This is a genomic window from Roseateles sp. P1_C6, assembly GCF_056406315.1.
This window is the reverse complement of record NZ_JBFUAK010000008.1, coordinates 110775-167427: the sequence shown is the minus strand read 5'-3', so window position 1 is coordinate 167427 and position 56653 is coordinate 110775. Positions and strand designations below refer to the sequence as shown.

At 70.6% G+C, this 56653-nt stretch carries 49 protein-coding genes (2 of these 49 only partly in view); 20 read left to right on the top strand and 29 right to left on the bottom strand.

What is annotated here, in order from left to right; all coding sequences use genetic code 11:
* The 3 genes from AC1D29_RS18755 to AC1D29_RS18745 form a co-directional block, all read right to left on the bottom strand.
* Window positions 1–223, bottom strand: the 5' end (the start) of a protein-coding gene (locus AC1D29_RS18755; protein WP_477900166.1) for a GGDEF domain-containing protein. It extends 1103 nt beyond the left edge of the window; only the first 223 of its 1326 coding nucleotides appear in the window; the start codon lies at window positions 221–223; the stop codon falls past the left edge of the window.
* A gap of 115 nt (window positions 224–338) precedes the next feature.
* Window positions 339–1319 (bottom strand): DUF2804 domain-containing protein, encoded by a 981-nt coding sequence (locus tag AC1D29_RS18750; RefSeq protein ID WP_477900164.1) that lies wholly within the window; start codon window positions 1317–1319, stop codon window positions 339–341.
* Window positions 1316–2305, bottom strand: a complete 990-nt coding sequence (locus AC1D29_RS18745; protein WP_477900162.1) for an AraC family transcriptional regulator — start codon at window positions 2303–2305, stop codon at window positions 1316–1318. Before AC1D29_RS18745 ends, AC1D29_RS18750 begins: the two co-directional genes overlap by 4 nt.
* Before the next feature lie 128 nt (window positions 2306–2433).
* On the opposite strand from AC1D29_RS18745, the gene AC1D29_RS18740 reads away from it, so the two are divergent.
* Window positions 2434–3315 carry a sterol desaturase family protein gene (locus tag AC1D29_RS18740; protein WP_477900160.1) on the top strand — a complete coding sequence of 294 codons (882 nt, stop codon included), beginning with the start codon at window positions 2434–2436 and terminating at the stop codon, window positions 3313–3315.
* Here the strand turns inward: AC1D29_RS18740 and AC1D29_RS18735 are convergent.
* Window positions 3306–5303, bottom strand: coding sequence for a S9 family peptidase (locus AC1D29_RS18735; RefSeq protein ID WP_477900158.1), 1998 nt, complete (start codon window positions 5301–5303; stop codon window positions 3306–3308). The two genes, AC1D29_RS18740 and AC1D29_RS18735, sit on opposite strands and share 10 nt — an antisense overlap.
* Window positions 5304–5344: 41 nt before the next feature.
* Window positions 5345–7357, bottom strand: coding sequence for a S9 family peptidase (locus AC1D29_RS18730; protein ID WP_477900156.1), 2013 nt, complete (start codon window positions 7355–7357; stop codon window positions 5345–5347).
* A 138-nt stretch (window positions 7358–7495) separates the two neighbouring features.
* Here AC1D29_RS18730 and nadB point away from each other — a divergent pair, with 138 nt between their 5' ends.
* Window positions 7496–9100, top strand: a complete 1605-nt coding sequence (gene nadB, locus AC1D29_RS18725) for an L-aspartate oxidase (protein ID WP_477900154.1) — start codon at window positions 7496–7498, stop codon at window positions 9098–9100.
* An 18-nt stretch (window positions 9101–9118) separates the two neighbouring features.
* Here nadB and AC1D29_RS18720 read toward each other — a convergent pair whose 3' ends face one another.
* Window positions 9119–9409 (bottom strand): late competence development ComFB family protein, encoded by a 291-nt coding sequence (locus AC1D29_RS18720; RefSeq protein ID WP_477900152.1) that lies wholly within the window; start codon window positions 9407–9409, stop codon window positions 9119–9121.
* A gap of 39 nt (window positions 9410–9448) precedes the next feature.
* A complete protein-coding gene (gene nadA / locus AC1D29_RS18715) occupies window positions 9449–10549 on the bottom strand; it encodes a quinolinate synthase NadA (protein ID WP_477900150.1) in 1101 nt (366 codons plus the stop codon).
* 57 nt (window positions 10550–10606) lie between these two features.
* On the opposite strand from nadA, the gene AC1D29_RS18710 reads away from it, so the two are divergent.
* The gene (locus AC1D29_RS18710) at window positions 10607–11419 is read left to right on the top strand and encodes a substrate-binding periplasmic protein (RefSeq protein WP_477900148.1); all 813 of its coding nucleotides are present in this window, start codon (window positions 10607–10609) and stop codon (window positions 11417–11419) included.
* Window positions 11420–11436: 17 nt separating this feature from the next.
* Here AC1D29_RS18710 and AC1D29_RS18705 read toward each other — a convergent pair whose 3' ends face one another.
* The 5 genes from AC1D29_RS18705 to AC1D29_RS18685 all read right to left on the bottom strand — a co-directional run bounded on the left by AC1D29_RS18705 (window position 11437) and on the right by AC1D29_RS18685 (window position 14952).
* Window positions 11437–12405, bottom strand: a complete 969-nt coding sequence (locus tag AC1D29_RS18705; RefSeq protein ID WP_477900146.1) for a hypothetical protein — start codon at window positions 12403–12405, stop codon at window positions 11437–11439.
* Window positions 12406–12521: 116 nt separating this feature from the next.
* Complete coding sequence (locus AC1D29_RS18700; RefSeq protein ID WP_477900144.1) at window positions 12522–13214, bottom strand: hypothetical protein; 693 nt, start codon at window positions 13212–13214, stop codon at window positions 12522–12524.
* A 105-nt stretch (window positions 13215–13319) separates the two neighbouring features.
* Window positions 13320–13856, bottom strand: coding sequence for an RNA polymerase sigma factor (locus AC1D29_RS18695; protein WP_477900142.1), 537 nt, complete (start codon window positions 13854–13856; stop codon window positions 13320–13322).
* Between the two features lie 2 nt (window positions 13857–13858).
* Window positions 13859–14056: a YgaP-like transmembrane domain gene (locus AC1D29_RS18690; protein WP_477900140.1), complete on the bottom strand. Its 198-nt coding sequence runs from the start codon at window positions 14054–14056 to the stop codon at window positions 13859–13861.
* A gap of 86 nt (window positions 14057–14142) precedes the next feature.
* On the bottom strand, window positions 14143–14952 hold the full coding sequence (locus AC1D29_RS18685; protein WP_477900138.1) for an AraC family transcriptional regulator: 810 nt from the start codon (window positions 14950–14952) through the stop codon (window positions 14143–14145).
* A 69-nt stretch (window positions 14953–15021) separates the two neighbouring features.
* Here AC1D29_RS18685 and AC1D29_RS18680 point away from each other — a divergent pair, with 69 nt between their 5' ends.
* The 12 genes from AC1D29_RS18680 to AC1D29_RS18625 all read left to right on the top strand — a co-directional run bounded on the left by AC1D29_RS18680 (window position 15022) and on the right by AC1D29_RS18625 (window position 27980).
* On the top strand, window positions 15022–16278 hold the full coding sequence (locus AC1D29_RS18680) for an MFS transporter (RefSeq protein ID WP_477900136.1): 1257 nt from the start codon (window positions 15022–15024) through the stop codon (window positions 16276–16278).
* A gap of 163 nt (window positions 16279–16441) precedes the next feature.
* Window positions 16442–17542, top strand: a complete 1101-nt coding sequence (locus tag AC1D29_RS18675; protein ID WP_477900134.1) for an AI-2E family transporter — start codon at window positions 16442–16444, stop codon at window positions 17540–17542.
* Window positions 17543–17607: 65 nt separating this feature from the next.
* Entirely contained in the window at window positions 17608–18021 is a 414-nt protein-coding gene (locus AC1D29_RS18670) for a cupin domain-containing protein (RefSeq protein WP_477900132.1), read from the top strand.
* A 6-nt stretch (window positions 18022–18027) separates the two neighbouring features.
* Window positions 18028–18774 (top strand): YybH family protein, encoded by a 747-nt coding sequence (locus AC1D29_RS18665; RefSeq protein ID WP_477900130.1) that lies wholly within the window; start codon window positions 18028–18030, stop codon window positions 18772–18774.
* Between the two features lie 7 nt (window positions 18775–18781).
* Entirely contained in the window at window positions 18782–19543 is a 762-nt protein-coding gene (locus tag AC1D29_RS18660; RefSeq protein WP_477900128.1) for a hypothetical protein, read from the top strand.
* A 232-nt stretch (window positions 19544–19775) separates the two neighbouring features.
* Window positions 19776–20255, top strand: a complete 480-nt coding sequence (gene arr / locus AC1D29_RS18655; RefSeq protein ID WP_477900126.1) for an NAD(+)--rifampin ADP-ribosyltransferase — start codon at window positions 19776–19778, stop codon at window positions 20253–20255.
* A 40-nt stretch (window positions 20256–20295) separates the two neighbouring features.
* Window positions 20296–22008, top strand: a complete 1713-nt coding sequence (locus AC1D29_RS18650; RefSeq protein WP_477900124.1) for a thiamine pyrophosphate-binding protein — start codon at window positions 20296–20298, stop codon at window positions 22006–22008.
* On the top strand, window positions 22001–22225 hold the full coding sequence (locus tag AC1D29_RS18645) for an RNA-binding S4 domain-containing protein (RefSeq protein WP_477900122.1): 225 nt from the start codon (window positions 22001–22003) through the stop codon (window positions 22223–22225). Before AC1D29_RS18650 ends, AC1D29_RS18645 begins: the two co-directional genes overlap by 8 nt.
* A gap of 49 nt (window positions 22226–22274) precedes the next feature.
* Window positions 22275–23573, top strand: a complete 1299-nt coding sequence (locus AC1D29_RS18640) for a metal-dependent hydrolase family protein (protein ID WP_477900120.1) — start codon at window positions 22275–22277, stop codon at window positions 23571–23573.
* 373 nt (window positions 23574–23946) lie between these two features.
* Entirely contained in the window at window positions 23947–26337 is a 2391-nt protein-coding gene (locus tag AC1D29_RS18635; protein WP_477900118.1) for a pectate lyase family protein, read from the top strand.
* A 13-nt stretch (window positions 26338–26350) separates the two neighbouring features.
* On the top strand, window positions 26351–27115 hold the full coding sequence (locus AC1D29_RS18630; RefSeq protein ID WP_477900116.1) for a hypothetical protein: 765 nt from the start codon (window positions 26351–26353) through the stop codon (window positions 27113–27115).
* A 28-nt stretch (window positions 27116–27143) separates the two neighbouring features.
* The gene (locus AC1D29_RS18625) at window positions 27144–27980 is read left to right on the top strand and encodes a PEP-CTERM sorting domain-containing protein (protein WP_477900114.1); all 837 of its coding nucleotides are present in this window, start codon (window positions 27144–27146) and stop codon (window positions 27978–27980) included.
* Window positions 27981–27984: 4 nt separating this feature from the next.
* Here AC1D29_RS18625 and AC1D29_RS18620 read toward each other — a convergent pair whose 3' ends face one another.
* Genes AC1D29_RS18620 through AC1D29_RS18610 form a run of 3 tightly spaced genes read right to left on the bottom strand, consistent with a single transcriptional unit; the run spans window position 27985 to window position 30026 of the window.
* Window positions 27985–28713, bottom strand: a complete 729-nt coding sequence (locus AC1D29_RS18620; protein WP_477900112.1) for a substrate-binding periplasmic protein — start codon at window positions 28711–28713, stop codon at window positions 27985–27987.
* Window positions 28710–29420: a phosphoserine phosphatase SerB gene (gene serB, locus AC1D29_RS18615; RefSeq protein WP_477900110.1), complete on the bottom strand. Its 711-nt coding sequence runs from the start codon at window positions 29418–29420 to the stop codon at window positions 28710–28712. The genes AC1D29_RS18620 and serB overlap by 4 nt, the downstream gene beginning before the upstream one ends.
* A gap of 48 nt (window positions 29421–29468) precedes the next feature.
* Window positions 29469–30026 (bottom strand): PEP-CTERM sorting domain-containing protein, encoded by a 558-nt coding sequence (locus AC1D29_RS18610; RefSeq protein ID WP_477900108.1) that lies wholly within the window; start codon window positions 30024–30026, stop codon window positions 29469–29471.
* A gap of 154 nt (window positions 30027–30180) precedes the next feature.
* Here AC1D29_RS18610 and AC1D29_RS18605 point away from each other — a divergent pair, with 154 nt between their 5' ends.
* Together AC1D29_RS18605 and AC1D29_RS18600 are read left to right on the top strand one after the other, a co-directional pair.
* Complete coding sequence (locus tag AC1D29_RS18605) at window positions 30181–30942, top strand: PEP-CTERM sorting domain-containing protein (protein ID WP_477900106.1); 762 nt, start codon at window positions 30181–30183, stop codon at window positions 30940–30942.
* Between the two features lie 31 nt (window positions 30943–30973).
* Window positions 30974–33913: an AAA family ATPase gene (locus tag AC1D29_RS18600; protein WP_477900104.1), complete on the top strand. Its 2940-nt coding sequence runs from the start codon at window positions 30974–30976 to the stop codon at window positions 33911–33913.
* Here the strand turns inward: AC1D29_RS18600 and mfd are convergent.
* Window positions 33910–37365 carry a transcription-repair coupling factor gene (gene mfd, locus AC1D29_RS18595; protein ID WP_477900102.1) on the bottom strand — a complete coding sequence of 1152 codons (3456 nt, stop codon included), beginning with the start codon at window positions 37363–37365 and terminating at the stop codon, window positions 33910–33912. The genes AC1D29_RS18600 and mfd overlap by 4 nt on opposite strands.
* Before the next feature lie 121 nt (window positions 37366–37486).
* On the opposite strand from mfd, the gene AC1D29_RS18590 reads away from it, so the two are divergent.
* A complete protein-coding gene (locus AC1D29_RS18590; RefSeq protein WP_477900100.1) occupies window positions 37487–39259 on the top strand; it encodes a DUF885 domain-containing protein in 1773 nt (590 codons plus the stop codon).
* Between the two features lie 23 nt (window positions 39260–39282).
* Here AC1D29_RS18590 and AC1D29_RS18585 read toward each other — a convergent pair whose 3' ends face one another.
* The 7 genes from AC1D29_RS18585 to AC1D29_RS18555 form a co-directional block, all read right to left on the bottom strand.
* On the bottom strand, window positions 39283–41529 hold the full coding sequence (locus tag AC1D29_RS18585; protein WP_477900098.1) for a heavy metal translocating P-type ATPase: 2247 nt from the start codon (window positions 41527–41529) through the stop codon (window positions 39283–39285).
* Complete coding sequence (locus AC1D29_RS18580; protein WP_477900096.1) at window positions 41526–44690, bottom strand: efflux RND transporter permease subunit; 3165 nt, start codon at window positions 44688–44690, stop codon at window positions 41526–41528. Before AC1D29_RS18580 ends, AC1D29_RS18585 begins: the two co-directional genes overlap by 4 nt.
* Window positions 44691–44692: 2 nt before the next feature.
* A complete protein-coding gene (locus AC1D29_RS18575; RefSeq protein WP_477900094.1) occupies window positions 44693–45886 on the bottom strand; it encodes an efflux RND transporter periplasmic adaptor subunit in 1194 nt (397 codons plus the stop codon).
* Between the two features lie 2 nt (window positions 45887–45888).
* Window positions 45889–47103: a TolC family protein gene (locus AC1D29_RS18570; protein WP_477900092.1), complete on the bottom strand. Its 1215-nt coding sequence runs from the start codon at window positions 47101–47103 to the stop codon at window positions 45889–45891.
* 103 nt (window positions 47104–47206) lie between these two features.
* Window positions 47207–47545, bottom strand: a complete 339-nt coding sequence (locus AC1D29_RS18565; RefSeq protein WP_477900090.1) for a hypothetical protein — start codon at window positions 47543–47545, stop codon at window positions 47207–47209.
* Window positions 47546–47579: 34 nt separating this feature from the next.
* Window positions 47580–48179, bottom strand: coding sequence for a chalcone isomerase family protein (locus tag AC1D29_RS18560; protein ID WP_477900088.1), 600 nt, complete (start codon window positions 48177–48179; stop codon window positions 47580–47582).
* A 113-nt stretch (window positions 48180–48292) separates the two neighbouring features.
* Entirely contained in the window at window positions 48293–49330 is a 1038-nt protein-coding gene (locus tag AC1D29_RS18555) for an RNA methyltransferase (RefSeq protein ID WP_477900086.1), read from the bottom strand.
* A 104-nt stretch (window positions 49331–49434) separates the two neighbouring features.
* Here AC1D29_RS18555 and AC1D29_RS18550 point away from each other — a divergent pair, with 104 nt between their 5' ends.
* Window positions 49435–50184, top strand: coding sequence for a class II aldolase/adducin family protein (locus AC1D29_RS18550; RefSeq protein WP_477900084.1), 750 nt, complete (start codon window positions 49435–49437; stop codon window positions 50182–50184).
* 11 nt (window positions 50185–50195) lie between these two features.
* Window positions 50196–50879 carry a 2-C-methyl-D-erythritol 4-phosphate cytidylyltransferase gene (ispD, locus tag AC1D29_RS18545; RefSeq protein WP_477900082.1) on the top strand — a complete coding sequence of 228 codons (684 nt, stop codon included), beginning with the start codon at window positions 50196–50198 and terminating at the stop codon, window positions 50877–50879.
* Here the strand turns inward: ispD and AC1D29_RS18540 are convergent.
* From AC1D29_RS18540 to AC1D29_RS18515, 6 genes are all read right to left on the bottom strand, one after another.
* Entirely contained in the window at window positions 50869–53892 is a 3024-nt protein-coding gene (locus AC1D29_RS18540; protein ID WP_477900080.1) for a carboxypeptidase-like regulatory domain-containing protein, read from the bottom strand. The genes ispD and AC1D29_RS18540 overlap by 11 nt on opposite strands.
* A 56-nt stretch (window positions 53893–53948) precedes the next feature.
* Complete coding sequence (locus AC1D29_RS18535; RefSeq protein ID WP_477900078.1) at window positions 53949–54782, bottom strand: fimbrial biogenesis chaperone; 834 nt, start codon at window positions 54780–54782, stop codon at window positions 53949–53951.
* A gap of 62 nt (window positions 54783–54844) precedes the next feature.
* Window positions 54845–55294, bottom strand: a complete 450-nt coding sequence (locus AC1D29_RS18530; RefSeq protein WP_477900076.1) for a DUF4402 domain-containing protein — start codon at window positions 55292–55294, stop codon at window positions 54845–54847.
* Between the two features lies 1 nt (window position 55295).
* Window positions 55296–55715 carry a hypothetical protein gene (locus AC1D29_RS18525; RefSeq protein WP_477900074.1) on the bottom strand — a complete coding sequence of 140 codons (420 nt, stop codon included), beginning with the start codon at window positions 55713–55715 and terminating at the stop codon, window positions 55296–55298.
* A gap of 8 nt (window positions 55716–55723) precedes the next feature.
* Entirely contained in the window at window positions 55724–56296 is a 573-nt protein-coding gene (locus AC1D29_RS18520) for a DUF4402 domain-containing protein (protein WP_477900072.1), read from the bottom strand.
* 112 nt (window positions 56297–56408) lie between these two features.
* Window positions 56409–56653, bottom strand: the 3' portion of a protein-coding gene (locus AC1D29_RS18515) for a patatin-like phospholipase family protein (RefSeq protein ID WP_477900070.1). Its footprint extends 1942 nt past the window's final position; the window shows 245 of its 2187 coding nt (coding positions 1943–2187); its start codon lies off the right edge, out of view; the stop codon is at window positions 56409–56411.

The window sequence follows — 56653 nt, the reverse complement described above, 5'->3', positions numbered from 1 at the left end:
AGGCGGTGTAGCGGCAGCGCCAGTGCAGCTTGTCCGCGTTGATCCATTGCACGGCGGGCTCGGCCTGGGTACCGCTGGGCGTCATCAGGTAGAGGTTGCTGACGGCGCCTGGCGCGGTCAGGTCCAGCGTGCGCGCCGGCAGCCCTTCGTAGCCGACCAGCACGGCCAGCGTCAACGCGATGCCGGCGGCAAGCAGGCTGGGGTTGCTGAGTCCATGTCGCACAGGGGTCCGGATCTTCGGTCGCGTTGGCTGGGCACTTTAGGGCCTGGCCGTGCCGGTGTCTCTGCCGTCGGCGGCCAAACGTGGCAAATGACCGCCGCCCCCTGGTCGTGCCGGCCTACCAGCGCGAGTGATGGTCTTCGGTCACACCCAGCAGCTCGCGGACCGGCCGTGGCGCGGCGTCAGCGCGGGCGCGCACGGTGCCGGCAAAGCTGCCCACCGGCTGCACATAGCGGCTGGCCGCAAAGCCCAGGTCCCGGTGGGACGCGCGCGCGCCCTCGGGCGTGAAGACCAGGTCCAGCAAGCCGTCGTCGGTGCGCACCCGCCAGGGGTCCAGCGGCCGCCTGGCATCGAACTCGAACTGCGCCGCGCCCAGCGCGATGGGCTCGCCGTCGAGCCACAGCACGTTCTCCTGCTGGCCGAAATAGCCTTGCTGCAGGTTGAAGCCCACGTCCGGCCGGTGCGCGCTGGCCCAGCGCCAGGCGGTGTTGTGCGCCAGCAGGCCGTTGGACGCGTCGACCGCGGCCCAGGCGTCATCCAGGGCGAAGCGCTGGCCCTCGGCCTCGGCCCAGCCCTGCACGGGCAGCGCGCTGGTCTTCTGCGTCGCGTGGGCGATGCCGCCTGCGATGGGGCCGATGGCCAGCAGCGGCGGCGCCATGGCCGCCAGGTCCAGCGTCGCCTCGATGCGCAGCGCGCGCGTGGCGACACTCAGGCGCAAGCCGTCGTCGGCATGGGTCAGGTTCAGCCGCGCGTGCCAGCCGCGGAACCAGCTGCGGGCGCCCGCCAGCGGTTCGTCCGACACGCCCGCCTGCAGGCCCGGCAGGCCATCCTGGCTCCAGTCCGCCAGCAGGTGGCGGCGCCGGCGGTCGAAGAGGTAGGCGAAGGCGGTGCAGGTCCAGCCGACGTCGACGATGGCCACGCCGATGAAGAGCTGCGCATTGCCCAGGCCGACGTAATGCCAGCGCTTGTGGTGCAGGTGCCGCCACAGCCAGGAGCGGCGTTGGTGCAGCGTGCGCCAGTCGATGCGGGCGAGGGTGCCGGCGTAGCGGCCGTGGGCGGGTTGGCCGTCGATGACGACGGCGGCAGGTGGCGTGTTCATGTGCGGCGGGGTTGCCTTCTCCATTGCAGCGGCGCCTGGCCGGTCCACTGCCGGAAGGCGCGCGTGAAGGCGCTTTGTTCTGAATAGCCGAGCAGCAAGGCCACCTCGGCCAGCTCGACATTGGGGTCGCGCAGATAGGCCTCGGCCAGCTGCTGGCGGGTCTGGCCGAGCAGGACCTGGAAGCTCTGGCCCTGCTCGGCCAGGCGGCGCTGCAGGCTGCGCGGGCTCATCTGCAAGGCCTGCGCGAGGTCGGCGAGCGAGGTGCGGCCGCTGCGGATCAGGCCCACCAGCGCCTGGCGCCAGACACCCACCGGCTCGCTGACGGCGGCCACCTGCCGCAGCAGCGCCTCGGCCTGCGCATCCAGCAGCGCCAGCAGCGCCGCGTCCGCGCCGCGCAGCGGCAGGGTCAGGTCGTGCGCCGACAGCAGCAGCCGGGTGCTGGGCTGGTCGAAGCGCACCGGGCCGCCGAAGAAGTCCTCGTACGGCCGCACGTCGGCCGGCCGGCGGTTGACGAAGTCCACGGCCAGCGCGCGCAAGGGCTTGCCGGTGAACTCGCGCGTCAGCTGCACCAGCGCGGCGATGGCCGTCTCGTCGACCAGCGCGCCAGGCCGGCCGCGCTCCACGCCCCATTCGATGCAGATGCCGTCGGGCCGCAGGTGCACCTGGGCCGGGTTCACGTCGTAGACCGAGCGGTGATAGCGCTCCAGCCGCTGCAAGGCCTCGGCCAGCGTCTTGCAGGCCAGCGCCGCGAAGCCGACAACGCCGAAATGACGCGGCGCGATGCCGCGCGCCAGTCTCAATGCGAAGGTGGACCTGGGGCCGGGGTCCAGGTCGCGCGCCTGTTCCAGCAGCGCCTGCCAGCGGCGCAGCACGACGAAGGTCTCGGTCGGCGCGGGCGGCGGGCCCAGCGCCTCGGCGCGGCCCAGTGCGGCCATGTGCTCGAAGAGCAGCTGGGCATAGCTGGCGGCGACGCGGGTTTCATCCATGAGCCGCCGATGATGCTGCAGCCCCGACACGCCGCCGCTGGGGGATGACCCCAGCCGTGGCGCGATCCGTCAAAAACGCGGGTTTTGCCGTCAAGAAGCGGCGCCGGTTTCGGTTCAACATCGCGGCCATGGACTGGCTGCTCGACCTCTACCAACGCCACGGCGACTGGCGCGACCTGACGCTGGTCATGCTGTCGCCCATCTTCGCCATCTTCATCGCGATGGAGGCCTGGCGCTTTCGCAAGACCGGCGTCTTCGACCTGTGGGACACCTTCGACAGCATGAACAGCGGCGGCAGCTACCTCGTCGCCGACCTCTTGCTGCTGGTCGTGCTGGTGCTGCCGGCCATGGGCTGGGTCTACGACCACCGGCTGTGGACGATAGACGTCACCGCGTGGCGCTTCGTGGGCCTGTTCCTGCTGGTGGAGTTCCTGTACTACGGCTTTCACCGCGGCAGCCACCGCATCCGCTGGTTCTGGTGCGCCCATGTCGTGCACCATGGCTCGGAGAAGATGAACTTCGGCACAGCGCTGCGGCAGAGCTGGTTCTACCCCATCGCCGGCAACTGGCTGTTCTACCTGCCGGCCGTGTGGCTGGGCTTCGAGCCGCGCTGGGTGCTGTTCGCGCTGTCACTGAACCTGGGCTACCAGTTCTTCGTGCACACCAGCTGGGTCGGCAAGATGCCGGCCTGGTTCGAGTTCATCTTCAACACGCCCTCGCACCACCGCGCCCACCACGGTCGCAACAAGCAATACATCGACAAGAACTTCGGCGGCACGCTGATCATCTTCGACCGGCTGTTCGGCAGCTTCGTGCCCGAAGAGGAAGCGGTGGACTACGGTCTGGAGCACCCGTTTCCCACGCACAACCTGTTCTGGCTGAACGCGCACGAATGGCGCGCGATGTTCCACGACATGCGCCGGGAGAAGACCTGGGGCATGCGCCTGGCCCACCTGTGGAAGCCGCCGGAATGGCGGCGCCACTACAGCGGCTTCCAGGATCAGGGCTGAAGGTACTTGGCCAGGAAGGCTTCCATGCGCTGCGCGAAGTCGACGCGGTTCTTCACGTTGCCGAAGCCGTGGCCCTCGCCGGCGTAGGTCACCCACACCGGCTCGTTGCCGGCGTCGCGCAGGGCGCGGCGCATGCGCTCACCATGGGCCATCGGCACGCGGCGGTCGCCATCCGCGAAGGCCAGCAGCACCGGCGCCTTGATGCGGGCGGCCTGCCGGACCGGTGAGTTCGCGGCCAGCATCGCGGCGTCCTTGACCGCGTCGCCCACCGCTTCGGGGATGGTGTATCGCCGGCCCGTGCTGCTGATGTCGTCCCGCACCCACCAGGAGCCGGTGGCGTACAGGTCCAGGTCGGTCACGGCCAGCCAGGCGACGCCGCAGCGGTACAGCGCCGGGTCCTTCACCAGCCCCATCAGCGTGCTGTACCCGCCGTAGCTGGCGCCGGCGATGCAGGCCTTGTCACTGGCGATGCCCTGCTTCTGCGCCCAGCGCAGCGCGTCGGCCACGTCGTCCTGCATGGCCTGGCCCCACTGCTTGAAGCCGGCGCGGAAATGCGCGTCGCCATAGCCGGTGCTGCCGCGGAACTCCGGCTCGATGACGACATAGCCGCGCGAGGCGAGGAACTGCGCGTCGGCGTGCCAGCCCCAGGTGTTGCCGCGCACCCAGGGGCCGCCGTGCACGAGGACGACGGCCGGCAGCGCGCCCGTGGCCTTGGCCGGCCGCGTGACCCAGACGGGTAGCTCCAGCCCGTCACGGGCGGGGACGCGCTGCAGCTCGACGACGGCCATGTCGTCGGGCTTCACGCCGTCGCGCACCGAACCCACGTTCACCCAGGCCTTCTCGCCCGCCTTCGGCTTGGCCTGGTACAGGTAGAAGCGGCCCGGGTCGCGGTCGCTGAAGCTGCGCACCAGCGCGACCATGTCGGGCGTGCCGCAACGGCGGCAGCTGACCAGGTTGGCCTGGCCCGGAAACAGGCGGTCCACGCGATCCTGGAAGGCCTTCATCGCCGGGTCGAACCAGGCAATGGTCGGCGCATCCACCAGCAGGCGCACGCCCAGCACCCGGCCGCTGGTCTCGTCGACGACGAGGTTTCCCGAGAAATCGAAGCCTGGCGTCGCGACCAGCGGCTTCTCCTGCGGCTGGCGGCGCTCGAAGTCGTAGCGTTTCAGCGCCTTCTGGTTGGCGGGGCCGCCGGCCTCGCTGACATACAGGCCGCCCGCGTCGTCCACGGCCTCGACGCTGAACGGCACGGACAGCAGGTCGCTCTCGAACAGCGGCGTCCAGCTCTTGCTGCCGGGTGCCCGCCACAGTGCGGCCTGGCGGCCTTGCTGACGGGTGAAGGCCACGCGCAACTCGCCGCGGCTGTCGGCCAGCCAGTTGAAGCTGCCGACGGGCTCGACGAAGTCGACGTTGCGCGTCAGCCCCGAGCGGGTGTTCAGCCACTTGGGCGTCTCCGTGCCGTCGTCGCCGGTCGAGAACTCGGCGACCAGCACCTCGTCGTTCTTGCCGCTGGCAGGCAGGCGCGGCACGGTGAGCACGCGGTGGTTCCATTCCAGCAGCCGGTCGTCGGTGCCGCCGTCGGTGATGACCGGTTTCCACTGGCGGCGCACCAGCTGGCGGAACTTGCTGCCGTCGGCGTTGACGGCGAACAGGCCCGGCGCGCCGCTCTGGCGTGCGCTGCCGTCGAAGCTGTCGACCACGCCGTAGATCAGCCGCTCGTCGTCCACCCAGCGCACGTTGTAGACGTCGCCGTCACTGAAACGCGCCACCGCGTTCAGCTTGCCGCCCTGGTCCAAGTCCATGACCACCAGCACCACGCGCTCCACGCCCTTGGACGTCGTGAACGCCAGCTTGCGGCCGGACGGCGACAACACCATGTCGACGAGTTCGGCATCCTTGTAGAACAGCTCGGCCGGTGGCGGCGCGGCCAGCGCGGCGCCCGTGAGGCCGATCAGCGCCAGGGCGGCGCAACGCAGAAGTCCTGCCATGTCAGTGAATCCCTCGCAGTATTTTTGGAATCGGTCGGCCGTCACGGTTGCAGATGCCGGGCCAGGAAGGTCGCCATGCGCTCGGCGAAGTCGACGCGGTTGGCGACGATGCCGAAGCCGTGGCCTTCGCCGGGGTAGGTGACCCAGACCGGCTCGTTGCCGGCCTCGCGCAGCGCCTTGCGCAGGCGTTCGCCGTGGGCCAGCGGCACGCGGCGGTCGGCCTCGCCGAAGGCCAGCAGCAGCGGCGCCTTGATGCGCGCGGCCTGCCTGACTGGCGAGTTGGCGATGATCATGTCGGCGTCCTTCTGCAGGTCGCCGATCATCTCGGGCAGGCGGAACTTGCGGCTTTCTCCGCTGGTGTCGTCGTCCACCCACCACGAGCCCTTGAGCAGCAGCTCCAGGTCGGTCACGGCCAGCCAGGCGACGCCGCAGCGGTACAGCTCCGGCTCGTTGACCAGGCCCATCAACGTGCTGTAGCCGCCATAGCTGGCGCCGACGATGCAGGCCTTGTCGCTGGCGATGCCTTCCTTCTGGGCCCAGCGCAATGCATCGGCCACGTCGTTCTGCATGGCCTGGCCCCACTGTTTGAAGCCGGCGCGGAAGTGCGCCTGGCCGTAGCCGGTGCTGCCGCGGAACTCGGGCTCGATGACGGCATAGCCGCGCGACGCCAGGAACTGGGCCTGCGCATGCCAGCCCCAGACGTTGCCGCGCACCCAGGGGCCGCCATGCACGAGGACGACGGCGGGCAACGGCCCCTTGGCCTGGGCACCCTTGGTGACCCACACGGGCAGGTCGCGGCCGTCGCGGGCGGGGATGCGCTGGAAGTCCATGGCCGCCATCTCCGACGGCTTGATGTCGTCGCGCACACGGCCGACCGGGCGCCAGTTCTTCTCGCCCTCGGGCGGCTGCGCCTGGTAGACCCAGAGCTGGCCGGGGTCGCGGTCGCTGAAGGACCGCACCAGGGCCGTCATGTCGGGCTGGCCGCAGCGGCGGCAGTTGATGCGGTTGATGCGGCCGAGAAAGCGCTCGTCGGTCTCCTGCTGCAAGGCCTTCAGCGCGGGGTGGAACCAGACCGTGCTTTCGCCGTCGGTGATGACGCGCACGCCCAGCGCCGCGCCGAAGCCGTCGTTGAGCACCGTGCCCTGAAAGTTGAAGCCGGGCGTGACCACCATGGGCTGTGCTTCGGGCGCGCGGCGCTCGAAGTCGTAGCGGCTGAGCACCAGCTCGCCACCCTTGCCCTTGGCCTGCGTCACGTAGAGCTGGCCGGCGTCGTCCACCGCGTTGACGCCGAAGGGTGTGTGCAGCTCGGGGCTGTCGAACAACGGCTGCCAGTCCTCGCGGCCCGGGCCGCGCCAGAACGCGGCGACGCGACCCTCGCGGCGTGTGATGGCGACGCGCAACTCCCCGCGGCTGTCGGTCAGCCAGTCCACCGTGTTCGGCGGCGCGGCCGCCTCGGTCGAGCGCGTGCGGCCGGTGCGGGTGTTCAGCCACAGCGGCGTTGCCGTGTGGCGCTCGTCCAGCGAGATCTCGGCGAGCAACACCTCTTCGTTCGCTTCGCCCACGCGCGGTGCCGGCACGCGCAGCAGGCGGTGGTTCCAGTCCAGCAGGCGCTCGTTGCGGTTGGAGCCGTCGGTGATCACGGGTCGGCCCATGCGCCGTACCAGCATCCGCATCTGACTGCCGTCGGCATTGACGGCGAACAGGCCCGGCAGGCCGTTGGGTCGCCCGCTGCCGTCCGACACGTCGACGACCCCGAAGATCAACCGGTTGTCGTTGACCCAGTGCACCTGCGACACGTCGCCATCGGTGAATTGCGCGGTGCGCATGGGCTTGCCCGTCGTCAGATCGAAGACGGCCAGGCCGACGCGCTTGGCGCCACGCGCGGTCGTCACCGCGAGCTGGCGGCCGTTGGGCGACAGCACGGCCTCGGCAATGTCGGCATCCTTGAAGAACACCTCCGCCGGCGGCGGCGCGGCCTGGGCGGTCAGCGCGGCGCCGGCGGCCAGCAGAGAACCGGCGATGACACCGGCCCAGCGTTGCAACGTTTTCTTCACGGCGTCTCCTCCTGCTGCTCTTTGACAGCGTTGACCGGCGGCGCGCAGCATAGTGCCCGGCGCGAGTAGCCAGGGTCGCCGAACCGGCAATCCTCACCTCCGTGAGCGGTGGCCCGCGCTGCAGGACAATCCCCGGCCATGACTGCTGCCCCCCCCGACGACGCACCCGTCGTCATCATCGGCGCCGGCCTTGCCGGCCTGACCGTGGCCCTGCACCTGGCCGACACCGTGCCCGTCGTCGTGCTGGCCAAGCGCGAGCTGACCGAGGCCGCCACCGCGTGGGCCCAGGGCGGCATCGTCGGCGTGCTGGGCAGCGACGACTCCATCGAGAGCCATGTGCGCGACACGCAGGACGCCGGCGCTGGCTTGGTCGACGAGGTCGCCGCCCGCTTCATCGCCGAGCGCAGCGCCGCCGCCGTGGGCTGGCTGGTGGAGCAGGGCGTGCCTTTCACGCCCGACGACACCGGCCCCATGGGCCTGCACCTGACACGCGAGGGCGGCCACGCGGTGCGCCGCATCGCCCACGCGGCCGATGCGACCGGCAAGGCCATCCACGACCAGTTGTTGGCCGTGGCGCGCAAGCATCCCAACATCAAGCTGTGCGAGCGCTGGATGGCGCTGGACCTGATCACGTCGCGCCATGTGCAACGGGACGAGCCACCACGCGTCTACGGCGTCTACGCGCTGGACATCGACACCCAGCGTGTCGAGACGCTGCCGGCGCGCGCCGTCGTGCTGGCCACCGGCGGCGCCGGCAAGGTCTACCGCTACACCACCAACCCCGACACGTCGACCGGTGACGGCATCGCGATGGCCTGGCGCGCCGGCTGCCGCGTCGCGAACATGGAGTTCATCCAGTTCCACCCGACCTGCCTGTACCACCCGCAGGAGCGCAGCTTCCTCATCACCGAGGCGCTGCGCGGCGAGGGCGGTCACCTGAAGTTGCCGGACGGCACGCGCTTCATGGCCGCGCACGACGAGCGCATGGAGCTGGCGCCGCGCGACATCGTCGCCCGCGCGATCGACTTCGAGATGAAGAAGCACGGCCTGGACCATGTGTGGCTGGACGCGACCCACCTGGGCGAAGCCTTCCTCATCGAGCATTTCCCGACCATCCACGCGCGCTGCCTGAAGCTGGGCATCGACATCGCCCGGCAGCCCATCCCCGTCGTGCCGGCCGTGCACTTCACCTGCGGCGGTGCGGTGACGGACCTGCTGGGCCGCTGCGACCTGCCGGGGCTCTATGCCGTCGGCGAGACCGGCTACACGGGCCTGCACGGCGCCAACCGCCTGGCCAGCAACTCGCTGCTGGAATGCGTGGTGCTAGGCCAAACCTGCGCGGCCGACATCCTCGAGCAGGCCGTGCCCGATCCCGCGCCCATCCCGGCCTGGGACGAGAGCCAGGTCGAGAACGCGGACGAGCAGGTCGTCATCGCCCACAACTGGGATGAGTTGCGCCTGCTGATGTGGAACTACGTCGGGATCGTGCGCACCACCAAGCGGCTGGAGCGGGCGCTGCACCGCATCAAGCTGCTGCGCGGCGAGATCGACGATTACTACGGCAGCTTTCGCGTCACGCGCGACCTGCTGGAGCTGCGCAACCTCGTCGAGTGCGCCGAGCTGATCGTGCGCTCCGCGCTGATGCGCCACGAGAGCCGCGGCCTGCATTTCAGCCGCGACTACCCGCGCACGCTGCCGGTGAGTTTCCCGACGGTGTTGATCAGCAAGAGAAGGCGGCGCTGAACATCGTTCCGGCGCCGCTTACTTGCGCGACCTGAGCGCCGTCCGCGCCTGCACGAAATTGAACGCATACGCCACCGCCTCGATGATGGCGTTGTCGATCTCCAGGCGCTCGTGCTCGGTCAGGTAGAAGCTGAAGTCCACCTCGTGGCGGATGTAGCGCGGCGGCAGGCGGTTCAGCGCCACGCAGCAGACGTCGCACAGCAGGTCGTTGCTGCTGGCGATCTCGGGGAAGTCCTTGGAGGCGTCCATCACCGCGGCGAAGACTTCGCGCTCGTGGTGGTTGTACAGGGAGCTGAAGTCGGCGTTCATGACGGGCCTCGCGGTTGCAATGACGAACTTATAGCGCGATCAGGCGGCGCCGATTCCTGGCGTCATTCCCGAGGCGCGTGACTTTCTCGCGGCGACGAAATCCAGCATGCGCGTGATGCAGCCCTGCGCCTTCACGCGGATGGCTTCGTCGACATGGATCTCGGGCTGGCCGCTTTCCAGGCAGTCGACCAGGTTGGCCAGGCCGTTCATGGCCATCCAGGGGCAGTGCGCGCAGCTCTTGCACGTCGCGCTGTTGCCGGCCGTGGGCGCCTCGATCAGCGTCTTGCCTGGCGCCAGCTGGCGCATGCGGTGCAGGATGCCGTTGTCGGTGGCAACGATGTACTCCCTGGCCGTGCCTTCGACGACGGCCTTGATCAGCGCGGAGGTGGAGCCCACCACGTCGGCCTGCTCGACGACGCTCTTGGGCGATTCCGGGTGCACGAGGATCTGCGCGCCCGGGTGCTCCTTGCGCAGCAGGTCCAGCTCCAGCCCCTTGAACTCGTCGTGCACGATGCAGGCGCCGTTCCACATCAGCATGTCGGCGCCGGTCTGCTCCTGGATGTAGCGGCCCAGATGCCGGTCGGGCGCCCACAGGATCTTCTCGCCCTTGGCATGCAGGTCGGCCACGATCTCCAGCGCGCAGGAGCTGGTCACCATCCAGTCGGCGCGTGCCTTCACGGCGGCGCTGGTGTTGGCGTAGACGACGACCTTGCGGTCCGGGTGGGCGTCGCAGAAGGCGGCGAAATCGTCGGCCGGGCAGCCCAGGTCCAGCGAGCAGGTGGCCTCCAGGTCGGGCATCAGCACGCGCTTCTCGGGGCTCAGGATCTTGGCCGTCTCGCCCATGAAGCGCACGCCGGCGACGACCAGCGTTTGCGCCGCGTGTTCGCGGCCGAAGCGGGCCATCTCCAGCGAGTCGGCGACGCAGCCGCCGGTGGCCAGCGCCAGGTCCTGCAGCGCGCCGTCGACGTAGTAGTGCGCGACCAGCACGGCGTTGTGCTTCTTCAGCAGCGCGGCGGCGCGCTCGGCCAGCGCGTTGCGCTGCGTGGGCGTCAGCATCGCGGGCGCCTTGGCCCAGGCGTGGGCGGTGGAGCAGGCGCCGGTGGCGTCCTGCTTGGTGTAGTCGAACAGCTGTGTATCCATGAGGGAATCGGGTCTCTGAAGAAATGCTGGATCGCTTCGGCTCCCTACACTGGGCGCATGGCGATGTTGCGGGATTGTCCGCCCGGTGGGGCAGCGGCTGGCGGCGTGGGGTTTCGGGCGCGGCGGTGGGCCGTGCTGCTGGCGGCCTGGGGCTGCTTTTTTGCCGCCCAGGCCGCGCCGACGGACGCCAAGCCCGTGCTGCGTTTCATCGTCGGCGAGGACTGGGCTTCACCCTATCTGGAGGTGCAGGGTGGGCGCCCGGTGGGCGGCCTGGCCTACGAGCTGATGGTGCTGGTCGCCCGCGCGGCAGGCGCCGAGCCCGACTACCTGATGCTGCCGCCCAAGCGCACCCAGGCCGCGTTGCAGGCAGGCGAGGCCGACCTGATGTGCATGATGAATCCCAAGTGGCTGGCCGAGCCGCTGGGTGCCGGGCGCATCGGCCCCGCGATGGTCGTGCTGGAGGACGTGCTGGCGGTCGCACCCGGCGCCGGCCATGGCCAGCCGCTGAACCTGCCGGCCCAGCGCGGGTTGCGCGTGGGCACGGTGCTGGGCTATCGCTATCCCGAGCTGGGGCCGTTGTTCGACGCCGGCCAGCTGGTACGCGAGGACGCGGCCACCCAGCAAGGCGTGCTGGACAAGCTGGCTCGTGGCCGCACCGACGCGGCGGTGGTCGACCGCCTGGTGCTGGCCCAGTACAACCGCGGCCGGCCGGCCGCCGAAGCGCTGCAGCCGCTGCAGGTGGTGAGCCAGACGGTGACGCACTGCCTGCTGGGCGCCACGACGCGGCTGCCGGCCAGCCAGCTGCGCCGGGCGTTGCGCGCCGTGGTCGAACGTGGCGACCTGGCCAGGCTGGTGGCGCGTTACCGCTGAGCCGGCCGAGCCGGTGCTCAGGGCAGGCGGATCGTGTCGCGCTCGCTGACGCGCACGGTGTTGCTCGGGTCGTTGCCCCAGCGGTAGGTGACGCTGAGCGTCTTGCGCTGGCCCGGCGCCGGGTCCATGCCGAACAGCTCGTTGCTGACCTGGGCCTCGAAGCGCTCGCCGCGCACCTGCGCGCGCAGTGCCTGCGTCACGTCCACCCAGCGGCCTTCGCCGCCGTAGCTGGCACTCTCGATGACGAGCCGGCCGGTGGCCACCGGCCGAGTCGGGCCGCCCCAGTCGCCACGGCCCCAGCCGATGAACTGGTTGCCATCCACGGTGGCGTACTCGCGGTACTCGAAGCTGCGCTGCTGGCCGCTGCGGTCGCGCGCGAAGATGCGCAAGACCTTGGTCTGGCCCGGGTCCGGGTCGATGCCGCCGAAGGTGTCGTTGGTCAGGCGGAAGACCTGGTCGCGCCGCGCCAGCTCGCGCAGCCGGTCGGTCACATCGACCTCGCGGCGCCCCGTGCCATAGGTGGCGTTGAGGATGGTGAACTCGCCGTCGTCACGGCCGCCACCGCGGCGCTCGTCGCGGCGGTCTCCGCGGTCATTGCCATTCCAGCCGCGCGACGCATTGCCGTCACCCCAGTTGCCGCTGCCCCAGCCGATGAACTGCGCGCCCTCGATCCAGTCGCGTTCGCGGAAGTCGAACTGGCGCTCCTGGCCCTGGCGGTCGCGCGCAAAGATGCGCAGCGTCTTCTGGCGGCCGGGGTCGGGGTCGACGCCGCCAAACAAGTCGTTGGTCAGCCGGAAGCGCCGGTCCTGGCGGGCCAGCTCGCGCAGCCGGGCGGTCACGTCCACGTGGCTGTTCTCGGTGCCATAGCGGGCATTCAGGATGGTGTACTCGCCGCTGTCCTGGGCCACGGCCGGCAGGGCCAGGCCAGCCAGCAGGCCGGTGAGCAGGGCGCTGCCCGCGCTCAGGGTCCATTGACGTCGTCTCATGACGGTCTCCTTGTTGTTGATGCGGCAGATGGTCGCACGCAGCACCCCAACGCGCGAGTGCCGCTGCGCGCGGACCAACCTCCGTCAACGCCGCCGTAAGGGTTGGTAACGCGGGCTCAACGCCCCCAGTCGCCACGGCCCCAGCCGACGAACTGCGCGCCGTCGACCCAGCTGCCTTCGGCGTACTCGAAGGCACGCTCCTGGCCGCGTGCGTCGCGCGTGATGATGCGCAGCCGCTTGCCGCGGCCCGGGTCGGGGTCCACGCCGAAGGTGTCGTTGCCCATGCGGAAGCGCTGGTCACGGCGAGCCAGCTCGCGCAGCCGGCCGGTCACGTCCACCTCGCGCCCGGGGTTGCCGTAGCTGGCGGACAGGATGGTGAACTGGCCGTCCTCATTGCGGTCTCGATGCGGGTTGCCGTTCCAGCCGCCGCTCCAGCCCTGCTCGCCCCAGCGGCCCTCGCTCCAGCCGACGAACTGCATGCCGTCGATCCAGGCGCGCTCGGGGTACTCGAAGCGGCGTTCGCGGCCCTGGCGATCGCGCGCGTAGATGCGCAGCATCTTGTCGCGACCCGGGTCGGGGTCGACGCCGAAGAGGTCGTTGGTCAGGCGCACGCGGCGGTCACGGCGCGCGATCTCGCGCAGGCGGTCGGTCACGTCGGCGTGGTTGCGGTCGGTGCCGTAGCGGGCCTGCAGGATGATGAATTCGCCGTCATCGTCACCGCGCTGCGCCCATGCCGGCGCGGCCATCCCGGCCATCAGCGTTGTCGCGAGGCCGAGGCCCGCGCCCAAGACATAGTGGCGTCTTTGCATGGCTGTCTCCTGAGTGTTGGTGCGGGGCATGCTGGCACCCGCGCGCCACGCGCCATGTCGGATAAAGAGAGGTTCGGCCGCGGGCCGAAACCCCATTGCGCGCCGTCAGATGACCCGCTGCTTGCCGCCCAGCAGGTACTCCCGAGCCAGCGCTCGCGCGCGGTGCAGCCGGCTCTTCACATTGGGCGCCGTCAGGCCCGTGCGGCCGGCGATCTCCGCGATGGTCAACTCCTCCACGTCGCGCAGCAGCATGACCTCGCGGTAGTGCGCCGGCAGCGATTCCAGCGCGGCCACCAGCTCCAGCCGCAGGCCGGCCTCGGTGTGCACCACCAGCCATTGCGCCAGCTGCTCTTCGTCGTAGGGGTCGTAGCGCAGCGCGACGCGGCCCAGGCGCCGGCATTCACGCTGCACGAGGCGGATCAGCCAGCCCGAGAACGCCGCCAGCACGCGCAGCTGGGGCAGCCTGCGCGACACGATCAGCAGTGCCTCCTGCACGGCGTCGTCCACGTCGCTGAGCAGGCAGTGCTGCTGCGCGTAGCGGCGGATGTCGGGCCGCGAGATGCGCAGCAGCTGGTCCAGCGCGAGCGGGTCGCCGCCGTGGGCGGCGGCGAGCAGCGGCTGGTGTTCCGTCGCCAGCGCCACGGCTACTTGAGCTTGCGGCCGACCATCGCGCAGGCCGGACAGAAGCCGAACAGGCCCGACGCGACCAGCCCGGCCGCGCTGGCGGCCACCAGCCAGCCGGTCATGCCGCCCAGCAGCATCAACCCGCCCGCGGCCACGACGACGCCAGCCACCACCCGCAGCACGCGTTCCGCGTTCGGCACATTCTTCACATAGACCATGGTTCGACTCCCAGTGTTCGAGGACAACCCTCGGGAACTAAGAGGCGCCGGTCGCAGGATCGGATTCGCGGCGAGCAAGAAAATCTTCAAGCCTCGGCAAAGAAGCGGCTGGGCGGCATGCCCACCGTGCGCGTCACCATGGCCGTGAAGGCACTGGCGCTGGCATAGCCCAGCTCGCTGGCGATCAGGCTCATGGGCCGCCCGCGCGCGGCCAGCGTCAGCGCATGGGCCAGCAACAGCTGCGAGCGCCATTGCGCAAAGCTGGTGCCCAGCTGCTCGCGGAACAGCCGGCTCAGCGTGCGCGGGCTGGCCCCGGCTTCGGCAGCCCATTCGTCCAGCCCGGCGTGCCGGCCCGGTTCGCGCAGCATCGCCTCGCACAGCTTGCGCAGCCGGGCGTCCTGCGGCAAGGCGACGCCCAGCGCCAGCGGGCGGGCGCGGCGCAGCTCGGCCAGGATCAGCTGCTCGATGCCGCGGCGGCGCTCGGCGTCGTCGGGCGCTTCCGGCGGGGTCGGGTCGGGGTCGGCGGGCAGCGCATGCATCAGCTCGCGCAGCAGTGGCGACACCTCCAGCACGCGGCCCAGCTGCCAGGCCGCGCCATCGAGCTGGCCGTCGGCGAGGTAGAGCGTGCGCAGGTCGGCCCGCTCGATGGCCGTGACCGCGTGGACGACGCCGGGCGGGATCCAGACGGCGCGCGAAGGCGGCACGATGTAGGTCGAGGCCTCGGTGTTCACGCGCACGGCGCCGGTCATCGAGAACACCAGCTGTGCCCAGTCATGGCGGTGCGGCTGGATGTCGGTCAGGTGCTCCAGCAGGCGCGACTTGGCGCGCAGCGGGCGCTGCGGCGTCGGCGCAAAGCGCTCGGGCGAGAAGGCGGGAACACTGGCGCGGACAGTCATGGCCGGATTTCGACAGAACTTGACGAACCATCGTAACCACGCCGGCTCGGCGCTGCCTAGAGTGTGGGCATGAACTCGGCCCTCGCTTCCACCCTCGACGCCGGCCTGCAGCGCCGGCGCGACGTCACGACGATCTCGACCATCGGCGTCGCCCACGGCACGTCGCACTTCTTCCACATGCTGCTGCCGCCGCTGTTCCCGGCCTTCATCCACGACTTCGGCCTCAGCTACTCGGAGCTGGGCCTGCTGGTGACGACCTTTTTCGTCATCTCGGGCACCGGCCAGGCGCTGTCGGGCTTCATCGTCGACCGCATCGGCGCACGGCCGGTGCTGTTCGCGGCCATGGCCAGCTTCTTCCTCGCGTCCATCGCGGCCGGGCTGGCTCAGGGCTTTGGCGGTCTGATGCTGGCGGCAGCGCTGGCCGGTGTCGGCAACGCGCCCTTCCACCCGGCCGACTTCACCATCCTGAACAAGCGCGTGTCGCAGCCGCGCCTGGGCCATGCGTTCTCGGTGCATGGCATCAGCGGCAATCTGGGCTGGGCGCTGGCGCCGGTGTTCTCCATCGGCATCGCTCAGGCGACCGGCAACTGGCGCTTCGCCTATGCCGGCACGGCGCTGGTCGCGCTGACGGTCATGGCGCTGCTGTTCTGGCAGCGCTCGGCCATCGACGACCGCCAGGGCTCCTGGGGCCACGCCAAGCCGGCGGCGGGCGCCAAGGTCGAGCACCCGATGGCCTTCCTGAAGCTGCCCTCGGTGTGGCTGTGCTTCTCCTTCTTCTTCTGGAGCACGGCGGCGCTGTCGGCCATCCAGAGCTTTGCAAGCCCGGCGCTGCACGACATCTACGGCCTGCCGCTGGCGCTGACGGCCTATGTCGTCACCGGCTACATGCTGGCCGGCGCGGCGGGCATGGTCTGCGGCGGCTTCCTGGTGGCCAGGGCCGAACGGCTGGAGCGCACCATCGCCTTCGCCATGGCCTTTGCCGCGGCGCTGCTGCTGCTGACGGCGACCGGCTGGCTGCCGGGCTGGCTGGCGGCCGTCGTGGCGGCACTGGCCGGCTTCGGCACGGGCGTCGCCGGCCCGTCGCGCGACATGCTGATCAAGCGCGCCTCGCCGCCGGGCGCGACCGGCCGCGTCTACGGCACCGTCTACTCGGGCCTGGACATCGGCTTTGCCATCGCGGCGCCGGTGTTCGGTGCCATCCTGGACCACGGCATGCCGCGCGGCGTGTTCGCCGGGTCGGCCGCGGCGCTGATGATGGGCATCGCGTCGGCGGGACTGGTCGGGTTGGGTCTGGCGCGCAGGCAGGTGACGCTGAAGGCTGCGTAGTCGAACGTCCTTGTCGCGATGGGGCTGGCACTGAAGGCCTTGGCCAGCGCGCCAGAAGCGATGCATGAAGCGCACGCTCGATTTGCTTGATCGGGCGAAGCCGAGTTGCTGCCCCTCGTACCATGCGTGACATCGCCTGGCCTTGGGTCACCCGTCGCGCCGCATGAATTTCAAGAACTTCGTCAACTCGCAAGCCCTTGAGCACAGGGTCTTCCTGGCGCTGATGGTGGCAGTCAGCGTGGCTTTCGCATGGATCCTGCAGCCGTTCTTCGGCGCGGTGTTCTGGGGTGCGGTCATCGCGATCATCTTCATGCCGGTTCATGTCTGGCTGCTGCGCAAGTGGAAGCAGCGGCGCACACTGGCCGCGCTGGGGACGCTGGCCCTGATCGTGCTGATCGTCGTGCTGCCACTGACGCTGTTGACCGGCATGCTGGTGAAGGAAGGCGCCGCGCTTTACCAGCGCATCCAATCGGGTGAGACGAATTTCGCTCGCTATTTTGAGCAGGTCGTCGCGGTGCTGCCCACCTGGCTGCATGACCTGCTGGAGCACTTCGGGCTGACGGATCTGGGCGAACTGCAAGCCCGCATCACCGATGCCGTCGCACGCGGCAGCCAGGTGATCGCCACCCAGGTCTACAGCGCCGGCCAGAACGCACTGGACTTCGTCGTCGGCTTCTTCGTGATGCTGTACCTGGCGTTCTTCCTGCTGCGCGACGGCGCCGCCTTGAGCCGGCGCATCCGCGCCGCCGTGCCCCTGGCGCCTGAGCACAGGCGCAACCTGGCGACGAAGTTCGTCACCGTGATCCGTGCCACCGTGAAGGGCAACATCCTGGTGGCCGCCGTGCAGGGCGCCTTGGGCGGCCTGGCGTTCTGGTTCTTCGGCATCAAGGGTGCGCTGCTGTGGGCGGTGCTGATGGGCTTCCTGTCGCTGTTGCCGGCCATCGGCGCGGCGCTGATCTGGCTGCCCGTGGCGATCTATTTTCTGGTCACCGGCGCCCTCTGGCAGGGCGTGACGCTGATCGCCTACGGGGTGTTCGTGATCGGGCTCGTGGACAACGTGCTGCGCCCCATCCTCGTCGGCAAGGACACGCAGATGCCCGACTACCTGGTGTTGATCTCGACCATCGGCGGCATGGCCGTATTCGGCATCAACGGCTTCGTCATCGGCCCGGTCATCGCGGCGATGTTCATGGCGGTGTGGGACCTGTTCGCCGCCGAGCGCGAAGCCACCGCCGCGGGACCGGCAGATCCTCCATCGTCTTGAGGTTGACCCGCGTGGCGGCGGCATGCAGAGTCCGCCCGCGCAGGTTCGCGCACAGGAGATCCATGATGAAGAGAGCTACTGCCGTTCTCGCGTTCTCTGGCGCCACGCTGTTCAGCCTCGGGCTGGCGACGGGACTGGTCGCGCAGACCCTGACGGATTCGCCCAACCGCAAGGAACAAAAGCGCACCGACCTGACCGGCGCGCCCAACATGGAGGTCATCGCCTCCATCGTGGAGATCAAGCCCGGCGAGAGCAGCCTGCTGCACACGCACCACGGCGTCGAGGCCTTCCACGTGCTTCAGGGCGCCTCGGTGCAATCGCCGGGGCAGGAACCGACGGTGCTGGCCACGGGGCTGACGTCCATGAATCTCAGGGACGTCAAGCACGGTTCCTTCAAGGTGATCGGCGACACCTCGCTGAAGCTGCTGACGGTGCACATCGTCGACAAGGACAAGCCGCTGTACGACTACGTGAAGTGAGCGGTGATGCTCCGCATTGCGACCGCGTGGTTTGCCGCCCTGTTGTCCAGTTGGGCGCTGGCGGCGGAGTCGCCTGACGCGGCCATCGCCGAGGTGCAGGCGCGTGACGCGGAGCTGTCCGCGGCCCACGGGCGTGGTGACATGGCCACCTATCTGCAGGGCTTGTCGCAGCGCTACGTCTACATCGATGTCGGCGGCCGCCGCGTCACGGCGATGACGCTGGCCAGCCGGCGAGCGAATGACCAGCTCCGCCAGGTGGCCTCCGAATCCTCCGAGGATGAGGCCGTCCGCCTGGCCGACAACGTGGTGCTGCTGCGCGGGCTGGAGCGTGCCTCCTTCACCTACTTCGGCGGGCTGCCCAGGCAGGGCAGCAGCCGCTGGAGCGCGCTGTGGGTTCGCGAGGAAGACGGCCAGTGGCGGCTGGTGGCCGAGACGGCGACGCCGGTGACCAGCGATGGCGGCCTGCCGTTCACACGGGTGCCGCAACCCATGGCGTCCATGCGTGCGCATCAAGGCCGCTGGACGCTGGCCCTGCCCACGCCGATGGACATGGAACTGACCGCCGAGCGCGGCCAGCTGGTCGCCACGTTGGTGGGGCAGTCGACGCGCTTCGTGTTCGAGCCCGCTTCGGCGAGCCACTACTTCGCGCTGGAGCGGCCGTTCGAATTGCGTTTTTCGCGCGACGGGAAAACGCTGGAGCTCGTGACCTGGGGCGTCTCTACCCGCGCAATCAGAACGCCCAGGTCACGGTAGCCTAGGGATGGACGCCATCATGCGCGGGGCCATGCTGCGCCTCCAGCCTCCGAATGTCGTCGGGAGGCACAAAGGACTCGACATGCGCAAGCCTTCGTCCACGCATCCCTCATCGCCCAGGAAGCGCCACCCCGCCTGCCTTGCTGCCATCGCGGCGCTGGCGATGGCCGGCAGCCAACCCGCTCAGGCTTTGGCCTTCTTCGATGAGATCACGTTCTATCTGACTTCCGGCAGCTACGACCCCGGCGACCGCGTCAGCACGACGTTCACATTCGGGGCCAAGCCAGGTGTCGATCTGAGTGCGTTCGAGTTCCAGCTTTCCTGGGACAACACGCTGGTGACTTCGCCCGCGAGCGGCCCGGGCTCGGTAGCAGCCTGGGCGGAGGTATTGAGCGCCAAGGGCAGCGTGAGCCTGGACTTCAGCGGGGCGCAAGTCATCAAGGGGCAATGGACGGCAGATCCGCTCGGCGGCTCCGGCAGCTTGATTTCCACGGATTACAGCAATCCGGTGAAGGCGGTGTTCAGCTTCGAGACCAGCTCGGCCTTGAACGTGCCCTTCATCGTCAGGATCGAATTGACCAACATCAAGAACGCCACCGGTGAGCTGATGGACACCGGATCTGGCTTCTACAACTGGGCCACGCTGTCACCTGTGCCTGAACCCAGCAATTGGCTTGCGTTGACCTGCGGGCTGGCAGCAATTGCCGCGCTGCGCCGGCCAAGGTGGGCAAGCGATCAAACCGCTGCGACAGCGGAGCCGTTGGGCTGACTTTGCCGGGCTGGCGCCGGGCGTCATTCACGCCAGGCGCCCGGCCTTCCCAGTGAGGCACTCGCGATCGGCAGGAAGCCGGTGCTGCGCTGGACTCAAGTTTAATTGCGCAACGGGGCCCGCGGCCGAATTTCCCCGACACATCAACGGCTTAGAAAAATCATCGACCGGTCCATGCAACAGTCGCGGCCGCTGGGCGCCAGCTCAGCCTGTCCTCACTGTCGGAGTCCGCATGACCCATGAACCTGTCGTCAATTCCTGCACCGGCGTCATCGAGTCGCTGGCCAACGCGCCCGCAGGCGCCGCCCGTGAACTCGGCGCCCAGCCGCTCTATCACGGCACACGGGCCGACCTGAAGCCGGGCGATCTCATCGAGCCCGGCTACTCGTCCAACTACGGTCAGCGCCGGAAGGCCAACCACGTTTATTTCAGCGCCACGCTGGACGCCGCCACCTGGGGCGCTGAGCTGGCGCAGGGCGAGGGACCGGGTCGGATCTACGTCGTCGAGCCGACTGGGCCGTTGATGGACGACCCCAATCTGACGGACAAGAAGTTCCCAGGCAATCCGACCCAGTCCTATCGCTCCCTCGAGCCCTTGCGGGTGGTGGGCGAGGTCAAGGATTGGCAGGGGCATCCGGCCGAGGTGCTGCAGGCGATGAAGGACCACCTGGAGCGCCTGAAGCAGCAGGGCGTCGAGGCGGTCGACGATTGAGGGGGCCGTCGTTCTCGCGTCTGCCGGCTAAAGTGCCAACATGACTAGACAACCCACCACCCCTCGTCTGGCCGGCCACAAGCTGGTCGAGGCGCTGATTGCCCAGGGCGTCGACACCGCGTTTGGCGTGCCCGGCGAATCCTTCCTCGCCGTGCTCGACGGCTTCCACGAGTACGCGGACCAGATCCGCTTCATCGCCTGCCGCCAGGAAGGCGGCGCGGCCTTCATGGCCGAGGCGCAGGGCAAGCTGACGGGCCGCCCCGGCATCTGCTTCGTGACGCGCGGCCCGGGGGCGACGAACGCCAGCATCGGCCTGCACACGGCCTTCCAGGACTCGACGCCGATGATTTTGTTCATCGGCCAGGTTGCCAGCGACCAGCGCGACCGCGAGGCCTTCCAGGAGGTGGACTACCGCCAGATGTTCGGCCCCGGCACGCTGGGCATGGCCAAGTGGGTGGGCGAGGTGCATGACGCCGAGCGCCTGCCCGAGTACGTGGCGCGTGCCTTCCACACCGCGATGCAGGGCCGGCCAGGCCCGGTCGTGCTGGTGCTGCCCGAGGACATGCTGACCCAGCCGATCACGGCGCCCGTCGTGGCGCCCGCGCGCCCGGCTGAAAGCGCACCGACGCCGGCGGCGCTGGCCGAGCTGCGCGAGCGCCTGGCCGCGGCGAAGAAGCCGCTGGTCATCGCCGGCGGCGGTGGCTGGACGCCCGAGGCGACCACCGCGCTACAGGCCTTTGCCGAGGCCTGGGGCTTGCCGGTCGGCTGCGCCTTCCGCTTCCAGGACCTGTTCGACAACGCGCACCCCAACTACGCCGGCGACGTCGGCATCGGCATCAATGCCCGCCTCGCCGCGCGTGTGAAGGAGGCCGACCTCATCCTCGCCATCGGCCCGCGCCTGGGCGAGATGACGACCGGTGGCTACACGCTGCTGCAGGCGCCGCGCCCCGCGCAGCAACTCATCCACATCCACGCCGGCGCCGAGGAACTGGGCCGCGTCTACACGGCCGAGCTGCTCATCAACGCGAGCATGAGCCAGGCCGCGCCGGCGCTGGCCGCACTCACGCCGCCGGCCGACATCGCCTGGCGCGACTGGACGGCCGCCGCGAATGCCGACTACCAGGCCAACCTCGTGCCCACGCCGGTCGCGCCGCTGGACATGGCCGAGGTCATCCGCCTCATCGACGCCAAGCTGCCCGAGGGCACCATCTTCACGAACGGCGCCGGCAACTACAGCGGCTGGCTGCACCGCTTCCACCGCTACACGGGCCTGCACCGCTTCGGCAAGACGCAGCTGGCGCCGACGTCGGGCGCGATGGGCTACGGCGTGCCGGCCGCCGTCGCCGCGGCGCTGTTGCAGGACCGCTGGGTCGTCAACATCGCCGGCGATGGTGACTTCCTGATGACCGGCCAGGAGCTGGCGACGGCCACCGGCTACGGCGCCAAGAAGCTGCTGGTCGTCGTCGTCGACAACGGCACCTACGGCACCATCCGCATGCACCAGGAGCGCGAGTACCCGGGTCGCGTGTCGGGCAGTGACCTGTTCAACCCCGACTTCGCCAAGCTCGCCGAAGCCTTCGGCTTCGCGGCCTGCCGGGCCGAGTCGACCGAGCAGGTCGGCCCTGCGCTGGACGCCGCCATCGCGGCGGGCAAGCCGGCGCTGATCCATCTGCGCCTGTCGTCCGACGTATCCACATCGCGCTCGACGCTGACCGCCATCCGCGAAGCCGCGCAGAAAGCCCACCATGCTTGAGCTGACGTTGCGTGGCGAGTTCATCGAGCTGGACAAGCTGCTCAAGGCCGTGGGCCTGGTGGAGAGCGGCGGGCGCGCCCGCATGTTGATCGCCGCTGGCGAGGTGAAGGTGGACGGCCAGGTCGAGCTGCGCAAGACCGCCAAGATGCGCGCCGGCCAAGTGGTGGACTTCGGCGGCCAGCAGGTCAGGGTCGTCCCGGGGCCGGCCGGCGGCTGAGCCGTATGACACTCGCGGGCGGCTTTCTTTGCCGCTCACTTGGATCGTCATGCGCCGCCTTGCCTTCGCCCTGCTGTTCGCCGCCTGCCACGCCGTCGCCGCCCCCGGCGAGACGCTGATCCACGCCGGCCGTCTGGTCGACACCGAGGCCGGCCGCGTGCTGGAGCGCCAGTCCATCGTCGTCTTCGGCGACAAGATCAGCGCGGTGAAGGCCGGCTACGTGGACCCCGCGGGCTACGACAAGGTCATCGACCTGAAGGACCGCACCGTCATGCCCGGTCTGATCGACATGCACGTGCATGTGACCAGCGAGAGCAGCGCCGGGGCGTACAGCGAACGCTTTTTCCTGAACCCGACCGACCGCGCGTTGCACGCGACGGTCTACCTGCGCCGCACGCTGGATGCTGGCTTCACGACGGTGCGCGACCTTGCCGCGCCCGACGGCATCGCCATCAGCCTGCGCGACGCGGTGGCCAAGGGCTGGATCACCGGCCCGCGCATCGTCGCGGCCGGCAAGTCCATCGGCACGACCGGCGGCCATGGCGACCCCACCAACGGCTTCAACAACCAGCTGCGAGGCGACCCCGGCCCGGCCGAGGGGGTCATCAACGGTGCCGACGACGCGCGCAAGGCGGTGCGCCAGCGCTACAAGGAAGGCGCCGACCTCATCAAACTGACCGGCACCGGCGGCGTGCTGAGCATGGCGACGAATGGCGTGAACCCGCAGTTCACCGACGCCGAGTTGAAGGCCGTCGTCGAGACGGCGCGGGACTACGGCTTCGTCGTCGCCGTGCACGCGCATGGCAAGGAAGGCATGCTGCGCGCCATCCGCGCCGGCGTGGACTCCATCGAGCACGGCTCTTACCTGGACGACGAGGTGGTGGCGGCAATGAAGCAGCATGGCACCTGGCTGGTACCGACACTGTCGGCGGGCCGCTTCGCCAGCGCCAAGGCCGAGGAGCTGGGCTACTTCCCGGAGGTCGTGCGCGTGAAGGCCAAGGCGGTCGGCATCATGGTGCAGCAGGCGCTGGCCAAGGCCTGGAAGGGCGGCGTGAAGATCGCCTTCGGCACGGATGCCGGCGTGGGCCCGCACGGCAGCAACGCCAAGGAATTCGGCTACATGGTGGAGGCCGGCATGCCGGCGATGGCCACTCTGCAGAGCGCGACCATCAACGCCGCCAGGCTGCTGCGCCAGGAGGGCCAGCTGGGTGCCATCACGGCCGGCCGTTGGGCCGACATCGTGGCCGTCAGCGGCGACCCGCTGGCCGACATCGGGCTGATGGAGAAGGTCGACTTCGTCATGAAGGCCGGCCGCGTCGTGCCGCCCTCGGGTTCGCCCGCCCCCTGAAATCAATGCTCTCAGGGATAGCCCGGCGTTGACCCGTTAGGGCAAAAACGAAACACTGTTCCAACTGCTAGCTGAGCCGATACCGCCGACCGGACACCGCCGGGTGGCCGGGGTGTCGACAGCCGATGCGGTGCGGTGCGCCTGCTGCGCCCGCTCACCTTCCTGACGCCCAAGCGAGCCGGTGCCGCGAGGGCGACAAGCCTCCTCGGCCTGCTGCCGATTCCCACCTTCTGACTGCCACAGCGCTGCGCGCCCGACCCCTGACGGGTCGGGTGCCGGGTGGGCCTGCGCCTGCCAGCCGCCAAGCAAGACAGCAGGGCGTCAAGCACAACGACATGCGCGCTCGGCACGAGCGCGCCCCAGGAGCCATGCCATGACTTCACGCAAGCCCAAGCTGGGCCTGCTGGCTTCGTCCATCTCGCTCGGCCTTCTGGCCTGCGGTGGCGGCCAGGAGAACCCTGCGAACTTCACCGCCCTGCAGGCCAGCGAGCAGGCCACGGCCGGCCGGCTCGATGCGGCCGTGCCTACCACGCAGACCGCGACGGCCAAGGCCCTGGCCGCCCGCGACCCCCGCCCGGTGACGCCACCGCCCGCGCCGGTCATCGACGCCCTCAGCCTGACCGACCCGAGCGCGCCGCTGCTGTTCGACGTCGGCACGCGCACCTATGCCGCGCCGACCACCATCAGCGGCCTGCACAACCCGGCCAACTACCGCGCCGCGCCGAAGCTGCCGGCCTGGCAGTTCGCCACCGTGGACCCGACCAACGGCGTGCTGACCTTCGAGCGCGAGACGGCGCCCGACATCGGCTGGCACGGCCAGTCGCGCAAGGGCAAGGTGCTGGTCACGGGTGGCTCGTCGGCCGCGGCGAACCGTGTCTACACGGTGTTCAACAAGGAGCAGCTGCTGGCCGCACTGCGCGAGGCGAAGAACGAGCCCAAGATCATCCGCGTCGTCGGCCACATCGACTTCCGCTGGCGCGACGGCAACACGGTGTTCGAGGAGTACACGGGCTTCCTGGACCAGAAGAACGGCGGCTCGTTCTCCATCCCGTCCAACACGACGCTGGTGGGCATCAACGACAGCAACGGCCGCCCGGCACGCATCACCGGCACGCAGATCCTGATCGGCATCGAGGCTGCGCAGAGCATGGGTGGCAGCCCCGAGGACGACTTCAAGAAGTGGGTCGCCGCGGGCAAGGACCCGGAGCTGTACCCGACCTGGACGCGCAACATCATCCTGCGCAACCTGCAGCTCGACACGCCCTGGGACGTGAACCCCGAGGACAGCGGCAACGCCTACATGGACGGCATCGCCATCACGCGCGGCCAGCAGATCTGGGTCGACCACGTGAGCATCAGCGACGGCGACACGCCCGATTCGCTGGCCAGCGACACCCGCCACGACGGCGCCCTGGACATCATCCGCGGCAGCGACTACGTGACGGTGTCAAACAGCATCTTCACCAAGCATCACAAGACGACGCTGGTCGGCAACGGCGACTCGGGCCGTGCCTGGAGCGACGCCGGGCGCCTGCACGTGACGATGACGGGCAACTGGTGGGACCACCCCTACAGCCGCCTGCCGCTGGTGCGCTTCGGCCAGCTGCACCTGTACAACAACCTCGTCAGCGGCAGCACCACCACCGACGACGTCGACAGGAAGTTCGCTTCTGGCCTGGACGCGCGCTACCAGTCCGACGTCATCAACGAGAACAACTTCTACGAGTTCACGGGCCTCAAGCCCAAGGAAGTCTGCGGCAAGCTGGCCGGCGGCAAGGACGCGATCTCCATGCGCAGCAGCGGCCATCGCTTCATCAGCGACAAGGACGACCTGGGCAAGCCCATGACCGGTGTCATCGACATCGAGCTGCAGGGCTGCGAGGGCGTGCCCGTCAAGCAGAACGGGGTGCCGCCGTATGCCTACACGCTGCGCACGGCCGACGCCGCGCGTGGCGCCGTGCAGGCCGGTGCCGGCGCCGGCCGCGTGGGCATGTTCGCCGTGCAAGGCTCGCTCCCCGCGCCGCTGCCCGGCGCGCCCGCACCGAGCCCGGCACCGACGCCAAGCCCCGCGCCTTCGCCCACCCCGTCGCCATCGCCATCGCCATCGCCATCGCCATCGCCTTCGCCCAGCCCCGCGCCCGCACCGGTGCCGAATCCGCCCCCGCTGATTCCGGGCACGGCCTGCACGCCCACGCTGCCTTGCGACGCGAACGGCGGCAACGAGCTGGTGTTGAGCCCGCTGGTGACCGCACCTGCACCGGCCGCAAGCTATGTGCAGGCCACCGGCACCTACACGATGTCGGGCGCCGGCGTCATCAACACCAGCAGCCCCTATGCCTTCAACTTCAAGTACCGGGCGCTGACGGGCAACTTCAGCTTCACCGCGCGCGTCGTCACCCAGGGTGGCAATGCGGACTCCGGCCGCGCCGGCGTGGTGGCGATGAACGGCCTGACCGGGACACCGGCCTACGCCTGGACGGCGCGCTACTCGTCCACCGGGGCCATCAGGGCGGCGATCAACGGCAACAACAAATCCAACATCGGCAGCTTCTCCACGTCGGCCCTGCCGGTCTGGGTGAGGGTGGAGCGCCGCGGCAACGCGGTGTATTCGGCCGCGTCGAGCGACGGCGTCACCTGGTCCGAAACCACCAACCTGACGGTCAGCGTGCCCACGCTCTACGTGGGCCTGGCGCTCTCGTCCGGCAACAACAGCGCAGTCGTCACGGCCGACTTCGACAACGTCACCGTCGTCGGCGGCCAGTGAACAAGGAGATCCCATGAAGTTCAAACACCGAGCCCTGGCCGCGCTGCTGTTCGGCCTGTTCACCGCCCAGGCCCAGGCGGCCGGCACCCAGGAGGTGAGCTACGCCTCGCTGGGCGCCGTCACCGTCAGCTTCAACGAGCTGGTCGCCAGCCCCTTCGACAGCGCCCCCATCGACGGCTTGCTGAGCAGCGGCGGCGTGCAGTTCGGCGAGCGCTTTGCCGGCCAGGAGCTGGCCGTGGCCAAGGCGCCGCGGCCGGGCGCCGTCGCGCAGGACTGGTTCGACGACCTCAGCTTCGGCACGCCCACCGCGGGCCTGACGCTGCTGGCCGGCGCGGCCGGTGCCAACCTCGGGGCCTACCACTACGGCGACGCCGACGGCGCGGCGCTGTTCGGCATCGGGCCGCAGAACCCGGACCTGGGCGACCCGAGCGGCTTCGGCGCCATCTCGGCTCGCTTCGCATCGCCCGTGTCGGCGCTGGGCCTGCAACTGCGCGACAGCGACGGCGGCGTCATCACGCTCAGCCTCTATCGCACCGACGGCAGCCTCATCGAGGCCGTGAGCCTGAGCGGCCGCAGCGACGGCCGCTATGCCTTCGCGCGCAGCGGCGGCGCGGCCGACATCGCCGGCTTCTCGCTGACCAACCGCGACAGCTACTACGGCGTGTCCATCGACAACCTGGTGCTTGCCGCCGCCCCCGTGCCGGAGCCGGCCTCGGCGCTGCTGCTGGTCCCCGGCCTGCTGATGCTGGCCGCCGTCGCCCGCAAGCGCGCTTGCTGATCCCCCACGCATTCAACGGAGACTCTTCATGAACCCCATCAACAAGTTCCTCGGCCTGGCCACGCTGGCCGCCGCGTCCATCGGTGCCGCTCACGCCGCCGGCACGGCGCTCACCAAGACTGACTTCGCCTTCACCGGCGTGAACGGCAACACCACCGTCGGCGGCTGGTCCTTCGTGACCTTCGTCGACATCGCCGCCGGCACGACCATCTACTTCACCGACACCAACGTGTTGCAGTCGACGCCCTCGGCCGGCGTGTTCTCGACGATGGCCGAGACCTTCTGGTCGTGGACGGCCGGCACCGGCGTGGCAGCCGGCACGTCCGTGGCCTTGCGCGGCACCGGCGTCAGCGGCCAATACGCCGCCAAGTCGGGCGCCGCGGGCGGCGCGGCCAACGGCACGGTCAGCAACCTGAACGGCGGGGCGTCCAACATCTCCAGCGGCGGCGACATCCTCTACGCCTTCCAGGCCGCGTCGTACGCGACCAACTACCAGCCGTCGGCCATCACCTTCCTGGGCGCCATCTCCAACCGCGGCACGTACACCTCGTCGGACAACCCCACGGCCGCGACCGGCCTGGGCGGCATCCAGCTGCGCGAGTACAAGGTCGGCGCCGATGCGACGCGCTACACGCAGTTCACGGCCCAGGTGACGACCGGCGACACGCCCTATGCCTCCATGGCCGAGCTGAAGACGGCGCTGGCCGCGGGTGCCAACTGGACGACGGTCACCGCCTCCAACACGACGCCCATCGTGGCCGACGTGCTGGCCGTTGCCGCCGTGCCGGAGCCCGAGAGCTATGCGCTGATGCTGGCCGGCCTGAGCGTGGTGGCCGGCGTCGCGCGCCGGCGCCTGCGCGGCTGACGCGTCAGCGGTAGCGCGCCAGCACGCGCTCGACGCTGCCGTCTCTGACGAGGCGGTCCAGCACCTGGGCCACCTCGGCAAACGGCACGCCGGAGCGCGGCGAGAACGCGCAGCGCGCATCGAAGCGCTCGATGACCCAGGCGACGCGCACCGGCGCGCCCGGTTGTTCGCGCCGGAAGTAGTCGAGCGCCGTCTTCTCGACCAGCGCGTAGCGGGTGCGTCCTGCAGCCAGGTTGCGCAGGTTGACGGCCATGCTGACCGCGTCCATGCGCTTGAACTTCTTGCCCAGCGCCTTCTCGGCGCGCGGGTAGTTGTAGCCCTGCACCGTGCCGACCGGCTGCCCGGCCAGCTCGTCCAGGCTCTGCAGCGCCGGCGCATCGGCGTGGGCAGCCACCAGGCTGGCGTCGGGGATCAGCGCGCGCGTCCAGCGGAAGTCGCCCTGCAGCCATTCGGGCAGAACGAAACAGACCGCATCGGCCTCGCCGTTCACCAGCGCCGTGCTGACGCGCCTGGCCGGCAGCGGCACGAAGCTGGCCTTGCGGCCCAGGCCCGCGGCGATCAGCTCGGCCAGCTCCTTGGCGATGCCGCCGACGAGATGCTCGCTGGCGTCGAACTCGGCAATCGGCAGCGCGTTGCTCGTCGCCGCGACGAAGCGCAGCGGTGGCGCGGGGGCTTGCGCTGCCGCCCTGCCCGAGAGCAGGGCCGCCGCCAGCAGGCCCGCCAGCCGCTTCACGGCCTGACGAGCTCCAGCAGCCGCTGCAGCCCGCCCTCGTTGATGGCGATGCGCGCCTGTTCGCGCACCCGGGGCTTGGCGTGATAGGCCACCGACAGGCCGGCCGCGCCCATCATCGGCAGGTCGTTTGCACCGTCGCCGACGGCCATGGCCTGGTCGGGCGTGCAGCCCACGCGCTCACAGCATTGCAGCAGCATGCGGCGCTTCTCCTCGCCGTCGCAGATGTCGCCCCAGTCCTGCATGACGACGCGGCCGGTGAGGGCGCCATCGGCGATCTCCAGCTCGTTGCTGCGCACGAAGTCCATGCCCAGCTCGGCGGCGACAAAGCGCGTGAAGAACGTGAAGCCGCCGGACACCAGCACCAGCTTCAGCCCGGCCGCCTTCAGCGCCGCGCACAGCTCGCGCGCGCCGGGGTTGAAGGTCAGCCGCTCGGCCAGCACGCGGTCCAGCACTGACGCCGACACGCCGGCGAGCAGCGCCAGGCGGCGGCGCAGGCTGTCCTTGAAGTCGGTGATCTCGCCGCGCATCGCGGCCTCGGTGATGGCCGCCACCTGTTCGCCCTTGCCGGCCAGCGCCGCGATCTCGTCGATGCACTCGATGCTGATCAGCGTCGAGTCCATGTCGAACGCGGCGAGCTTGAAATGGGACAGCGGCGGCAGGGCCGGGCCGGCGTTGACGATGAGGCCGGCAGGAGCGGAAGAGGTCACGGGGCGGGATGAGGCGGGCGGTCGATGCCCGGCATTATCCCGGTGGGCTCAACGGCGCCGTCGCGCCGCCAGCAGCGCCAGGCCGCCCAGCAGCAGCGCGGCGCCGGCCGGCTCGGGCACCGGCGCGGTCTGCAGGTCGAGCTGGAAGAAGGCCTGGCTGCCCAGCGCCAGGCCATGCACGTCCAGCTGCACGCTGTGCGCGGCGAAGCTCAGGCGCGACATGTCCAGGCCGGCGATGTTGGTCGTCAGCTGCACGCCCGTGATGGCAGTGCCGCTGCCGTACAGCGACTGGAAGTTGAAACGGTTGACCGGCACGTTGTCGAAGCCCGCGGTCGCGCCGCCCAGGCCGACGTAGTCGTAGCGGATGCCGTTGTCACCGACATCCAGCGTCTGCGTGGGTGCCTGCAGCACCTGGCAGGCCTGGGCGCTGCCGGGGCAGCTCAGTTCGGCGCCGGCGCCCACCAGCACCGCATCCAGCGTGTGAAAGGTCTGGCCGCCTTCGTAGTCGTAGCGCAGGTCCACCGTCGTGCCCAGCAGGCCGGCGGCGCTGGCCAGGGCGGGCAGCAGCGCTGCGGACATCAGGAAGGGCTTGGTCCAGGCGGGCATGGTGTCTCCGGGGGCAGGGGAATGCGGCAGTCTAGGCAGGCGCCCCGCCGGGCACACCCCCTAGGAGCCAGCGCCGCTGAGACGGTACGGAGACGATGGCCGCGCACAGTCCGGCGACCGCCTGGCACCGCCAGGCCCAAGCCGGAGTCGCCCCATGTCATCTTCCCGTCTCGCCTCGCTTCCTGTCGCCGTGCTCGCGGCCGCGCTCGCCACGCATGCCGCCGCCGACGGCCTGGGCCTGCAGGTCGGTGACTTCAACGCTGCCGACTGGACGCTGCTGGCCATCACCGACGACGGGCCTGCCGAAGCCAACATGGTCATCGACCCCAACCTGGGCAACCCCGGATCGCACTGGGTCATCAGCTACTTCACGCCGCAAAGCAGCGGCCTGTCCAGTTCCACCAACCGGCTCGGCGCCTTCTACACGGCGGCGGCGTATGACCCGGCGCTGTCCGGCGCGCTGCAGAAGCTGGCGTTCAGCGCCGACGTCCGCGGGCTGTCCAGCAGCTTTGCCTTCGACACACTGGGCAGCATCCGTCCGGCACTGTTGCAGGATGGCGTGACCTACACCGTCATCGGCAGCGACCTCGTCACCGGCAAGGCCATGATCAGCACCGACTACCTGTCAAAGCAGTGGTCTTTCGAAGCCACCGCGGCCGACTGGGTGCCGCCGGTGGCCGGGTCCGCGCAGCGGCCGGACTTCAGCGCTGGCGGCGCGCCCATCCACGTGGGCTTTCGCTACACGCTGGGTACCAGCTGCAACAGCACGAACGGCTGCACCGGCGGCAGCGCCTTCCTGAGCCTGGACAATTTCTCCGCCACGCTGACGCCGGTGGCCGCCGCGGTGCCCGAGCCGTCCGCCTGGCTGCTGCTGGGCGCCGGCCTGGGCCTGCTGGCGCTGCGCCGCCGCGCTTGACCGCGGCGAACGAGCCGGCACACTGCGCGCCATGCTGAAACTGCTGGGAGTGCCGGCCTGGCAGGCCGATGACGACGCCGGCCTGCCGCTGCCCGCCACGCTGCCGGGTTGCCTGCTGATCCACCTGGCCTGCCTGGGCCACTGGGTGGAGCGGGGCCAGCTCGCCGCGTTGTTCTGGCCCGATGCCGAGCGCGAACAGGCGCGCCACCACCTGCGCATCAATCTGCACCGGCTGCGCCAGTTGCTGGACGGCCTGGGCCAGGGCGACGCGCTGGTGGCCGAGCGTCAGCGCGTGTGCCTGCGGCTGCCGCACGAGCTGGCGCTGCTGGACGTGGCCTGCCGCGAGGCCGACGGCGCCGCGCTGCTGGCCCGCCCGGCCGCGGCCTGGCTGCAGGGTTTCAGGTTTGCCGGCTTCGACGAGTTCTGGCGCTGGGCCGACGACCACGGCGCGCTGCTGCAACGCCGCTGGGACGACGCCGCCAAGCGTGCGCTGCAGCGCAGCGGGGCTGCGGCCTGGCAGGCGCCGCTGCGCGCGCTGCTGGATGACGACCCGACCCCCCCGGCGGCGGCCGACGACACGCTGTGCGGCCGCGGCGACTGGCTGGGCCAGGTGCGCCGCGAGAGCGCGCCGGCGCTGGTGCTGCTGGGCGAGGCCGGCGTGGGCAAGACCAGCCTGCTGAAGGCAGCCTTCCCCGGCGCGCCCGTGCTGCAAGGCCGCGAAGGGCTGGCGCAGATGCCTTACCGCCCCGTCGTCGAGTTGTTGCTGCCGCGCCTGGATGCGTTGCGCGCGCTGCTGCGCCAACCGGAGCGCGGCCTGGCGGCCTACCGGCTGGACCTGGCGCGGCTGCTGCCCGAACTGGCCGTGGACGAGGCCTTGCCGCCGCTGGACGCCCTGAGCGCCCGTGCCCGCCTGCTGGAAGGGCTGGCGCGCGTGCTGGAGGCGCTGGGGCCGCTGCTGTTGGTCGACGACCTGCAATGGGTGGACGCGGCCAGCCTGGAACTGCTGGCCTTGCTGGGCCACCGCGGCAGGCTGCGCTGGCGCGGCGCCGCGCGCGGCGAGGAGTTGCCGCCCGAACATCGTCAGTGGCTGACCCGTCAGCAGGACGGCCAGCGCCTGCGCTGCCTGGTGCTGCCCGGGCTGGCGCTGGAGGCCGTGCAGCTGCTGCTGAGCCGTGCCGGCCAGAGCGCCGCCGACGCACCCGAGTTGCTGGCGGCCAGCCACGGCAACGCCTTCGTGCTGGGCGAGCTGCTGCGCGCGCGGGCCGACGGCGTGGCTGTGTCGCCGCGCGTGCGCGAGCTGCTGCTGCGCCGCTGGCAGGCGCTGAGCCCGGCGGCGCGCGGCCTCATCGGCGCGGCCGCGGTGCTGACCCGGCCGCTGCCACTGGCGGTGCTGGGCCACGTGGCTGCCGTGCCCGACGCGGAGCTGCTGCCCGCGGCCCGGCAGGCGCTGGAGGCCGCGCTGCTGCGCGAGGAGCCGGACGGCGCCTTGCAATGCCGCCACGACCTGGTGCGCGAGGCGGTGCTCGCCGTGCTGCCGGCGTTCGAGGCACAGTCGCTGCGCCAGCGCGCCGCGCTCGCGCTGGCCGCGCGCGCGGAAGGATCGACCGAGCCGCTGGCCGTGGCCGCGCTGTGGCAGGCGGCCGGCGAGGCGCAGACGGCGCTGGCCTGGCTGCACCGTGGTGCCGCCCAGCAGAAGCTGCGCGGCCGCTACGACGAGGCACAGGCGCTGTGGCAACGCGTCGCGGCCGAGTCGCGTGAGCCGGCGCTGGCGCTGCAGGCGCGGCTGAGCCTGGCGGAGTGCGCGCTGCTGCACGACCTGCCGGCCGGTCGCCAGGCGCTGCAGCAGGTGCTGGAGCTGGCCGGCGCCGTGGCCGACCCGGCGCAGCGCGAGCACATCGAGGGCCAGGCGCTGGCCGGGCTGGTCGACAACGCCGTGTTCTCGGGCGACCTGGCGCAGGCCGCCGCGCTGGCCGAGCGGCTGCGGCCGCTGCTGCCACGCCTGCCGCTGGCCGAGCGCTGCAATGCCTGCGAGGTGCTCATCGAGCTGGCCATGCGCGAGCCCGACATCCCGGGCGCCTGGGCGCTGCTGGGCCAGCTGCGCCAGCTGGCGCCCATGCGGCCGTCGCTGCTGAGCTACGAGGGCCAGATCCACTGGTTCGGCGGCCAGGTGCGCGCCGCGCGTGACGCCTTCGAGCTGCTGCTGGAGCGCCACCCCGACTTCTGCCGCGGCCTGACGATAGAGAGCGACCTGGGCGTCATGCTGCAGGCGCTGGGCGACCTGGCGCGCGCTGAGGCAATGGCGCGGCGCAGCCTGCTGAGCTGGCAGGGCGTGGCGCACACGGAGACGCTGTCGCTCTTGATGCTGGGCCTGACGCTGACCAGCGCCGGCCGCTACGGCGAGGCGCGCGGCGCGCTGGATCGCGCGCTGGCGCTGGGCCGCTCGCAAGGCTCGGCGCTGTTCGAGGCCGAGGCGCTGACGCGGCGCGCGCGGCTGTACTGGCACAGCGGCCAGGTCGAGCTGGCCGAGGCCGACCTCGCCGTCGCCGAGCCGCTGCTGGCGGGCAGCCGCGATCCGCTGCGCGTGTCGCACCTGGCCTGGCTGCGCGGCCTGCTGCGCGACGCGCGCGGCCTGGCGCCCGACCCAGCGCTGGCTGCGCGCGTGCGCGAGATGTCGCAGCGCAGCCAGCATCCGCTGCTGCACATCCGCCTCGCCCGGCTGGACGGGCTGGCCGGCGATGCGACGGCGGCCGCGCGCCAGGTGGCCATCGCCCGCGACGCCGGCCTGCTGGAGCCGCTGGCCGAGGGCTTGTTGTTGCAGGCCGCCAGGCTGCCGGCCAGCGATGCCCGACCGCTGCTGCTGGAGGCGGTGGAGCTGGCGCAGCGCCAGGGGTTCGCGGAGCTGCTGGGCCGTGCCGATGCGGCGCTGCGCGCGCTGGCGCTGCCGGCTCAGGGCGAGACGCCGGCGCTCTAGCCCGCCTTGATCGGCTGGCCCAGCAGCCGCAACACCTCGCGCACGGCCTGGGCGCGGTCCTGCGGGCTGCTCAAGGCCTTCTCGATGCGCAGTTTCTCGTTGCCCACGAGCTTGATGTTGCGGTTCTTCTGCACCAGCTCGATGACACGCATCGGGTCGATGGGCGGGTCCTTGCGGAAGTTGATGTTGATCAGCGCGGGCGATGCGTCGATCTTGCTGACGCCGTAGGGCTTGGCCAGCACGCGCAGGCGGTGGGTGTCGAACAGCGTCTGGCCCTGCGTGGGCAGCTTGCCGAAGCGGTCGGTGATCTCTTCGAGCATCGCGTCGATCTGTTCGTTCTTCTCGGCCGTGGCCAGGCGCTTGTACAGCGACAGGCGCACCTGCACGTCGCCGCAGTAGGCGTCGGGCAGCAGCGCCGGCGCGTGCAGGTTGATCTCGGTCGTGGCCGCGAACGGCGACAGCAGGTCGGGCTCGCGGCCGGCCTTCAGCGAGCGCACGGCTTCGCTCAGCATGTCGTTGTAGAGCTGGAAGCCCACCTCCATCATGTTGCCGCTCTGGTTCTCGCCCAGCATCTCGCCCGCGCCGCGGATCTCCAGGTCGTGCATGGCCAGGTAGAAGCCCGAGCCCAGTTCCTCCATGGCCTGGATCGCATCCAGCCGCTGCAGCGCCTGCTTGGTCAGGCCCTGCATGTCCGGCACCATCAAGTAGGCGTAGGCCTGGTGGTGGCTGCGGCCCACGCGGCCGCGCAGCTGGTGCAGCTGTGCCAGGCCGAACTTGTCGGCGCGGCTGATGACGATGGTGTTGGCCGACGGCACGTCGATGCCGGTCTCGATGATGGTCGAGCACAGCAGCAGGTTGTGCTTGCCGGCGACGAACTCGCGCATGACGCGCTCCAGTTCGCGCTCGGGCATCTGGCCGTGGGCCACGACGATGCGGGCCTCGGGCAGCAGTTCCTCCAGCTTCTGGCGCCGGTTCTCGATGGTCTCGACCTCGTTGTGCAGGAAGTAGACCTGGCCGCCGCGCTTCAACTCACGCAGCACGGCCTCGCGGATGGTGCCGCTGCTCTCGGCGCGCACAAACGTCTTGATGGCCAGGCGGCGCTGCGGCGCGGTGGCGATGACCGACAGGTCGCGCAGGCCTTCCAGCGCCATGCCGAGCGTGCGCGGGATGGGCGTGGCGGTCAGCGTCAGCACGTCGACCTCGGCGCGCATGGCCTTCATCGCCTCCTTGTGGCGCACGCCGAAGCGGTGCTCCTCGTCGATGACCAGGAGACCCAGGCGGTTGAACTTGACGTCGGCCGACAGCAGCTTGTGCGTGCCGACGACGATGTCGAGGCTGCCGTCGGCGATGCCTTCCATCGCCGCCTTGATCTCCTTGGCCGAGCGGAAGCGGCTCATCTCCGCGACCCTGACGGGCCAGGCGCCAAAGCGGTCGGAGATGTTCTGGTAGTGCTGCTCGGCCAGCAGCGTCGTGGGCGCCAGGATGGCGACCTGCTTGCCGCCCATGACCGCGACGAAGGCCGCGCGCAGCGCCACCTCGGTCTTGCCGAAGCCCACGTCGCCGCAGACCAGGCGGTCCATGGGCTTGGGTGAAATCATGTCCTGGATGACCGCGTGGATGGCGGCGCGCTGGTCGGGCGTTTCCTCGAAGCCGAAGGACGCGGCGAAGGCCTCGTAGTCCTGGCCGGAATACCTGAACGCGTGTCCTTCCCTTGCAGCCCTGCGGGCATACAGGTTCAGCAGCTCCGCGGCCGTGTCGCGCACCTGCTCGGCGGCCTTGCGCTTGGCCTTTTCCCACTGCCCGGAGCCCAGCTTGTGCAGCGGCGCTTCTTCCGGCGACACGCCGGTGTAGCGACCGATCAGGTGCAGCTGCGCGACGGGCACGTAGAGCGTCGCCTTGTCGGCGTACTCCAGGTGCAGGAACTCGCTGGCGCCGTCGCCGATGTCGATGTTGACCAGGCCCTGGTAGCGGCCGATGCCGTGGTTGATGTGCACGACCGGGTCGCCCACCTTCAGCTCGGACAAGTCCTTGATCAGCGCGTTGACGTCGCTGACCTGCTCCTGCTTGCGGCGCCGGCGCGTCGTGGGCGTGGTCGCGAACAGCTCGGTCTCGGTGATGAGTTGCAGCGGCCTGGCCGGGTCGTTCCAGAAGAAGCCCGAGGCCAGAGGCGCCGCGGTGATCGCGAACTTTTCGTCGCTGGCCTGGAACTCGGCCAGGTCCTTGACCGACGGCGGGTCGATCTTGTGGTCGCGCAGCTGCTCCAGCAGGCTTTCGCGCCGGCCTTCGCTCTCGGCCAGCAGCAGCACGCGGTGCGGCGTGGCCTGCAGGTGCTGGTACAGCCGCGCCAACGGCTCCTGCACGCCGCGCTCGACGCTGATGTCGGGCAGCGGCCGCGCGAAGTCCACCGGCTCGTTGCCGCGCACGGACAGCACCGCATGCGGCTTGGTCAGGCCGAAGAAGTCCTCGGTCGTCAGGAAGAGTTCGGCCGGCGGCAGCAGCGGCCGCTCGGGGTCGTGCTGCAGGAAGCGGTGGCGCTCCTTGGTGTCGGTCCAGAAGCGCTGGATGGCTTCGTCCACCTCGCCGTGCAGCGCCAGGCCGGCCGTCTCGCCCAGGTAGTCGAAGACGGTGGCCGTCTGCTCGAAGAAGATGGGCAGGTAGTACTCGATGCCGCCCGAGGCAATGCCGTCGCCGATGTCGCGATAGATGCGCGACTTGGTCGGGTCGCCGTCCATCTTCTCGCGCCAGCGCTCGCGGAACTTCTTGCGCGCCGCCTCGTCCATGGGGAACTCGCGGCCGGGCAGCAGGCGCACGTCGGGCACCGGGTAGAGGCTGCGCTGGCTGTCGGGGTCGAAGGTGCGGATGGAGTCCACCTCGTCGCCGAACAAGTCCACGCGGTAGGGCACGGCCGAGCCCATCGGGAAGAGGTCGATGAGGCCGCCGCGCACGGCGTACTCGCCGGGCTGCACGACCTGGCTGACGTTGGTGTAGCCGGCCAGCGTCAGCTGGGCGCGCAGCGAGGCCTCGTCAAGCCGCTGCTTCTGCTTGAAGTTGAAGGTGGTGCCGGCCAGGAAGCTGGGTGGCGCCAGTCGCGTCAGCGCGGTCGACGCCGGCATCAGCACCACGTCGATGCTCTTGGTCTTTTGCGACTGCAGCAGCTCCCACAGCGTCGCCAGCCGCTCGGAGATCAGGTCTTGGTGCGGGCTGAAGCTGTCGTAGGGCAGCGTTTCCCAGTCCGGGAACACGGCGACCTTCAGCTCCGGCGCGAAGAACTTCAGCTCGTCTTCCAGCCGCTGCGTGTCGCCCGGCTCGGCGGTGAAGATGGCGGCCAGCCGCCCGGCGTCGCGTTGCTGCTGCACGAAGCGCGCGAGCAGCAGGGCGTCGGCCGAGCCGAACGGGCGGGCATGGGTGAACTTCTTGCCGGGTTGAACGGCCGGCAGCGAGGGCAGCGTCATGGGATCTAGAAACGACAACAGCCCCGCAAAGGCGGGGCTCGCCCAAATTGTAGGGATGCCATGTCCTTCGGCTGTCAGCTGGGGCTATGGCTAGCATCGCGGCCTTCAAACCGGAGATGCCATGCGCCGTCGTCACGCCCTCAGCCTGCTTGCGACTTCCCTCGCCCTGAGCCTTCCTGCCTGGGCCGCACCCACCGAGAGCGAACGCTTCCACCGCTGGCTGGACGCCGAATGGGAGCTGACGCTCAAGCGCGAACCCATCCTGGCCACGTCGCTGGGCGACCCGCGCTACAACGACCGCCTCGTCGACCAGACGACCGCCGCCTACCGCGCGCAGGCCAAGCGCGAGCTGCGCGCCCAGATCAAGGCGCTGGCCGGCTTCAACAAGGACAAGCTGGAGCCCAAGGATCGCGTGTCCTACGCCATCCTGAAGCTGGACCTGGAGCGCGACCTGGCCGGCGAGCGCTTCCCGGGCTGGATGCAGCCCATCAGCCAGATCGGCGGCCTGCCCAGCTCGCTCGCGCAGCTGGGAACCGGCCAGTCCATCCAGCCGTTCCGCTCGACCAAGGACTACGACGACTGGCTCAAGCGCCTAGCGCTGGCCGTGCCGGTGATGGACGGCAGCATCGCCAACATGCGCGCCGGCTTGAAGGCGGGCGTGACCCAGCCCAAGGCCGTCATGGAGAAGGTGCTGCCGCAACTGACCGCGCTGGCCGTGACCGACCCCGAACAGAGCCTGTTCTGGGGGCCGATCAAGAAGTTCCCCGATGCCGTGCCGGCCGCGGACCGCGAGCGCATCACGGCCCGCATGCGCAAGCTGCTGTCGACCCAGGTGCTGCCCGCCTACGCGCGGCTGCTGGCTTTCGTGCGTGACGAGTACACGCCCAAGGCGCGCACCAGCACGGCCTGGTCGGCGCTGCCCGACGGCAAGGCCTGGTACGCCTACCGCGTGCAGCAGTCCACCACGGTGGACCTGACGCCGGACGAGATCCACGAGATCGGCCTGAAGGAGGTCGCGCGCATCCTGGGTGAGATGGAGGCCGTGCGCAAGCAGGTGGGCTTCCCCGGCGACCTGAAGGCCTTCTTCAAGCACTTGCAGGACGACCCGAAGTACTACTACACCAAGCCGGAGGACTTGCTCGCCGGCTACCGCGAGCTGCAGAAGAAGATCAACGGCCTCACGCCCAAGCTCTTCGACATCGCGCCGAAGGCCGATTACGAGGTGCGCGAGGTGGAGGCCTTCCGCGCCGAGAGCGCGGCCGGTGCGTCCTACGAGCAACCGTCGGCCGACGGTTCGCGGCCCGGCGTGTTCTACGTCAACACCTTCAACCTGAAGGCCCAGCCCATCTTCGGCATGGAGACGCTGTCGCTGCACGAGGCCTCACCGGGCCATCACTTCCAGATCTCCATCGCGCAGGAAGACACCACGCTGCCGGCCTTCCGCCGCTTCGGCAGCCATTACACGGCCTATGTCGAGGGCTGGGCGCTGTATGCGGAGAGCATCGGCAAGGAGCTGGGCATGTTCACGGACCCCTACCAGTGGTACGGCCGCCTGTCGGACGAGCAGCTGCGCGCGATGCGGCTGGTGGTGGACACCGGCCTGCACCACAAGGGCTGGTCGCGCGAGCAGGCCATCCGGTACATGCTGGACAACTCGTCCATGGCCGAGAGCGATGTCACCTCCGAGGTCGAGCGCTACATCGTCTGGCCGGGCCAGGCGCTGGGCTACAAGATCGGCCAGCTGGAGATCACCAAGCTGCGCGCCGAGGCGGAAGCGGCCCTCGGCGGCAAGTTCGACATCAAGGGCTTCCACCGCGTCGTGCTGACGGCCGGCCAGGTGCCGCTGCCGGTGCTGCGTGAGCTGGTGACGGCCTGGGTCGCCAGCCGGCGCTGAGCCGGCCGGCGCGCCGCCCGCGGTCAGCGCGCGGCGCGCAGCAGCCGCAGCCCGTTGAAGACGACCAGCAGGCTGGCCCCCATGTCGGCAAACACGGCCATCCACATGCTGGCGTCGCCGAACACGGCGGCGACCAGGAACAGCGCCTTGATGCCCAGCGCCAGCGAGATGTTCTGCCACAGCACCGCGTGGGCGCGCCGCGACAGCCGGATGGTCTCGGGCAGGCGACGCAGGTCGTCGTTCATGACGACCACGTCCGCGGCCTCCATGGCCGTGTGGGTGCCGGCGCCGCCCATCGCGAAGCCGATGTCCGCCCTGGCCAGCGCCGGCGCATCGTTGATGCCGTCGCCCACCATGCCCGTCGGGCCGACGCGCGCCTGCAGGTCGACGATGGCGTCGAGCTTGTCCTGCGGCAGCAGGTTGCCGCGCACCTCGGTCAAGCCGGCCTCGGCGCCCACGGCCTGCGCGGCGGTGGCGTTGTCGCCGGTCAGCATCACGGGCTGGACGTCCAGCGCCCGAAGCTCCGCCACGGCGGTGGCCGACGACGGCTTGATCGTGTCGGCCACCGCAAACAACGCCAGCACCGCCCGTTCGTCGGCCAGCAGCGTCACCGTCCGCCCGGCCTTCTCATGGGCTTGCAGCATCGCCTCCAGGCCCGGCGAGCACTGCTGGCGTTCCTCGATCCAGCGGTGGTTGCCCAGCACGTAGCGCGTGGCGCCCAGCGTGGCCTGCACGCCGCGGCCGGCGACGGCCTCGAACTGCGTCACATCCCGGGCCGTGGCCTGCGCCGCCAGGCCCGCCGCGATGGCCTGGGAGACCGGATGATCGGAGCGTGCGGCCAGGCTCAGCGCCACCTCGAGGGCCGACGCCGCCTGCACGGTCCCGGGCAGCACCTCGTGCGCGACCAGCCGTGGCTTGCCCTCGGTGATCGTGCCGGTCTTGTCCAGCGCCACGGCCTTCAGCAGCCGCGCCTGTTCCAGGTAGATGCCGCCCTTGATGAGGATGCCGCGCCGCGCCGCAGCCGCCAGCGCGCTGACGATGGTGACCGGCGTGGAGATCACCAGCGCGCACGGACAGGCGATGACCAGCAGCACCAGCGCCTTGTAGACCGACTGCATCAGCGTCCAGCCCAGCAGCCAGGGCGACGCCAGCGCCACGGCCAGGGCCAGCACGAAGACGGCGGGGGTGTAGACGGCCGCGAAGCGGTCCACGAAGCGCTGGGTGGGCGCGCGCGTGGCCTGCGCCGCCTCGACCGCGTGGATGATGCGGGCCAGCGTGCTGTCCGCGGCCAGCGCCGTCACGCGGTACTGCAGCTCGGCGTTCTGGTTGATCGTGCCCGCGTAGAGCGGGTCGCCCACGCCCTTGTCGACCGGAATGCTCTCGCCCGTCACCGGGGCCTGGTCGATGGCGCTGGCGCCCAGGGTCACGACGCCGTCCAGCGCCACGCGCTCGCCCGGGCGCAACCGGACGACGGCGCCAGGCGTCACGGCGGCCGTCGCCACGCGGCGCCAGCCGCCGTCGGGCTGCTGCACTTCCGCGTCCTGCGGCGCCATGTCCAGCAAGCCTTTGATGGCGCCGCGCGCCCGCTCCACGGCGCCGGCCTCGATCATCTCGGCGATGGCATACAGCGCCATGACCATCGCCGCTTCCGGCCATTGCCCGATCAGGAAGGCGCCCGTCACGGCCACCGTCATCAGCGCGTTGATGTTCAGCCGGCCGATCTTCAGCGCGTGCCAGCCCTTCTGGTAGGTGCCGAAGCCCGCCAGGTAGATGGCCAGCGCGGCGAGCAGCATCTGCGCGGCCTTGAAGACGGGCTGGTCGGGCGCGAAGAAGGACGCGGCCTCCGCGGCGATCGCGATGCCCAGCGCGGCGGCCAGCCGGACCCGGCTGGTGCCTTCGGCGCCATGGTCGTCGTGGTCGTGTTGGTCGCCGGGTTCGTCCGAGGGACCGCCGGGTTCGGCGGCCTTCAGCAGCTCCGGCTGGTAGCCGATGCGGCGCACGGCCTCCATCGCGGCCTGCAGCACGGCGGGCTCGGCCACCAGCGCCAGCGTGCGGCGCGGCAGGTCGAAGCGCAGCTGCGCCACACCGGCGACGGTCTCCAGCGCATGCCGGATCTCCGCCTCCTCGGACATGCAGTCCATGTTCGCGATGCGCAGCACATGGCCGCCGGCGGGCGCGGCGACGGGTGGCGTCGGGGCGTGTGCTTGGCCAGCGCCGCAGCAGGTCGCCGTGCCGTCAGCGCCGGTGGGGGAGGGGGTGGGTGCGTTCATCGGTGCATTTCAAACCCTGGAGTGGGTCCAGAGTCAAGCGCCGGCTGGGCCGCAGATGTATCGCGCCGATGCGCCCAGCAGTACAGCAGCGGCAGCACCAGCAGCGTCAGCGCGGTGGACGACAGGATGCCGCCGATGACCACCGTCGCCAACGGCCGTTGCACTTCGGCACCGGTTCCCGTCGCCAGCGCCATCGGCACGAAGCCCAGCGACGCGACCAGCGCCGTCATCAGCACCGGCCGCAGCCGGCTCAGCGCGCCCTCGCGCACGGCGCGGTCCAGCGGCAGGCCGTCGTCCCGCAGCGAGCGGATGAAGGCGATCATCACCAGCCCGTTCAGCACCGCCACGCCCGACAGCGCGATGAAGCCGACGCCCGCCGAGATGGACAGCGGGATGTCGCGCAGCCACAGCGCCGCGATGCCGCCGGTCAGCGCGAACGGCACGCCGGTGAACACCAGCAGCCCGTCGCGCACATTGCCGAACATCGCGAACAACAGCGCGGCCACCAGGCCCAGCGCCACCGGCACCACCACCTTGAGTCGCGCCGTGGCCGACTGCAGCTGCTCGAAGCTGCCGCCCCAGCTCGTCCAGTAGCCGCTGGGCACCTTGACCCGTTCGGCCAGCCGCGCCTGCGCCTCGGCCACGAAGGAACCGATGTCACGGCCGCGCACATTGGCCGTCACGACGACACGCCGCTTGCCGTTCTCGCGGCTGACCTGGTTGGGGCCTGGCGCCTCGTCGAAGCTGGCCACCTCGCCGAGCTGCACATGGGTGCCGCTGGCCAGGCGCAGCGGCAGGCGCTTCAGCGCGTCGACATCGCTGCGCACCGCGTCGGGCAGCCGCACCTGGATGTCGAAGCGCCGATCGCCCTGGAACAGCACGCCGGCCTCCTGGCCGCCGATGGCCGCGGCTGCGCTCTGCTGCAAATCGGCGACGCTGAGGCCCAGGCGGGCGAGCTTGGCGCGGTCGATCTGCAAGGTCAGCATGGGCAGGCCGGTCGTCTGCTCGACCTTCACGTCCTGTCCGCCGGGCACGTCGCGCAGCACGTCCGCGATCTGCTCGGCGGCGCCTTCCATGACCGTCATGTCATCGCCGAACACCTTCACCGCCACGTCGCTGCGCACGCCGGAGATCAGCTCATTGAAGCGCATCTGTATCGGCTGCGTGAACTCGTAGTTGTTGCCTGGTAGCCGGGCCGCAAGGGCCTGCAGGTCTTCCACCAGCGACGCGGTGCTGCGCTTGGGGTCCGGCCACTCGCTGCGGGGTTTCAACATGATGAAGGTGTCCGCCACATTGGGTGGCATGGGGTCGGTCGCGATCTCGGCCGTGCCCAGCTTGGAGAACACGCGCGCCACCTCGGGCTGCTGCTGCAGCGTGCGCTCCAGCTCGCGCTGCATCTCCACCGCCTGCGTCAGGCTGGTGCCGGGGATGCGCATCGCGTGCAGCGCGATGTCGCCTTCGTCCAGGCTGGGGACGAACTCGCTGCCCATGCGCGTGGCCAGCAGCGCGCTCAGGGCCACGGCCACGCCGGCCATGGCCATCACCAGCGGGGGGTGGGCCAGCGCCCAGCCCAGCAAGGGCGCGTAGCCGCGCCTGGCCCAGCCCATCAGGCGGTTCTCTGTCTCGTCGACCCGATGGCCGATGAAGAGCGCCACCGCCGCGGGCACGAAGGTCACCGACAAGACCATCGCACCCAGCAGCGCCGCGACGACGGTGAACGCCATCGGGTGGAACATCTTTCCCTCCACACCGCTGAGCGCAAAGATCGGCAGGTACACCACCATGATGATGAGCTGGCCGAACAGCAGCGGCCGGCGCGCCTCGCGGGCGGCGGCGAAGACTTCGTCGAAGCGCTGCTGGCGCGTCAGCACGCGGCCTGCGGCGGCCTGCGCGTGGGACAGCCGGCGCACGCAGTTCTCGACGATGACGACGGCGCCGTCGATGATGATGCCGAAGTCCAGCGCCCCAAGGCTCATCAGGTTGGCGCTGACCTTGTTGGCCACCATGCCGGTGAAGGTGAACAGCATTGCCAGCGGGATCACCGCCGCCGTGATGACGGCCGCACGCAGGTTGCCGAGGAAGGCGAACAGGATGGCGATGACCAGCAGCGCGCCTTCCAGCAGATTGGTCTTCACCGTCGCGATGGCCTTGTCGATCAGCAGCGTGCGGTCGTAGACCGTCTGCGCGATGACGCCGGGGGGCAGGCTGCGGTTGATCTCCTCCAGCCGCTGGTCCACCGCCAGCGACACCTGCCGGCTGTTCTCGCCCATCAGCATGAAAACGGTGCCCAGCACAACCTCGCGGCCGTTCTCCGTCGCGGCACCGCTGCGCAGCTCCTGGCCCAGGCCCACGTCGGCCACGTCGCGCACCCGCACCGGCGCGCCCTGCGCCTGCGCGATGACGACGTCGGCGATGTCGGCGAGGCTGGCGACCTGGCCCGGCACGCGGATCAGCACCTGCTCGCCGCGCCGCTCGATGTAGCCCGCGCCGACGTTGGCGTTGTTGCGCTCCAGCGCCTGCACCACCTCCGGCAGCGTGATGCCGTAGGCCACCAGCTTGTCCGGCCACGGGGCCACCTGGAACGCCTTGGCCTGGCCGCCGATGGTGTTGATCTCCGTCACGCCGGGCACCGTGCGCAGTTGCGGCTTGACGATCCAGTCTTGGATCTCGCGCAGATCGGTGGGTGTGTAGGGCGTGCCGTCGGCCTTCAGTGCGCCCGGCTTGGCCTCGACGGTCCACATGTAGATCTCGCCCAGGCCCGTCGCGATGGGGCCGAGCACGGGCGCCAGGCCTGCAGGCAGCTTGCCCTTGGCCTCCTGGATGCGCTCGCTGACGAGCTGGCGCGCGAAGTAGATGTCGGTGCCCTCCTTGAACACGACGGTCACCTGCGACAGGCCGTAGCGCGACAGCGAACGCGTCTGCTCCAGCCGCGGCAGGCCGGCCATCGCCGTCTCGATGGCGAAGCTGACACGCTGCTCGGCCTCCAGCGGCGAGTAGCCCGGCGCCTCGGTGTTGATCTGCACCTGCACGTTGGTGATGTCGGGCACGGCGTCGATGGGCAGGCGCTGGTAGCTGAACACGCCCAAGGCGGCCATGCCAAGCGCCGCGAGCATGACGAACCATCGCTGGGTGATGGCGAACCGGATGAGTTTTTCAAACATGGTCAGTGCTCGTGTTCCGCGGCGGCCTTGCCGATGTCCGCCTTGACCAGGAAGCTGTTCTTCGCCGCGTAGCGCTCGCCGGCGTTCAGGCCCTTCAGCACCTCGACATGCCGGCCATCGCTGCGGCCCGTTTCCACGCGCCGCGCGTCGAACTGCTGCCCGCGGCGCACGAACACCACGCGGGCTTCATCCAGCAGCTGCACGGCGTCCGCCGTCACCGCCACCGGCACCTCGGCTTCGGTGGACGTCAGTGCCACCGTCACCGGCAGGCCGGGTCGCCACAGCCCCTTCGGGTTGGCCAGCACCAGCCGTGCGGTCGCGCTGCGGCTTTGCTCGCCGACCACTGCGCCGACGTAGCTCAGCCGGGCTTCGCCCTGCGCGTCGAAGGCGGTGGCCTTGACCTGGGCCGCCATGCCTTCGCTCAGCCGCTCCAGGTCCTTGGCCGGCACCGTCAGCTCGACCCAGACGCTGGACAGGTCGGCCACCTGGAACACGGCGGCATCTTCCTTCAGTGCTTCGCCGACGCTGAGCTTCTTGTCGACGACGACGCCATCGATGGGCGAGCGGATCTCGTGGCGCGTGAGCGCTTGCGAGTCGCCCGCCGACGCACCGAGCGCCGCCAGCCGTTGCCGCGCGGTCTCGACGGCGATCTCGGCTTCCTGCATGGCCTGGCGCGCAGCCAGATAGTCCTGCTCGGCGGAAATCTTGTCCTCCCACAGCTTCTTCTCGCGGTCGTGCGTGGTGCGCGCGAGGTTCAGGCGCTTGCGCGCGGTCAGCAGTTCGCTGCGCTGCTCGGCCAGCGCGGGGCTGGAGATGACGGCCAGCACCTGGCCGCGCTTCACGCGGTCGCCGGCGTTGGCGCGCACGGCCTCGACGAGGCCGGCCAGCCGCGGCGTGACGATGACGGCGCGGTCCTGGTTCAGCTTCACCTCGCCCAGCAGCTGCAGGCTGATGGCGATGCGCGCCGGGCCGGCGTCGGCCAGCGCGATGCCGTTGTGGCGCAGCTGCTCGTCGCTGAAGCGGGCCTGTGGTGCGGGAGGCGGCGCCGATGCGGGCTTCTCCGCCGCGGGTGGTGCTTCGGCGTGATCGTGGTCATGCTCACCCGCGCCGTGCTTTTCGCTGCGCAGGATGGCCACACCCAACACGAGGCCCACGGCCAGCACCGCCGCGATGGCTGTTGCGTTCTTCCTGTTCATCTTCAATCCTCTTGATCGTTCTGGGTGGACCGGCCCAGCAGGCGGTCCAGGTCGGCGGCGGCGCGGTGCGCGTCGGCACTGCCCTGCAGCAGCTGACGGCGCAGCTGGAACAGCGTGCGCTGTGCGTCCAGCACGTCCAGAAAGGCGAACTTGCCCAGCTCGTAGCCTTTCAGCGCGGCCTCATAGGCGGTCTGCGCGGTGGGCAAGGCGTCGTCGCGCAGCAGCTGAACCTGCTCGCGGCCCTGGCGCAGCCGCGCCGCGGCGTCGGCCACGTCGGTCTGCAGCTTCAGCGTCGCGCCGGTCAACGCCTCGCGCGCCTGGTCTTCACGGCGCAGCGCCTCCAGCAAGCCGCCCTGGTTGCGGTCGTTGACGGGCAACGGCAGCGAGAAGCCGACGATCGCCTGCGTGCGGCCCAGTTCGGCGTCGCGCTTGGCGCCCAGCGTCACGGTCACGTCGGGCGCGCGGCGCGCGCGTTCGACCTCCAGCAGCGCCTGGCGACGGGCGATGTCCAGCCGTGCCAGCCGCAGCGCGGGGGCCTCCCGCATCCATTCGGCCAGGCGCCGGTCGTCGGGCAGCGAGGGCAGGGCGGTCGCGTCGCCATCGGCCTGCGCCGCCGCCGCCAGCGGCTGGCCGCACAGCGCCGCGAGGCGGCCGCGGGCCAGCAGTCGGTCGCTTTGCGCCTGGGCCAAATCGGCGCGGGCGCCTGCCTCGGCGACGCGCGCCTTGGCCAGCTCCAGCGGCGGCACCTTGCCGGCCTGCAGCCGCTTGTCGGCAGCCGTCACGGCGCCGCGGGCCAGCGTCAGTGACGACTCGGCCAGCAGCAGCTGCTGCTGCGTGCCGAGCAGGTCGAAGAAGGCCGCGGCCACGCTGGCGCGCACGTCAGCCTGCTTGGCGGCCAGCGCCACGGCGGCCTGCTCGCGCGCCTGCGCTGCCGCCGACTGACGCGCCGCGCGCTTGCCGCCCAGCTCGATGGCCTGGGACAGCTGCACGGTGCTGGTCCGCGTGGCGCGGCGGGTGTCCTCCAGCAGCACGCCCAGCTCGGGGTTGGGCCGCGCGCCGGCCTGCGCTTCGGCGCCTTGCTGCGCCTGCAGCTCCAGCCGGGCACCGGCCAGGTCGGGGTTGTGGTTGAGGGCCAGGCGTTGCGCCTCGGCCAAGGTCAGGGCATGGGACGCGCTGGCGAACAGCGCCATCCAAAGAAAGCCAGCAAGGCTTCGCATCGAACTCTCCAGGGTTGTGGGGACAACGGCGGACGGTTCGGCGCGGCCGGCACCCGCAGGTGCCGCGCTTCAGATCAACAGGGTGGGGAAGCGGCGCGCCGAATCAGGCGCGCAGCCAATTGGGGCGTTCGAGCCCAGCCGGGATGTGGGACTTCAGCGGAGCCGCGGCGGCGGGTTCGGGGGCCAGAGCCTGCGGCGCACTGGGTGCCAGGCTTTGCGCCATCGGTGTGGCGCAACCGGCATGGTGGCAATGGCAGTGGCCGGTCTCGCAGACGGGGTGCGCCTCGCCGGCCTGCACCGCGTGCGCGGGCTCGCCGTTGAACAGCGAGACGGTCCGCGCCGGTTCGCCCGACAGCTCATCCACGCAGCACAGCGCCGCGCCCGCCCAGGACAACTGGGCGGCGACGAGCAAGGTCAGCAGGGCGATGAACCAGCGGCGCATGGTGGCGGATTCTAGAAGCCCCGCCCGTCCGGCCTCAGGTCGTAGGGCCTTCCAGCAGCGCGTCGCGCAGCTGCGTGTCGGCCGGCGAATCGCCGAACCAGATGCGCAGCACCAGCGTGAAGAACTCGTCGTCGCCCACCGGCTCGCCCTGCGCCTGACCCTGGATGTAGAACTGCGTGCCCTTGCCCGGCACGAAATCCATCGCGAAGGTGTCGCCGGGCAGCAGCTTGGGCTTGCCCGAGAAGATCTCGATCAGCCGCGTCGTCGCCAGCGTGTGGCGCGTCATCTGCGCGCTGGGCGTGTTGTCGCCCATGCCGCGCAGGAACAGCCGGCCCAGTTCGGTGCCCGGCAGTTCGCGCAGCGCGGTGAACTGCAGGCGCTTGGGGCCGGGCAGCGCGAACAGCTCGGGCGCCGTGCTGACGCGCTTGGTGGTGTACAGACCCATGTCATAGGCCTTGAACACCAGCCGCACGCGCGTGCCCTTGCCGTTGAGGTGCAGCGTGCTGCCGCCCAGTTGCGCCGTGGTGTCGAACTTGTGCACCGTGGGCGCGGCGGCGGCCTGCAGGCACAGCGCCGTGCCGGCCACCAGGATCGCCAGGCGGGCCTGCGCCGCCAGCGTCTGAAGCTGAGTCATGTCTCCTCCGATTGGGATGTCTTCTCGCATCGACCTGGGGCCGCTGCGGCGCTGGCATTCTGCGTGCAAGCGGCGACACCGTTGTCACCGTTCGAAGCCTCAGCCTTCGTGTTTCAGGCGTGAATCCTCACCACGCGCACGGGTCGGCCCACGGCCTCGCGGGCGCGCAGCTGGCCACACCCACCGTCCACGTCCTGGCCGGCGGAGTCGCGCAGCTTCGTCAGCACGCCGCGGCGGCACAGCTCGGCGGCGATGGCGCGGGCGCGCTCCCAGCTCGGCCGCGTGAAGGGCAGGCCCGGCGCGCTGTTGAACGGGATCATGTTCAGCAGGCCGTAGCGGCCCTTGAGCAGGCGGGCGATGCCGTCCAGCTCCTCCGGGCCGTCGTTGACGCCTTCCAGCAGCGTCCACTGGTACTGCGTGGGGTAGCCGCTGGCGCGCGAATAGGCATCCGCCGCCTCGACCAGTGCCTCGGGCGACAGCCGCGGCGCACGCGGCAGCAGGCGCTCGCGCTTGGCGGCATCGGTCGTGTGCAGCGACAGCGCCAGCGCCGGCTTCACGTCGGCCGCCTGCAGTGCCGTGAAGGCGCGCTCGTCGCCCACCGTCGAGAACACCAGCTGCTTGTGCGCAAAGCCGCCCTCGCGGCCCAGCAGCGTGATCGCGTCCAGCACGTTGGCCAGGTTGTGCGCGGGCTCGCCCATGCCCATGAAGACGACCTTCTTCAGCTTCGCGTTCTTGCGCCGCGCCAGCACCACCTGGGCGACGATCTCGGCGCTGCCGACCTGGCGTATCAGGCCGTCCACGCCGGTCATGCAGAACTGGCAGCCCACCGCGCACCCCACCTGGCTGGACACACAGACGCCGTCGCGCGGCAGCAGCACGGTCTCCACCGTCTGGCCGTCGGTGAGGCCCAGCAGCAGACGCGCCGACTGGCCGTCGCCGCCTGCGTGTTCGCTGCGCGGCGCGAGCAGCCCGTCCAGCTCGGCCATCAGCCCGGGCAGCGCCAGCACGACGGCCTTGGGCAGAAAGCCCTGCAGCGGCCGCTTGCCACCCTCCAACGGCAGCGCGCGCACCCAGTGGCGCAGCACGCGGGATTCGTGGTCGGGGTTGGCGCCCAGCGCGCGCAGGCGCTGGCGGAGGTCGGAGATCAACATGGGAGCGGCGATTGTCCCCGACGCGTCAGAAAAGCTGCGCCGAGGCGACAGCGCGCACCTGGGCCGCGGACTATGCTGGGCTCACAACATCCCAGGAGACCCCCATGGCCCGGCCTGCGCACATCAATCCCGAGGAGTGGAGCGTCCGCTGCGATCTCGCGGCGCTGTACCGGCTGGCCGCGCTGCACGGCTGGGACGACCTGATCTTCACGCACATCTCCGCGCGCGTACCGGGGCCGGAGCATCACTTCCTGATCAACCCCTACGGGATGATGTTCGAGGAGATCACGGCCAGCAGCCTCGTGAAGGTCGACCCCGCCGGCGAGAAGGTCGAGCCCAGCGACTACAACGTCAACCCGGCCGGCTTCATCATCCACAGCGCCGTGCACGAGGCGCGCGAGGACGCGAAGTTCGTCATGCACCTGCACACGGTGGCCGGCATCGCCGTCAGTGCGCAGCGCGAGGGCCTGCTGCCGATCTCGCAGCACAGCCTGTTCCCGCTGGCGTCCCTCAGCTATCACGACTACGAAGGCGTGGCGCTGAACCCGGACGAGAAGGCCCGCCTGGTGGCCGACCTTGGCAAGACCTCGCTGATGCTGCTGCGCAACCATGGCCTGCTGACGCTGGGGCACACGGCGGCGGACACCTTCCTGAAGATGTTCATGCTGCAGCGTGCCTGCGAGATCCAGATCGCGGCCCAGGCGGGTGGCGGCGAGCTGATCCGCATCCCGGCGCAGATCCTGGCCGGCATCCGCGCGCAGAGCGACAAGGTCATGCGTGGCTCGGGCGCCGAACTGGCCTGGCCGGGGCTGCTGCGGCGGCTGGCCAGGCAAAACCCAGGTCACGACGCCTGAGAATGGCGGGGATGACTTCTCCCCGCTTCTTCGCCCTCGTCCCTGCTGCCGGCATCGGCGAACGCTCCGGCGCCGGCATGCCCAAGCAATACGTGGACATCGCCGGCCGGCCCATGCTGGCCCACACGCTGGCCGCGCTCGCCGCGGTGCCGCGTGTCGCGCAGACGCTGGTCGTGCTGTCGCCGGGCGATGACCGTTTCGAAGCGGCGTTGCCGGCCTATGCCGGCTGGGTGGCCCGCGTGGGCGGCGCCAGCCGGGCCGACAGCGTGCTGGGCGGCCTGGCCGAGCTGCGATTGCGCGGCGCGACCGACGATGACTGGGTGCTGGTGCACGACGCCGCGCGCTGCCTGCTGCGGCCCGAGTGGGTCGATGCGCTGATCGATGCCTGCGCGCACGATGCCGTCGGCGGCCTGCTGGCCCAGCCCATTGCCGACACGCTGAAGGCTGGCGATGCCGCCGGCCGCGTCACCGCCACGGTCGACCGCCGCGACAAATGGGCCGCGCAGACGCCGCAGATGTTCCGCCTGGGCCTGGTCGAGAAAGCGCTGCTGGCGATGGGCGCCGCGGCCACCGACGAGGCCAGCGCGGTCGAGGCCCTGGGCCTGGCGCCGCGTCTGGTGCGCGCGTCCATGGCCAACTTCAAGGTGACGTGGCCGGAGGATTTCGAGTTGGCCGAGCGCTGCCTCAGAGCCTGAACTCCAGGTCCTGGCCGCTCAAGAAGTCACCGCTGGCCGGCACGTCCACCGCGCGCTCCAACGCACCGCGCAGCTTCAGCTTGGCCGCCTGCTCTGGGGCGATGCGCAGCCGCAGCGATGCCGGCGCCACCTGGTGGAACAGGTAGTAGCCATCGGCCGAGCTGGTCGCCGTCGCGATGACGTCGCCGTCGCCGTTGACCAGCTCCACCTGCGCGTCGCCGATGCCGCGGCGTTTGCCGCCGGCGTCGACGAGGTAGATGGTGCCCTCGACCTCGGAGGTGACGATGACCGGGAACTCCAGCGGCTCCACGCGCCCGGGCCGTGGCAACACGCGCACGCCCGGTGTCAGCGCCTTCCACTGCGGGTCTTCCAGCGTGGCGGGGTCCAGCGCGATGTCGGCGTAGCGGCCGGGCGTGAGCCGGTTCAGCAGCGCCGTGCCGCCTGCGTCGGTCAGGCGCGGGTGGCGGCCGCCGCCGTTCAGGATGAAGCCGGCGTTGGCCACGAACTCCTCGCCGGGGTCGCGCACACCGTTCATGTTGCGGTCCACGAAAGCGCGTGCCGACACGGCGCCGGTACCGGCCAGCGGCTGCCCTTCCATCAGCCATTTGCCGCTGCGCGGGTCGCGGTCCAGCGCGACGAAGAGCTGCAGACCCACGGCCAGCTCGCGCTGGCTGGAGTAGCTGGCGCTGAGCGCGAGGCCGAATGCGCCAAGGTTCTTGCTGAAGCCGCCGGACACCAGCGTCAGCCCTGAGTCCATGCTGCGCAGCAGGCCGGCGTTGAGCTGGTAGCCGTCGGCCAGGTTGCGGTCGGCGCTGATGGCCACGGCCTGCAGGCTGGCGCCAGGCTGGACGCGGTAGTTGAGCTGTGCGTTCAGGCCGATGTCGGCCACCCGCCGGCTGACCTGCAGCGCGCCGTCGGTGGACGAGAAATCGCCGGTGCGCTGCCAGCGCAGGCTGTTGGACAAGGCGGTGCCGCCCAGCATCAGCGACGTGCGCAGGCCCAGCTGCACGTTGCTGGGCCCCTGGTCCAGCGCATTGCGCAGCGCGTTGACGTCCAGCACCAGGCGCGGCAGCGGCCCGAGGCGCACGCTGCCCTGCAGGTGCAGCTCATCGCGCTGGCGCACGCCACCGGCCACGTCGGCGAACTGGTCGTTGATGAAGCTGCCCTGGCGCTGCGTGTGCAGCACGTCCAGCGCAAAGCCGCCCAGGCGGGTCTTCAGGCCCAACTCGCCCAGCGCGCCACCGCCGCGCATGGCGATCAGCTGCGAGCTGAGGATCATGCTGTCCAGATAGGCCAGCAGGCCGACCTGGCCATAGTCCAGCGGATCGCGGGCCACGCCGCCGACCAGACGCGGCCGGCGCACCAGGCCGACCTTGCCGGTCAGCTTGTTGCCGATGCCGATGTCCGCCTGGGCCACGCTGCGCACCGAGCCGTCGTCGGCCACCTGGGAGGCCAGCGTGTAGAAGACCTCGCCCGGCTTCACGCTGGCCTGGTCGAGCAGGAAGCTCTGCTTCTCGACGCGCAGCTGGCCCAGCGGGCCGTGGAAGACGAGGCGGAACTCGTTGGCGCCGAAGGACAGCGGCAGGTCGTCGAAGGCGTACTGGCCGTCGGCGCGCGAGGACTGGTAGGCCAGCAGCTGGTCGTTGTAGTACAGCGTCACGTCCCAACCCGGCGGCAGGTCGCCGCGCAGGCTGTGGCGGTCGAAGCTGTTGGGCTGGTCCAGCGGCCGGTTGCTGACGGCCACGCCATTGCCGCGGGCGCTGCCCTGCATGACGTTGCGCACGCTTGGCAGCGCCAGGTTGCCCAGGGCCACCGAGCGCGCACGCAGCGGGCCCAGCAGGCCGGCGTCGGGGTCGTTGCGGGCAAGGGTCACGCGCAGGTCGGGCGTGGCCTTGTCCTGGGTCTTGAGCACATAGGCCGAGCCCTCCATGCCCAGCAGGTCGCTGGTGAGATAAGCCGTGTACGCGCTCTTGTACTGGCGCGCGCCTCGGCCGTAGCGCGCGTCGGCGCCGAAGGACTGGTCGATGGACGGCACGCCGATCAGGCCCGGCGTGGACGGCGTGTAGGGGTAGTTGGGCCGCTCGGTGGGCGGCAGGCCGGCCAGCGCGGCGGCCAGGCGCTCGCGCTCCAGCTTCTCCTGCAGCGGCAGCTTCTCGCGCGGCTGGACCTTGAGCTTGAGCGTCGCCAGGTCGACCTGCAGGTCCAGCGGCAGCCAGCGCGTCAGCAGCTGGCGCGAGACGTAGATGTCGTCGCCGACGACGCCGGCCAGGCGCGGCTCGAAATGCTGCTCGCGCCCGCCCACGCTGGCCAGCGACTCGGCCAGGTTCAGCGCGAAGCCGCGCTCGCGCGGCAGCAGGCCCTCGGCGCTGCCACGGTCGGGCTTGACCTGGATCGCCAGCGTCAGCAGCCTTGAGAGCTCGCCCAACGGCAGCAGCGTCAGCGGGCCGTCCTGATAGGCGCTGAAGCTGTCGGACAGCACCTGGCCGTCCAGCACCACCTCCAGCACCAGCAGGTTGGTCTCGTCGATGCGGCGCGGCGCGGCCGGTGGCGGCGGCACGGGTGTCAGCGCGGCGATGGCGTCGCGCGCCCGCAGGCGCAGCTGCCAATGCGGCAGGTCCACGGCCAGCTCCAGGTCCAGCCAGCGCGCCAGCAGCTGCGTGGAGACATAGATGTCGCTGCCGATGGCCTGGGCCAGTCGCGGTTCGAAGGCCAGGCGGCGCTCGCCGATGCGCATGGTCGACTCGGTCAGGTCCAGGCAGAACGGCTCGCCCGAGACGGGCAGCGTGCCGGCGGCGCGACCTGATGCGGTCTGCACGCGCACGTCCAGCCCCAGCAGCCGCGACACCGCGGCCAGCGGCAGCAGCACCTGGTAGTCGGTCTGGAAGACGTCCAGCGGCTCGGCCAGCGGGCGACCGTCAACCAGCACCTCCAGGCGGCGCAGCGGCGTGGGTGCGTCGTCGGGACCGGCGTGGGCGAGCAGCAGCGGCGCGGCCAGCAGGATCGCCAAGACCAAGCGGCAGAGGGCGCAGGGCAGGGCCATGGCGCTTGTCGCGCGCGGGGCGCCGGCCCTCAGGGGAGGTTGAGGGCGGCCTCGGCCAGCAGCTTGCCGCCGGACTCGGGACGCTCGCGGAAGGCCAGCTTCAGCGTGCCGGCAGGCAGGGCCTGGCCGGCGGGCAGTTGCAGCGGCAGCTGCACGCGCCGCGCGGCGTTGGGCACGTAGACGGCCACGCCGCCGGCGCGCGCGACCTCCAGCGTCACGCCGGCCGTCGTCGTGAAGGTGGCGAGCAGGTCGCCGTAGACGGAGCGGTTGCCCTCGCGCTTCATCTGGAAGGACAGCGTGCCGGGGCCGTTCGCCGACGGCGGCTGCACGGCGAGGTCCGCCAGCGCCAGCGTGGCGTGGGTGTCGCCCTGGCGCACGATGACCGGGATGGATGCGCCCACCAGCGCCTGGATGACCACGCCCACGTCGGCGCCGCCGCGCCTGGCGACGTCCTCGACGCTGCTGGCGCCGGTGACGTCGGCCACGCGGTCGAACTGCAGGTGCGAGCGGTACTCGCCGTCGGCCAGGCCGTCGGGCTTGCGCAGCAGGATGCGCACGATCTGCGAGCTGCCGGGCGGGATGGTCACCTGGCGCGGCGAGTAGCGCAGCATCGCGTCGGCGAACTGTTCGCCGGGGCCGGCCTGCTCCACGGCGATGAATTCACCGTTGGGGCCCATGCGGCGGTTGACCAGGTTGATGCGGTAGGTCTCGGGCGTCTTGCCCTGGTTCATCAGCTCGACCTGGGCGGCGCGCTGCTTGTCAAAGACGATGCGCGTCGGGAACAGCATCAGGTCCGCGAAGGCGGCGCAGGGCAGCATCAGCAGGCCGATGGCCGCAAGCCGGGAGAGGGTTGATGCACGCATGCCGCATGGTCGCCAGGACTTGAGCGCCTGAAAGCGCGCAAAAGCGGCGGAGTTGCGGTGCTTTACTGGTAGTTCACGGTGACGTTGAACGACCCCGAGTAGCTGCCCGAGGGCTGTGCGCCGCCCACGTTGAGCGTGGCGCCGACGCTGATCTGCTGCGTGCCGCCGCCGGACAGCACGCCCGTGACGGCGGGGCTGCTGACGAAGCCGTTCAAGGCCATGGTGCCTGCGGCGCCGTCGCTGAGGAAGACGCTGCCGTCGCCGGGCAGCGAGATCGTGAACACGGCGCTGGGCGTGCCGCTGATCGTGAACTGCGCGGCTGCGGCCGTGCCGCCCTGGTTGACGAGGATGACGCTGCCGGTCTTCATGCGCGCGCCCGCGGCGTTGACCGTGATGGTGCCGCCAGCCCCGGCCGTGAAGGCGCCGAAGGACAGCGCCGTCGTGTTGTTGAGGGTCTGCGCTGCCGCCGCGCCGGTGGCCAGCGTCAGCAGCGCCAAAAGGCAGCGCAGCATGTCAGTTGAAGGCCACCGTGACGATCAGCGGACCTTCGCCGTCGCCGCCGGTGGCTGCGGCCGACACCGCGGCGGCCGGGCCGCGCGGCAGCAGGGCCGCGCCGCCCGTGGCGGCCATGTCGATGCCGAAGGCCTGGCGCGCCTCCAGCGCACCGGTGAACCAGATCGGCAGGGTCCGCGGCGACGTCGGCGCGGCCGCGCCGGGTACGCGTGCGACGCGGGCACCCGTGCCCGGGCCGGCCGGCGCGTTCAAGGCCAGCAACAGGTCTTGCACGCTGATGGGCACGCCCAGCCAGGCGATGACGGGCACGGCCTCGACGACGTTGGCGCCGGCCTGCGCCGTGGCACTGGCTGCGCCGGCCGGCGGCGTGGACACCAGCACCCACAGCACGACCGGCAGCAGGCGTCGGCTCGAAGTCATCGCGGGCCTCAGTTGTAGGCCACCGTCACCTTGACGTTGCCCGTGTAGGTGCCGGCCACCTGGCCGGCGCCGACGGTGAGCACGCCGCCCACATAGATGTAGGCCGCGCCGGAGGCCAGCGTGCCCGTGGCCGCATCGCTGCTGGGGTCGGTCTTGCCGGTGGGCGTGGCCGTCGTCACCGCCTCGGTGATCCAGTCGATGGCCATGGTGTGCGCGGCGCCGTCGCCCAGCGTCGTGTCGCTGCCGGTGTAGTCGATGGCGAAGGTGTTGTTGCCCGTGCCGGTCACGTCGAAGCGCGCAGCGGCGGCGGCGCTGCCGCCGGTGGGCAGCACGGTGGTGCCGCTCTTGGTGCGGGTGCCGTCGGTGGCGACCGTCACGTCACCGTTGCCGGCCACGACGTTGCCGAACACGAGGTCGGCCGCCTTGGCCACGGCGATGGGTTGCAGCACGACCGCCGTCGCGCTGGCGGTCGCGTTGTCGGCGGCCTGGACGACGCGCACGCCCGCGGCGCCGAGCAGCACGAGGGCGCTCAAGGCCAGCAGGGCTTGCAGGCGGGTCGGTCGGTGGAGGGATGTTGTCATGGGATGCTCCTCGGCTCCTGAATGGGACCGACCCGCCGATGTTGCGAGCCCGCCCATCAGTCTTATCGGCCGATGAAGCCGGGGCTTGACCCGCAAATCCCGGCCGGCTGCATCACCAGGTGGGGCCCAGCAGCAGATAGGCCGAGGTCTCGCCGCCGCGTGTGGTGCCCAGCGCCAGGAAGAACGGGCCGAAGCGCGTGTCCACGCTCAGGAAGCCGCTGACTGCCTGCTTCCAGCCGCTGCGCGGCAGGTTGCCGAGCTTGAGCCCGGCGCCGTCGCCGACCGCGCCAGCCTCCAGCGAGAAGCCGATGCGCACCGCGCCGCCCAGGCCCACCGGCATCTCGCCGATGCGTCGCG

Coding starts and splice junctions, on each gene's coding strand:
- AC1D29_RS18750 (WP_477900164.1), bottom strand. CDS start 1,319: ATGAACACGCCACCTGCCGCCGTCGTCATCGACGGCCAACCCGCCCAC.
- AC1D29_RS18745 (WP_477900162.1), bottom strand. CDS start 2,305: ATGGATGAAACCCGCGTCGCCGCCAGCTATGCCCAGCTGCTCTTCGAG.
- AC1D29_RS18740 (WP_477900160.1), top strand. CDS start 2,434: ATGGACTGGCTGCTCGACCTCTACCAACGCCACGGCGACTGGCGCGAC.
- AC1D29_RS18735 (WP_477900158.1), bottom strand. CDS start 5,303: ATGGCAGGACTTCTGCGTTGCGCCGCCCTGGCGCTGATCGGCCTCACG.
- nadB (WP_477900154.1), top strand. CDS start 7,496: ATGACTGCTGCCCCCCCCGACGACGCACCCGTCGTCATCATCGGCGCC.
- AC1D29_RS18720 (WP_477900152.1), bottom strand. CDS start 9,409: ATGAACGCCGACTTCAGCTCCCTGTACAACCACCACGAGCGCGAAGTC.
- nadA (WP_477900150.1), bottom strand. CDS start 10,549: ATGGATACACAGCTGTTCGACTACACCAAGCAGGACGCCACCGGCGCC.
- AC1D29_RS18710 (WP_477900148.1), top strand. CDS start 10,607: ATGGCGATGTTGCGGGATTGTCCGCCCGGTGGGGCAGCGGCTGGCGGC.
- AC1D29_RS18705 (WP_477900146.1), bottom strand. CDS start 12,405: ATGAGACGACGTCAATGGACCCTGAGCGCGGGCAGCGCCCTGCTCACC.
- AC1D29_RS18700 (WP_477900144.1), bottom strand. CDS start 13,214: ATGCAAAGACGCCACTATGTCTTGGGCGCGGGCCTCGGCCTCGCGACA.
- AC1D29_RS18690 (WP_477900140.1), bottom strand. CDS start 14,056: ATGGTCTATGTGAAGAATGTGCCGAACGCGGAACGCGTGCTGCGGGTG.
- AC1D29_RS18685 (WP_477900138.1), bottom strand. CDS start 14,952: ATGACTGTCCGCGCCAGTGTTCCCGCCTTCTCGCCCGAGCGCTTTGCG.
- AC1D29_RS18680 (WP_477900136.1), top strand. CDS start 15,022: ATGAACTCGGCCCTCGCTTCCACCCTCGACGCCGGCCTGCAGCGCCGG.
- AC1D29_RS18675 (WP_477900134.1), top strand. CDS start 16,442: ATGAATTTCAAGAACTTCGTCAACTCGCAAGCCCTTGAGCACAGGGTC.
- AC1D29_RS18670 (WP_477900132.1), top strand. CDS start 17,608: ATGAAGAGAGCTACTGCCGTTCTCGCGTTCTCTGGCGCCACGCTGTTC.
- AC1D29_RS18665 (WP_477900130.1), top strand. CDS start 18,028: ATGCTCCGCATTGCGACCGCGTGGTTTGCCGCCCTGTTGTCCAGTTGG.
- AC1D29_RS18660 (WP_477900128.1), top strand. CDS start 18,782: ATGGACGCCATCATGCGCGGGGCCATGCTGCGCCTCCAGCCTCCGAAT.
- arr (WP_477900126.1), top strand. CDS start 19,776: ATGACCCATGAACCTGTCGTCAATTCCTGCACCGGCGTCATCGAGTCG.
- AC1D29_RS18650 (WP_477900124.1), top strand. CDS start 20,296: ATGACTAGACAACCCACCACCCCTCGTCTGGCCGGCCACAAGCTGGTC.
- AC1D29_RS18645 (WP_477900122.1), top strand. CDS start 22,001: ATGCTTGAGCTGACGTTGCGTGGCGAGTTCATCGAGCTGGACAAGCTG.
- AC1D29_RS18640 (WP_477900120.1), top strand. CDS start 22,275: ATGCGCCGCCTTGCCTTCGCCCTGCTGTTCGCCGCCTGCCACGCCGTC.
- AC1D29_RS18635 (WP_477900118.1), top strand. CDS start 23,947: ATGACTTCACGCAAGCCCAAGCTGGGCCTGCTGGCTTCGTCCATCTCG.
- AC1D29_RS18630 (WP_477900116.1), top strand. CDS start 26,351: ATGAAGTTCAAACACCGAGCCCTGGCCGCGCTGCTGTTCGGCCTGTTC.
- AC1D29_RS18625 (WP_477900114.1), top strand. CDS start 27,144: ATGAACCCCATCAACAAGTTCCTCGGCCTGGCCACGCTGGCCGCCGCG.
- AC1D29_RS18610 (WP_477900108.1), bottom strand. CDS start 30,026: ATGCCCGCCTGGACCAAGCCCTTCCTGATGTCCGCAGCGCTGCTGCCC.
- AC1D29_RS18605 (WP_477900106.1), top strand. CDS start 30,181: ATGTCATCTTCCCGTCTCGCCTCGCTTCCTGTCGCCGTGCTCGCGGCC.
- AC1D29_RS18600 (WP_477900104.1), top strand. CDS start 30,974: ATGCTGAAACTGCTGGGAGTGCCGGCCTGGCAGGCCGATGACGACGCC.
- mfd (WP_477900102.1), bottom strand. CDS start 37,365: ATGACGCTGCCCTCGCTGCCGGCCGTTCAACCCGGCAAGAAGTTCACC.
- AC1D29_RS18590 (WP_477900100.1), top strand. CDS start 37,487: ATGCGCCGTCGTCACGCCCTCAGCCTGCTTGCGACTTCCCTCGCCCTG.
- AC1D29_RS18585 (WP_477900098.1), bottom strand. CDS start 41,529: ATGAACGCACCCACCCCCTCCCCCACCGGCGCTGACGGCACGGCGACC.
- AC1D29_RS18580 (WP_477900096.1), bottom strand. CDS start 44,690: ATGTTTGAAAAACTCATCCGGTTCGCCATCACCCAGCGATGGTTCGTC.
- AC1D29_RS18575 (WP_477900094.1), bottom strand. CDS start 45,886: ATGAACAGGAAGAACGCAACAGCCATCGCGGCGGTGCTGGCCGTGGGC.
- AC1D29_RS18570 (WP_477900092.1), bottom strand. CDS start 47,103: ATGCGAAGCCTTGCTGGCTTTCTTTGGATGGCGCTGTTCGCCAGCGCG.
- AC1D29_RS18565 (WP_477900090.1), bottom strand. CDS start 47,545: ATGCGCCGCTGGTTCATCGCCCTGCTGACCTTGCTCGTCGCCGCCCAG.
- AC1D29_RS18560 (WP_477900088.1), bottom strand. CDS start 48,179: ATGACTCAGCTTCAGACGCTGGCGGCGCAGGCCCGCCTGGCGATCCTG.
- AC1D29_RS18555 (WP_477900086.1), bottom strand. CDS start 49,330: ATGTTGATCTCCGACCTCCGCCAGCGCCTGCGCGCGCTGGGCGCCAAC.
- AC1D29_RS18550 (WP_477900084.1), top strand. CDS start 49,435: ATGGCCCGGCCTGCGCACATCAATCCCGAGGAGTGGAGCGTCCGCTGC.
- ispD (WP_477900082.1), top strand. CDS start 50,196: ATGACTTCTCCCCGCTTCTTCGCCCTCGTCCCTGCTGCCGGCATCGGC.
- AC1D29_RS18535 (WP_477900078.1), bottom strand. CDS start 54,782: ATGCGTGCATCAACCCTCTCCCGGCTTGCGGCCATCGGCCTGCTGATG.
- AC1D29_RS18530 (WP_477900076.1), bottom strand. CDS start 55,294: ATGCTGCGCTGCCTTTTGGCGCTGCTGACGCTGGCCACCGGCGCGGCG.
- AC1D29_RS18525 (WP_477900074.1), bottom strand. CDS start 55,715: ATGACTTCGAGCCGACGCCTGCTGCCGGTCGTGCTGTGGGTGCTGGTG.
- AC1D29_RS18520 (WP_477900072.1), bottom strand. CDS start 56,296: ATGACAACATCCCTCCACCGACCGACCCGCCTGCAAGCCCTGCTGGCC.